We start from the raw sequence: 56,207 nt of genomic DNA, 5'->3' as shown, positions 1-56,207 counted from the left end.
CGGATCGGCGGCGTACGCCTCCAGGACGTCGATGCGGTCCAGGACCGCGACGAGGTGATCGGTGGTGTGGTACCGCCGCCTGGGCTCGGCCCACCGGCGGAGCAGGTTCTCGGCGTAGGGGCGGGGATCGTGCGCCTGCCCGTCCGCGAGGGCCGGGTCCGGCGTCCGGGCCGCCGTGATGGTCTCGGTCCAGCGCCGCGCCAGGTCCTCGTACGCGGGATGCCGGTCCGCGGGTGCCGCCGCGCCTGTCGCCGGTCCCGCCCCTGTCTCTTCCTCAGCCATGCCGTTCATTGTCCTCGGCGCCCCCGGTGGCCGTCCCCACGGCCTGCTTCAGGGACGGCGCGGCGGGCCGCGCCACTCGCGCGATCTTCTCGCGGACGCACACCCTCCGGGCGTAGTCTGGATTGGACTAGACCTGTAGCCGTCCAAGGGAAGAGGTCCTATGAGCAAGCGTGCGGTCCTGGAGGTGATCGCCCTCGACGTCGAGGACGCCGTCGCCGCCCAGGCTGGAGGCGCCGACCGGCTCGAACTGGTCGCCGACATGGCCGCCGACGGGCTCACTCCCGCGGTGGAGACGTTCGCCGGGATCCGCGCCGCCGTCGACCTCTCGCTGCGCGTGATGCTGCGGCTGACGGACGGGTTCGAGGCGGGCGGCCCTCGGGGGACCGCCGCGCTCGTACGGACCGCGCGCGACCTGCGGGCCGCGGGCGCCGAGGAGTTCGTGCTCGGGTTCCTCGACGAGCACGGCGGCCCCGACCTGGCCGTCGTGGAGCGGCTGGCGGCGGAGCTGGACGGCTGCCGGTGGACCTTCCACCGCGCGATCGACCGGGCGGCCGACCGCGACGCCCTGCGCAAGCAGCTGGCGGACCTGCCGGGCCTCGACGCCTACCTGACGGCGGGCTCGGCCGCCGGGGTCGACGACGGGCTGCCCACGCTGGTCGCGGAGGCGGCCCGGCGCGGTGAACCCGGCTACGAGCCGCGGATCCTCGTCGGCGGCGGCCTGCGCCTCGACCACGTCCCCCGGCTGCGCGCCGCGGGCGTCGACGCGTTCCACATCGGCGGCGCGGCCCGCCCCGCCGGCTGGACCGCGCCGGTCGCCGCGGAGGCGGTCCGGGAATGGCGGACGGCACTGGACGCGTAGCGCGCCCCACGGCATGTCTCCACCGGCCCGGACGTACCCGGCGGTCAGGCCGGGGCCGGGCGGCGGCGGCAGGGCCAGGACAACCGCCCGCCGGGCGCCGTCGGTTCAGGCGAGCTGGGGTGGCAGCGGGGCCGTGTGCGTCACCGTGAGGCCCGAGACCGCTCGGGTCAGTGCCACGTACAGGCGGCGCAGGCCGGTGCGTTCGTCCGGCTCGCCGTCGACCACGGCCCGCGGCTCGTCCAGGACCACGTAGTCGTACTCCAGACCCTTGGCGAGCGAGGCCGGCACGAGGGTGAGCCGGGTGTCCGGGGTGGTCTCCTCGCCCGGCCCCAGGAAGGTGATGCCGGCCGCCGTCAGCGCCTCGGCCAGCGCCGGGACCCGGGCGTCGGCGGCGATCAGCCCGATCGACCCCTCGTTGCGCAGCGACTCGGCGCAGGCGGCGACCACGTCACCGTCGCCCGTGACGGCCCGCACCTCGAAGGACCCCGGGTTCTCCCGCACCGACGCCACGGGCGCGAGCCCCGGCGCGATGTGCGGCAGCAGGCGGGACGCGTACGTGATGACGTCCGCGGGGACACGGAAACCCGCCGTCAGCTCCTCGACGACCGCCTCGCTCTTGCCCAGGTGCGCCAGCGCCTCCTGCCAGCTCCGCGTCGCCCACGGCGTCGTCCCCTGCGCCAGGTCGCCGAGGACGGTCGCCGACCCGGTGGAGCAGCGCCGCCCCACCGCCCGGTACTGCATCGGCGACAGGTCCTGCGCCTCGTCGAGCACCACGTGCCCCAGCGAGTGCGTGCGCCGGACGAGATCGGTCGCCTCGTCGATCAGCACCGCGTCCGCGGCGGACCACTTGGCGCTCTTCACGCTGCGCACCGGCTTCGCCCAGAGGACCGCCTTCTGCTCGTCCTCGTCGAGGAGGCCCCCGGCGTGCTCGGCGAGGAAGTCCGCGTCGGACAGCAGCCGCAGGACCAGCTTCGCCGGGTCGACCGGCGGCCAGATCGCCTTGACCGCCGCCTTCACGGCGCTGTTGCGGGCGACGGCGTCCTGCACCCGGTCGTCCGGCGCCTCGCCCGCCCGCTCCATCTGGACGAGCACGGCGTGCGCGATGCGCTGCGGAAGGGCCTCGCCCGCGGCACCGTAGCGGATGTCGCGTTCCGTCAACTGGCGCACGATCTCCTCGAGTTCGTACACCGGTACGCGCCAGCGCCGGGAGCCGCGCACCACCACGACCGGCTCGGTGGGCTGCGTGATGTGCGAGCGGACCGCCCGGCGCAGCACCTCGGCCATCCGCGCGTCGCCCTTGACCACGGCGGCCGTGGCGTCGTCCGTGCCCCGTACCTCCACGTGCGCGACCAGGTCGTCGACCGTGGCCTGCTTGACCTCCAGCTCGCCCAGCGCCGGGAGGACCTGCTCGATGTAGTGCAGGAAGGACCGGTTCGGGCCGATGACCAGCGTGCCGGTGCGGGCGAGCCGGTCCCGGTGCGCGTACAGCAGATACGCGACCCGGTGCAGGCCCACGGCGGTCTTTCCGGTGCCGGGGCCGCCCTGCACGCACACCGAGCCGGACAGGCCCGCCCGGACGATCTCGTCCTGCTCGGGCTGGATGGTCGCCACGATGTCGCGCATCGGGCCGACACGGGGCCGCTCGATCTCCTGCTGGAGCAGCTTGCTGGTCCCCGCCGCCTCGGCCGGGTCCAGGAGGTGCTCGTCCTCGTACGCCGTGAGATCGCCGCCGGTGTAGCCGAAGCGGCGGCGCAGGGCGACGTCCATCGGGTCCTTCCCGGAGGCCCGGTAGAACGGCTGGGACACCGGGGCACGCCAGTCGATGACCATCGGGTCCCCGTCGGCGTCGTGCACGTGCCGCCGCCCGATGTAGAAACGCTCACCCGCCGCGCCCTCGGCCCGCTCGGCGCCGGGAGCGTGCAGGTAGTCGAGGCGGCCGAAGAACAGGGGGGTGTGGCTGAGGTCGGCGAGGGCCTTGATGCGCTCGTCGATCTGGTTCTGCAGGACGACCGCGTTCACCCAGTTCGCGGTGACGTCCTTGATGTCGAGTGACTGCACGTCCTCCCGCATGGCACGCAGAGCGGCACGGGAGTCGGCGAGGTGCGTCCGCTCACGGACGAGCGGATCGTCGGAACCTTCGGGCATGGGGGACACGGGTGTTGCCTCCGGGGAACGGGCTGCGTCGCTGACGGTCTGCCGGCCGGTTTCCGTCCGGACGGCGGCACTCCGTGAAGGGAGGCGGGCAAGAGCGGAGATCTTAGGCGAGGGGAGGGTGCGGGTGCCAGCGAATTGTCGGGGACCCCTAGGTGGTGACGCCCAGGCCCTAGGGGGCACGGGGGGCGGGGTCCCTCCCGGGGTGGAGAGGGGGCGCCCGCCAGGCGTACGGGAGGGGCGCCGAGGTTACATCGGAAGACCGACGTATCCGCTGTGTCCCGATTCCATGATGGAAGCATGAGTGCAGCGACCTTCACACCCCACCACCTCCCGCCGAGCGGGGCCACCGCCCTCGACGGCGGCCATCACCCGCACCGTCTCGGCGACGCCCTGCGCGCCCTCAAGGTCTTCGCGACCGCGGCCGTCGGCGTCGTCCTCCTCGGCGAGTACGGCGAGGAAGCGGGCGTCCACCGCAGGTGAGCGCCGGCCGGCCCCGCGCCTCACCACCGGTGAGCGCGCACCGGCACCCGCGCGCCGGCCGGTGAACCGTTGCCCGCGCCCGCCCGCCTGCCGCCGGTGACCCGACGCCCGCGCCGCGCGTCCGCCGCCGGTGCCCCGCCCCGAACCGCCCTTGCGCGACCGTCCCCGTGAGGGGTGTCCCAGGTCGTGTCCCAGGTCGGACCCGCGCGGACACTAGGGTCCCTGCGTGACTCGACGGAATGTAACCCTCCGACCACCCACCGCATCCACCCCATCCGCCGTACCCACCGCATCCGCCGCACCCGCCGTCGCGGCCGCGAGCGCCCTGCTGGTGGTCTCCCTCGCCGCCTTCGTCGCGCTGTGCGTCCTCCAGCGCGCGCCCATGGCCGACGCGTTCGTCTACCGCGCCGAGGGCGCGGCCGTCGTCGCCGGCGGCGACCTGTACGGCTTCACGGTCACCGAGTGGCACCTGCCCGCCACCTACCCGCCGTTCGCGGCGATCCTGTTCGTGCCGACCGCCTGGCTCCCGCCGCTGGCGCTCAAGGCGGCGTTCGTCGCCGGCAACACCGCGCTGCTGGCCCTGCTCGTCCGGCTCTCCTGCCGCCTCGCCGGACTGCCCGCGGGCGTCCCCCTGGTGTGCGCCGCCACCGCCGGGGCCCTGTGGCTCGAACCCGTCTTCCAGACCGTGCTGTTCGGGCAGATCAACCTCGCGCTCGCCTGTCTCGTCCTGTGGGACCTCACCCGCCCGCCGGGCGCCCCCGGCAGAGGCGTCGCCGTGGGGATCGCGGCCGGTGTGAAACTGACCCCCGCCCTCTTCGTCGCGTACCTCCTGTTCACCCGGCGCACCCCGGTACGGCCACGGGTACGGACCCGGGAGGGGCTCACCGCGCTGGGCTCCTTCCTCGGCACCGTCCTGGCCGGCGCGCTCCTGCTGCCCGCCGCGAGCGTCGACTTCTGGACCCGCCGCCTCTTCGAGACCGACCGGGTCGGCAAGGTGTGGATCGTCGACAACCAGTCGGTGCAGGGGCTCGTCGCGCGGGCCCTGGGCGACCCCTCGCCGGGCCCCGCCTGGGCACTCGTGGCCGTGCCGGCCGGCTGCGCGGGCCTCGCACTCGCGTGCCGCGCCGCCGACGCCCGCCTCGGTGTCCTGCTCACGGCCTTCACCGCGCTGCTGGTCTCACCGGTCAGCTGGTCCCACCACTGGGTGTGGTGCGTACCGCTGCTGGCGGTCCTGCACGCCCGGGGCCGCACCGGCCTCGCCGTGCTGAGCGCCGCCGTCTTCACCGCCCGCACCCTGTGGCTGGTCCCGCACCGGGGCGACCTGGACCTGCGCCTGCCCTGGTGGCAGCAGCCGCTCGCCTCCCCCTACCCCCTGCTGGCGGCGGCCCTCCTGACGGCGGCCTGGCTCACCCTGCGCGGGAACCCGGCACCGGATGAGTACGCCGGACCGCCCCCGCTGAGTATTCGCACCGGTGCGCCGGCACCCCGCGCGACGGTGAACTGTCCGCATGACGACACCGCACCTCGCGTCCCCACCCGCCACGGCACGGCCGGCGAACCCGTCCGCCGCGGATGAACCGCACCGCAGGGCCTGGATCGCGCCGCTCACGGCGTCGCTGCTCCTGCTGCTCCTCGGTCCGGCCGCCCTCTTCCTCGGCGGCCTCTCCGCCATGGCCACGGACAGTTGCGGCCCCGACCACTGCTCCCCGGCCCTGATGGACAGCCTGTCCTGGATCTACGGGATCCTCTCCTACGGCGGCCCGGTCACCACCGTGTTCCTGGTCCTCGCCTGGGCGCTGCCCTGGAAGCGGCGCTGGGCGGGCACCCGCGCCTGGGCCGCCTGCGCGGCCCTGCTGCCGCCCGTGACGGTCATCTTCCTGGTGCTCGCCCTGCCCGCGCCCTGACGGGTCAGCTGCCCGCCAGCAGCTCGTCCGCGTCGACGATCCGGTACGCGTACCCCTGCTCCGCCAAGAAGCGCTGGCGGTGCGCCGCGAAGTCCTGGTCGATGGTGTCGCGGGCGACGACCGAGTAGAAGTGCGCCTGGTGGCCGTCGGCCTTCGGACGCAGGACGCGGCCGAGGCGCTGCGCCTCCTCCTGCCGCGAACCGAAGGTGCCCGACACCTGGATGGCCACCGTGGCCTCCGGCAGGTCGATCGAGAAGTTCGCCACCTTCGACACCACGAGCACGCTGATCTCGCCCTGCCGGAACGATTCGAAGAGCTTCTCCCGCTGCGCGTTCGACGTCTCGCCCTTGATGACGGGCGCGTCCAGGTGCTCGCCCAGCTCGTCGAGCTGGTCGATGTACTGGCCGATGACGAGGATCTGCTGCCCGGCGAACTTGCGCACCAGCGCCTCCGTGACCTTCCGCTTGGTCGCGGTGGTCGCACAGAACCGGTACTTCTCCTCGGTCTCGGCGGTGGCGTACGCGAGCCGCTCGGAGTCGGTCAGATTGACCCGCACCTCCACGCAGTCGGCGGGCGCGATGTACCCCTGCGCCTCGATCTCCTTCCACGGCGCGTCGAACCGCTTGGGCCCGATCAGCGAGAAGACGTCCGACTCCCGGCCGTCCTCCCGGACCAGCGTCGCCGTCAGCCCGAGCCGGCGCCGCGCCTGGAGATCGGCGGTGAACTTGAAGACGGGCGCGGGCAGCAGATGCACCTCGTCGTAGACGATGAGCCCCCAGTCACGGGAGTCGAACAGCTCCAGGTGCGGATAGACGCCCTTCCGCCGGGTCGTCAGCACCTGGTACGTGGCGATGGTGACCGGCCGGATCTCCTTGCGCGTACCGCTGTACTCGCCGATCTCCTCCTCGGTCAGCGACGTCCGCTTCACCAGCTCGTGCTTCCACTGCCGGGCCGAGACGGTGTTCGTGACCAGGATCAGGGTGGTGGCCTTCGCCTGGGCCATGGACCCGGCGCCGACCAGCGTCTTGCCCGCCCCGCAGGGCAGCACGACCACACCCGAGCCGCCGTGCCAGAAGTTCTCCACGGCCTGCTTCTGGTACGGGCGCAGCGCCCAGCCGTCCTCCGCCAGCTCGATCGGGTGCGCCTCCCCGTCGACGTACCCGGCGAGGTCCTCGGCCGGCCAGCCCAGCTTCAGCAGCGTCTGCTTGATCTGCCCGCGCTCGGAGGGGTGCACGGCGACCGTGTCGGCGTCGAGGCGGGCGCCGACCAGCGGCGCGACCCGCTTCGACCGCAGGATCTCCTCCAGCACCGGCCGGTCCGTGGTCGTCAGGACGAGCCCGTGCGCCGGATGCTTGCTGAGCGTCAGCCGCCCGTAGCGGTCCATCGTCTCGGCGATGTCCACGAGCAGCGCGTGCGGCACGGGATAGCGGCTGTACTGCACGAGCGCGTCCACGACCTGCTCGGCGTCATGGCCCGCGGCACGCGCGTTCCACAGCCCGAGCGGCGTCAGCCGGTAGGTGTGGATGTGCTCCGGGGCCCGCTCCAGCTCCGCGAACGGCGCGATCGCCCGACGGCACTCGTCCGCCCGCTCGTGGTCGACCTCCAGGAGCAGGGTCTTGTCCGACTGGACGATGAGGGGTCCGTTCACGCGAGTGCCCTTTCCGGTCCCGGCCCGCATCCGACGCGTGCGGCCAAACGTCCAGTGTGCCGTACCGGCGGGCGATCACGTCGAGGTCGGCCTCAGGGCTGGTCCTCCGCCAGCTCCGCGACGCCGGTGACGCGGTGCAGGGGATAGGTGCGGACCTCGTCCGCCGTGTGGTCGTACGCCGTCACGAAACCGCCCTCGACCCGGACGGGCGCGATGACGCGCTGGCTGGCGGCGCCCTCGGCGTTGACGTAGCCGATCCACAGGGACTCGCCGGTCAGGACCGCGGCCTGCATCGTGGCGAGGGTCTCCGCGGCGCTCGTGCGGGGCAGCTCGCCGCCCGTGACGGGGGCGGCGTCCGGAGCCGTCCTGCGCGGCGCCGTGGCGGCCAGGTCACCGGCGCGGACTGCGCGGATCGCGGCACCCAGCAACGTGGCGTCGGGGACCGGCGGGCCCTCCGGGACCGGCTGGGGGGCCGTGCGCGGCGGCGTGCGACGGGCGTGGGCGCGGGTGATCAGGACGTCACCCTCGGCGGACTCGGCGGCGGGCGCGAAGCCCATCGCGCGCAGGCCGTCCAGGAGCGCCGCCGGATCCGCCTGGGCGGCGAGGACGGTCGGCGCGAGACGGCGCAGCCGCAGCCCGGCCGAGCGCTTGTCGGCGAGGATCTCGTTCAGCACCGCGTCGTCGTCGCAGCGGACGTACGCCGAGGCCGCGCCGATGCGCAGATGGCCGTGGCGGCGCGCCACGTCGTCGATCAGATAGGTGAGCGGCTGCGGCACGGGTGTACGCGCGTGCTCGGCCAGGAAGGCGTGCAGGTCCGACGCCGCCCGGCCCGCGTCCAGGGCCCGCCGCACCGACCCCGGCGTGAACCGGTACACCGTCGCGCCGCCCTTCGACTCCACGTCCGCGAGCACCCCGAGCATGTCGGCCAGCGGACGCCGCAGCGGCCCGGGCGCGACCGCCGTCAGGTCGGCCTGGAGCAGGACGTGGTCCAGCGGCTCCGGCAGGAGCGGCGCGAGGAGCCGGGCCGCGTGGGCGGCGTCCGCGGCCTGCTCGGCGGGCGTGCGGACGGGCCGCGGGGCGGTGTCCGGGGGCTGGTGCGGACGGGCGGGGAGCCCGCCACCGGGACCGGACGGCCCGGCCTCCGAGGCGGCGTCCACCTCTCGTGCGGTCCCGCTGGTCCCGGACGTCCCGGGGGTCTCGCTGGTCCCAGCCGCCCCAGGGGTCTCGGTGGTCCCGGCCGTCCCTGCGGTCTCGGTGGTCCCGGCCGCCCCAGGGGTCCCGGAGGTCCCGGCAATCCCTGCGGTCCTAGGGGTCCCGGAGGTCCCTGCGGCGTTCGCGGTGTCCGAGGCGCTCGCGGCCCCGGCAACCCCGGCGGCCCCGGCGGCCCCGGCGCTCTCAGCCACCCCAGCCGCCGCTGCGGTATTCGCGGCCCCCGCGGCCGGTAGTCCGAGCAGCGCCCGCCCGTGCGAGGACAGCGCCCCGCGCCCCGTCACGCCCAGGGACTCGGCCTCGGACAGCGTCCACCGGGCCAGCCGCGTGCGCAGATCGTCGTCCTGCGCCGACTGGGCGCCCCGCAGCGGACGCTCCCAGTGAAGGCGGGACAGCAGGGACTCCGCGTCGGGCGACGCGCCCTCGGGCAGCGTGCCGAGGAGGGCGAGGACACGGTGCCGGACCTCCGGAGCCGCGGAGCGGTCAAGACCGGGGCCGAGCGCCGAGAGCGTACGGTCCTTGGCGTCCCGTCCGCCGACCAGACCCGGTGTGCGGGTCGCCGCCAGCCAGGCCCCGGCCAGCCGCGCCCAGCGCTCCGCGGAGGGCAGCTCCAGCCATTCGTCGTAGGCGGGCGTGGCCGCGTACCGCTCGTCGGCGTCACCGTCCGACGCCAGCAGCCCGGCCGCGTAGGCCAGTTCGACCCAAAACGCGGCCACCGGCTCCGGCACGTCCAGCGCGACCGCCGTCCGCTTCAGGTCGCGCACGCTCAGCCCACCCGCGCGCAACACCGCCGGGCCGCCCTCGTCCCAGTCCTTCAGCAGCTCCTCGACGGTCGCGAGCGCGGTGTACGCCTGGCCCGCCGCCGTCGCGTCCACCATCGCCGGACGGTGCGCCGCACCCGGCTCCACGGCCGGCGGCACCGGCTGCGTCTCGCGGTGCGCGCGGCCCGCCCGCAGATGCAGGGCGACCTCCCGCGGCAGGACGACCGTGCCCGGCGCGGTCGGCAGCAACAGCCCCCGGTCCAGGAGCAGCCGCAGCCGGGGCGCCGGATCGGCGGTCACCTGGCCGTACGGCGGTCCCCAGACCAGCCGGGACAGCACCTCCAGCGAGTCCGCCGGAATCCCGTCCAGCAACGCGGACATCCGCGTACGGTCCGTGAACAGCTCCGTCAACGCCGCGACGGCCGACACCGAGTCGTGCGTGGTCGCCAGACCCGCCGCCGTCACGATCTCCTGGATCCGGCCCGGCGACATACCCGACGCGGCCTCCGCCACCGTCGGCCCGAGACCCGTCGGGGACGGATGCTGCGCGGACGGCGCGAGCAGCTCACGAGCGGTACGGACCAGACGGAGACGGTCGTCCGCACCCCACACCAGCGCCTGCTCGCGCAGCGTGCCCAGAGCACGGGGGAGCGCCTGCGCGACCACCGGGTCACGGTCGTCGCCCGCCATCAGCCCGAGCAGTTCGCCGTACGCCGCCGGTTCCGGCGCCACCGCCAGCGCCTCCGCCGTCTGCAGCGCGAAACGGTCCAGCCGCTCCAGCGCCCGCACGACGGACGCGCGGGTACCGGCCCGCGTCGCCAGCTGGGTGAGATCCGTGGGGACGGGCGTGATGAGGTCCGGGCGGGCACGCAGCAGCGCGGCCAGGGAGGCGTCGTCCCGCGCACGGAGGGCTTCCGCCAGGGAGCGCGGTGCGTTCCCCGCGGGTGCGGACTCCGTCGTGGGCTGCTCCTCGGTGCTCATCCGGCCAACGGTAGCGGTTCCGCTTGTCCGAGGGCTCCGCCCCCGGACCCCCGGATCACCGCGGCACGCCCGCCCTCACCCACCGGACCGGCCGGGACCTGCCACCGGCGAGGACCCCTGTGGCCGGGGGTAACGGCCCCCGGGGGCGGAGCCCCGAAGCGGCACGCGACGGGCGGCGACAGGCAAAGACCCGGTACCGTCGGGGACGCGGGGTAACCAACACACGCGCCCCGGAGGGGACTTCGTGGGGATCGAGAGTGATCAGCTCGTCTTCGACTATCTGAGCCGGGTCGGCGACCTGGCCCAGCAGCGGCAGCTGCCGTCCGCGACACGGATGCGGCTCGTGTCGGAGCTGCGCGGCGAGATCGACCGCCGCCGGGCGAAAGCGCCGGTCGACACCCCCGCGTCCGTCCGCCGCATCCTCACCCGCCTCGGCACCCCGGACGAGGTCGTCGCCACCGCCGCCGACGGGGCCACGGGCAGCGGTACCGCCGCGGACGAACCGGATACCCGCGCCGCCGTTCCCGCCCAGCGCACCCGCCCACAGCGCACCCACGACAAGCGCGAGCACCCGGCCGACGACCGCCCCCGTGGCCTGCGCCGCGTCGTCCCCCGCCCGCGCCCCGCTGCGGAACCGGAACCGGAACCCGCCGAAGCACCCCGCGACGCCCCGTCCCCGCCGCACCTGGCCGGCACCCACGAACTGGGCGACAGCGCCACGCAGCCCGACTGGTGGCGCGTGGACGGCACCACCTTCGGCCCCGGCGAGAGCGTCCCCGGATTCGTCGGCGGCGTGGAGATCCCCGAGATACTCAAACCACCGCCGGGGAAACCCGAACCCACCGACGAGGACCCGCCCCCCGCCCTCCCGGGCCGGACCCGCACCCCGGCCGCGACGGAGCAGGACGTGGAGGCGGCGCCCGCCCGCCGTCGCCGCCTGCCCCGGCTCGCCGGCCGGCGCAACCCGCTGCTGCTGCTCGCCGCCGCCCTTCTCGTCGCGGGCGCCGCCCTCGGCAACTGGATCGCCCTCGGTCTCGGCTGGCTCATCGCCTACACCTCACGCCGGCTGACCCCCGCCGAGGCGAAATGGGCGGTCCTCGTGCTGCCGGGCCTCGCCGCCACGGCCGGAATCGGCTGGCTCTGGGGGCGCACGGAGGGCCGCTGGGGCGATCCCGTCGCCGACGGCCACCTGGGCGACGCGATGGCCGGCACCTGGCCCTGGGTGGTCCGCGGCGCCGCCGTCACCTCGGCGCTCTACCTGGCCTGGCGTTCCCAGCGCCCGCGGTAGCGGCGGAATCCGGAGGGCCCCCTCCGACGGGCTCGGCACAATGGCCCGTATGACTTCGCGCCCGCCGACCGTCGGCTTCGACCTCGACATGACCCTGATCGACTCCCGCCCCGGCATCCACGCCTGCTACCGGGCACTTGCCGCCCGGACGGGGACGTACATCGACTGCGACCTGGTCGTCACCCGGCTCGGGCCGCCGCTCGAGGACGAGCTCTCGAACTGGTTCCCGGCCGAGCGGGTCGCCGCCGTCGCCGACCTCTACCGTGAGATGTACCCCACACACGCCATCACCGGCTCCACCGCGATGCCCGGCGCCCGCGACGCCGTCGACGCCGTACGGGCGGCGGGCGGCCGCGCCGTCGTCGTCACCGCCAAGTGGGAGCCCAACGCCAAGCTGCACCTCGAACACCTGCGCATCGACGCGGACGCGGTCGTCGGCAACCTGTGGGCCGAACAGAAGGCGGACGCGCTGCGCGAGCACGGCGCGAGCGTCTACGTCGGCGACCACACCGGCGACGTCCGCGGCGCGCGCCGCGCGGACGCGTACTCCGTCGCCGTCGCGACCGGGCCCTGCGACGCGGCGGAGCTGACCGCGGCGGGCGCCGACGTCGTCCTCACGGACCTCACCGAGTTCCGGGCATGGCTGAGGAGCCACACGGCCGGCTGAGACCGCGCGTTCGCGCGTTCGCGCCGCGCCCCGGACCGCTCCGCCTGCGGCTGCCGAGCTACGGCTGCCGTGCGGCGCGGGCCCGGCGGCGCCCCGCCGCGAGCGACTGGAACAGCCCGCCCCCGGCCATCAGGAACCCGACGCCCATCAGCATGCTCAGGCCGAACATGTACGTCGGAAAGGGCGTCGTGCCGAGCAGCAGCGGGGCCACGGTGACCAGAGTGGCCACGGCCCCGACGAAGAAGACGATCGCACCGGCACGGATCAGCCAGTCACCGGGCTCCGCGGAATTCGCTTGGGTTTTGTCACGCACCCGACCAGGGTAGTTCCCAGCGCAGAGGAACCGTCCGGCGACGTCTTGTCACCGGCCCCGGGACCATTAGCCTTGGTACCGGCGGGTCCGACGACCCGCTGTAGTGCTGTCCGGGCCGGTTTCCGGGCAGTCGCCCGCGCAGTTGTCCCAGCAGTTTTCCGAGCAGTTCCCGACGAGTACGAGGACGAGGACAGACGGTGCCCACCGGCAAGGTCAAATGGTTCAACAGTGAGAAGGGCTTCGGCTTTCTCTCCCGGGACGACGGCGGCGACGTCTTCGTCCATTCCTCGGTCCTGCCCGCCGGAGTCGACGCTCTCAAGCCGGGCCAGCGCGTGGAGTTCGGCGTCGTCGCCGGGCAGCGTGGCGACCAGGCGCTCTCGGTGACGGTCCTGGACCCCACCCCCTCGGTCGCCGCCGCGCAGCGCCGCAAGCCGGACGAACTGGCGTCCATCGTCCAGGATCTGACGACCCTCCTGGAGAACATCACGCCGATGCTGGAGAAGGGCCGCTATCCCGACAAGGCCTCCGGTCACAAGATCGCAGGCCTGCTGCGCGCGGTCGCCGACCAGTTGGACGTGTAGCCCGCCCCGTCCGGCCGGCTCCCGGCCGGTCGTGTCTCCGGCCGGCTCCCGGCCGGTCAGCTCACGGGAAGTCCAGCGCGTCCGGGCCGAGGGGCGGCACCAGTCCCTCGGCCGCCGCTCGCGTGAGCAGCCCGCGGACCGCGGCGTAGCCGTCCTCACCGAGGTCGGCCGTGAACTCGTTGACGTACAGGCCGATGTGCTGGTCCGCGACGGCCGGGTCCATCTCCTGGGCGTGTTCCAGGACGTAGGGGCGGGAGGCCAGCGGGTCGTCCCAGGCGGCGCGGACCGAGGCGCGTGCCGAGTCGGCGAGCCGGCGCAGCCGTTCCTCGCCCAGCGACCGCCTGGCGATGATCGCGCCCAGCGGGATCGGCAGACCCGTGGTCCGCTCCCAGTACTCGCCCAGGTCGGTGAGCTTGTGCAGCCCGTAGTCCTGGTACGTGAACCGGGCCTCGTGGATGACCAGTCCCGCGTCGACCTTCCCGTCCCGTACGGCGGGCATGATCTCGTGGAAGGGCATGACGACGATCTCGCCGACCCCGCCGGGCACCGTGTCCGCCGCCCACAGCCGGAACAGCAGGTACGCCGTCGACGTCTCGCTGGGCACGGCGACCGTGCGGCCGGTGAGTTCCCCGGGCTCCCGGGTCAGCACCAGCGGGCCGCATCCCCGCCCGAGCGCGCCGCCGCACGGCAGCAGCGCGTACGTGTCGAGTACGTACGGCAGCACGGCGTACGACACCTTCAGCACGTCGAGTTCGCCGCGCTCGGCCATGCCGTTGGTGAGGTCGATGTCCGCGAAGGTCACGTCGAGCGGCGGGGCGCCCGGGACGCGGCCGTGGGCCCAGGCGTCGAAGACGAAGGTGTCGTTCGGGCAGGGCGAGTAGGCAATCCGCAGGGGCGTGGCGGGTGCGGCGGGCTCAGTCGGTGCGGTCATGTCGGTTCCAACTCTCCAGTACGGGCGCGAGCTTCCCGAAGGCCTCGGTGAGGGCCGCGAGGGCGTCCCCGATGCGCCAGGCGGCCCGGTCGCGCGGGCCGACGGGATTGGAGACGGCGCGTATCTCCAGTACGGGCACGCCGTGCAGGGCGGCGGCCTCCGCGACGCCGAAGCCCTCCATCGCCTCGGCGAGTGCGCGGGGGTGCCGGCCGCGCAGTTCGGCGGCGCGGGCGGCGGTCCCGGTCACGGTGGAGACGGTCAGTACGGTGCCGGTGGCCGCGCCGGTGGCGGCCGCGGCGTCCCGTACGAGTGTTTGTGGCGGACGGTGGGTGACGGTCCCGAAGCCGAGAGCGGTGACGGGGACGAAACCGTCCGCGGTGTCCGCGCCGAGATCGGCGGCGGTGATCTCGTCGGCGACGACGAGCGAGCCGACGGGTGCGCCGGGCTGGAAGCCGCCGGCGATGCCCGCGCAGACGACGAGGTCGTACGGGGCTCCGGCGAGCGTGGCCGCGGTGAGGGCGCCGGCGGTGGAGGCGGCGGCGAGGGCGGGACCGACGCCGGCGGCGAGCAGGTCGTGGCCCGGCGCCCGGCGCAGGGTCAGCCCGGGGAGCGGGACGTCGTGCGGCGGGGCGGTGCGGCCCCGGAGCGTGAACGCCCGGGCCACCGCGTCCCGTTCGGCGGGGACCGCGGTGGCCACCAGGACACGTGCGTGAGACGTGCCCGGGAACTCTTCGGCGGACGTGATCAGGCGTCCTTCTTCAGCTTGAACGACCACAGGCCGGTCACCGACTTCTCGTCGCCCTGCTGGACGGAGATCAGCGTCGAGTTGCCGCTCGCGCCGTACTGCTCGTTGAAGAACACGCTGCCGGGAATCGTGCGGTAGGTCTTCTTGCTGGAGTCGGTCAGCGGGCGGCCGTTCATCAGGATCGTCCAGCCCTTCTCGGCGACGTCCGGGTCGACACCGAAGCGCACGGTCTCGTCGGGGTCGACCTTGATGGTCTTGATGTCCTTGGACTTCAGGCACTTCGCCAGCTCGGAGGTCTTCACCGTCTTGCCGTCGCCGTAGCAGTCGGTCTCGGAGCTCACCGAGTTCTTGCCCACCGTGACGGTGGTCAGCGGCGTCGGCTTGTCACAGGCGGACAGGGCGAGAAGCCCGGCGGAAACGGCGCCGACGGCGGCGACGGCGCGACGGCGGCGCGCAGCGGAACGCAGGGAGGTCATGGCCGAAGGCTATCGGGCACGTCCACCGGTCTCCCCACGTGGGGTGCGGCGTGCCGCGGGGAGCCGCACGCGCGCTGTCCGGGTTCCGGTCGGTGCGGCCCCGTGACCGGGTGCCGGGTGCCCGCGTCCGGGGTGGGGGCGGTGCCGTTCACGTGACCGGTTGCCGGGCGCCCGCACCGCCGTGCCGGGCCGCGCCGAGCAGCCCCCGTACCGTGGTGAGCCAGCCGAGGGCGACGATCGCGGCCGCCACGCTGAGGCCGAGCGTGCCGTTCAGCGGCAGCAGGATGCCGATCGCGCCGCCGATCACCCACGCCACCTGCAGCAGCGTCTCGGACCGCGCGAACGCCGACGTACGGACCAGTTCCGGGACATCCCGCTGGATCAGCGCGTCCAGGGACAGCTTGGCGAGGGCCTGCGCGAACCCGGCCACCGCGGCCAGACATGCGACCAGGACCGCTCCGAAGAACACCGCCGCGGTGATCGCCGCCCCCAGTACGAACGCCACCACCGTCACGATGATGACCTCGGGAGCGCGCGATTTCAGCCAGGCGCCGACCGCCGTGCCGAGGGCGTTGCCCGCGCCCGCGGACACGCCGACGATCCCCAGCGAGACCGCCGCGCTCTCGCCGGTGAGCGGGTGTTCGCGCAGCAGGAACGCCAGGAAGAAGATTAGGAACCCGGACAGGCAGCGCAGGGCGGCGTTGGCGGCGAGCGCGTGCGTGACGGCCGTACCGACCGTGCGCAGCCCCGGGCGGCGGGCGGTCTTCCGCAGGTGGGGTCCGTGCAGGTGCTCCTCGTCCGACGCCAGCAGCGCCTTGTCCTCGCCTCTCGCCGAGTCGACCTTGGGCGGCAGCGAGAACGACAGGAACATGCCCGCGACGAAGATCACGAAGGCGCCGTACAGCGGCCAGCGCGCGCCGAGCGCCTGCAGGCCCGCCCCGATCGGCGCGGCGACCCCGGTGGCCAGCAGTCCGCCCAGGGTGACCCGCGAGTTGGCCTTCACCAGGGAGAAGCCGGGTGGCAGGAGCCGGGGCACCACGGCGCTGCGCACCACGCCGTACGCCTTCGAGGAGACCAGTACGCCGAGCGCCGCGGGGTACAGCTCGATGCTGCCGGTCACCACCGCGCCCGACAGCAGCAGCGCGAGCAGTGCCCGGGCGCCCATCGCGCCGGCCATGGCGGCGCGGCGGCCGTGCGGCAGGCGGTCCAGGAGCGGGCCGATCACGGGTGCGAGCAGGGTGAAGGGCGCCATGGTGATGGCGAGGTAGAGGGCGACGCGGCCGCGGGCCTCGTCCGTGGGGACCGAGAAGAACACGGTGGAGGCCAGGGCCACGGTGATCATGACGTCGCCCGCGCCGTTCACCCCGTGCAGTTCGATCAGTTTGCCGAGGCCCGACTCGCCCGCGCCGTGCGCGTGGGTCGCCTTGCGGATGCCGCGGGCCGTTCCCGTCACGGGGAAGTGCAGGGCACGGCCGACCGCGCGGACGGACCCGCTCATCCGGCCCGATCCGCCACTTCGGATGTTCCCCTTGGCCGCGCCGGTTCCGGCGGTTCCCTGGGGCGACCTCGCGGCTGCCACCCCGTCATAGTGCCCCGAGAACGGCGAAGGTAGCGCGGTTACCGCGCGTATGGGCCTGTACGGCGGTCCGCGGGCGCCGCGTTCCGGCGGGGGCGGAGGGCGTACAGGCCCGGAAACAGGGCGGTGTGGGGCCTGCCGGTGGGCCGCGGCGGGGCGGGAGCGGGCCGGAAAATTGGTGCCGGGAGGGGGCGGGGTGAGGGTGCGGGCGCGCTGGAGAACGGGGCGGGGAGCGGGTGCGGGGTACGCGGGGTGAGCCGGCCCGCGCCAACCCGGCCGCACGCCGGTGTGGGCCCAGGGGCCGGGAGAAGGTAGCGTGCGTAGCGCGCCAGCGGCGGTTGTTCTCGGCCGCGCGCCTCTCGGCCATCCCGCAGAATGGATGGCGTAGGTGCGCCCGAGTGCGACAGGGCGCGGACGTCGACGCGGCCCTTCGGTCCGCTCCGTCCGCACCTCCGCCGGGTACCGGCGCACCCGTGACGGCGTAGGAGAGAAGCGATACCTGTGAGCGCGACAACGCGAAGCCGCACCCCCGACCGTCTGTGCGCCGAGGCCGTGGGTCTCGCCCGTGCCGCCGCCGAGGAGGCCGCCGCACCGGGCGTCGTCGGTGAGCATGTGGGGCTGGTCTCCGAGGGGGACCGCGTTGTCACCCACTTCTTCGAGTGCGAGGACTGGGCATACCGCGGGTGGCGCTGGGCCGTCACCGTGGCGCGGGCTTCCCGGGCCAAGGTCGTGACGCTGGACGAGACGGTGCTGCTGCCCGGTTCGGACGCGCTGCTCGCGCCTGAGTGGGTGCCGTGGAGCGAGCGGCTGCGGCCCGGGGACATGGGCCCGGGGGATCTGCTGCCGACCGAGGCGGACGATCTGCGGCTGGAGCCCGGGTTCTCCGGCGAGGACGAGCCGCTGCCGAACTCGGTGGTCTCGGACGAGATGGCGGAGCTGGTCGAGGCGGAGGACGCGGAGGTCGCGGGCGGGGCGCCCGCGAGCCTGCCGGTGGTTCCCGCGCGCGGTTCGATCACGTCGGTGGCGGAGGAGCTGGGGCTGCGGCGGGCGCGGGTGCTGTCCCGGTACGGGCTGCATGTCGCCGCCGATCGCTGGGAGGAGGCCTACGGGCCGAAGACCGCGATGGCGCAGGCGGCGCCGGCGGCGTGCGTCAGCTGTGGCTTCCTGAACCGGATCGGGGGCTCGCTCGGTCAGGCGTTCGGGGTCTGTGCGAATGAGTTCTCGCCGGCGGACGGGCGGGTCGTGTCGCTGGCGTACGGGTGCGGGGGGCATTCGGAGGCTGCCGTGATGCCGAAGCCGCCGCGGCCGGCTCCGCCGGTGATCGACGAGACGCGGGTGGATCCGTTCCCGCTGCGGCCGTCGCCGGACTCCGGGTCGGTGCCGGTGGCCGCGGACGACACGTCGGCGGAGCTCGGGCACTCCTAGGGTCGCTGACCGGCGTGGGGTGCCCTCGGCTTCGGTGGGGCGCCTCGGCTCCGGTTGGGGCGCCTTGGCTTCGGTGGGTGGGTCGGGGCCGCGCCGGTACATCCGCCCGTTGCATGCCGGGCGCGTACGTGAGTTGCGGGGGTGGGCCGGGGCCGGCTGCCCGGCCTGCAACGGGCATCTGATGTACCGGCACGGCCCCTTCCGTGCGAGAGCGAGTGCGGGTGCGCGGGGATCGCCGTCCCGGCCTCGGCTGCGGCGCCGGGTGTTACCCGGGTGTCGGTGGTGACCTCGGGGGTAGGGCGTCAGGACGAGCAGGACGCCGGACGGGGTGATCGCGTCCGCGCGGTACCTTCGTGCGGCGGCCGGTCCCGCGCTCGCGGCCGCGCCACACGAGAGGGAGAGTGAACCGTGAGCAAGTTCGTGCGGCCGGCAGCCGAGGGTGCGGACCCGTTCGGGACCGCGCGCCTGCGGCGCGGAGTGCTGGACGCCTGGGCCACCAGCGCGGCCCGCTTCCGTGAGGACGCCAACGCCGAGGAGGACCTGGCCCTCGGCGGCTACCGGGACAGACTCGTCGTCGAACTCGCGCAGAACGCCGCCGACGCCGCGGCCAGGGCGGGAACGCCGGGACACCTGCGGCTCACCCTCCGCGACGGGGTGCTCGCCGCCGCCAACACCGGCGCCCCCCTCGACGCGACCGGCGTCGAGTCGCTCTCCACGCTGCGCGCCTCCGCCAAGCGGGACGCGCACGACACGGCCGTCGGCCGCTTCGGCGTCGGTTTCGCCGCCGTGCTCGCGGTGACCGACGAGCCGGCCGTCCTCGGCCGGCACGGCGGGGTCCGCTGGTCCCTGGCCGAGGCCCGCGAGCTGGCGGGGGAGACGGCCCGGCACAGCCCGGGGCTCGGCGACGAGATCCGCCGCCGGGACGGCCATGTGCCGCTGCTGCGGCTCCCGTTCGCCGCCGAGGGCTCCGCCCCCGACCCGTACGACACCGTCGTCGTCCTGCCGCTGCGCGACGCCGCCGCCGAGGACCTCGCCGAGCGGCTGCTGCGGGGCATCGACGACGCGCTGCTGCTCGCCCTGCCCGGCCTCGCGGAGGTCGTCGTCGAGATGGGCGACGGGGACGTCCGTACCCTGCGGCGCCGTGCCGACGAGGACGGTGTGACCGTCGAGGACTCCCGCGACGGCACCACCCGCTGGCGCACCGTCGCCCGCCACGGCGGCCTGGAACCCGCGCTGCTGGCCGACCGCCCCGTCGAGGAGCGGCTGCGTCCGCACTGGTCGGTGACCTGGGCGGTGCCCGTCGACTCCGACGGCGGCCCGGCCCGCCCCCGCACCAGCCCCGTCGTGCACGCGCCGACCCCCAGCGACGAGCCCCTCGGCGTCCCCGCGCTGCTCATCGCCTCCCTCCCGCTCGACACCACCCGGCGGCACGCCGCCCCCGGCCCGCTGACCGCCTTCCTGGTGGAGCGGGCGGCGGACGCGTACGCCGAACTCCTCGCCGCCTGGCGCCCGGTGGGCCCCGGCATCATCGACCTCGTACCGGGCCCGCTCGGCAGGGGCGAGCTGGACGGGGCGCTGCGGCAGGCGATCCTCGACCGGCTGCCGCGCACCGCCTTCCTGCCGCCGGCGGTCGAGGCGGACGTCGCGGAGTCCCCGGCCGACTGGGCCGATCCGGGTGCCGAGGAGACCGCGGCCCCGTCCGTCGCACTGCGGCCCCGGGACGCCGAGGTCGTCGAGGGCGCGGGCGCCGACACCGTGCGCGTGCTCGCCGAGGTGCTGCCCAGCCTGCTGCCGGCCGGCCTCGAACGCCGGGTGGAGCTGCGCACGCTGGGTGTGGCCCGGGTGCCGCTCACGGAGGCCGTGGACCGGCTGGCGGGTCTGGAGAAGGAACCCGGCTGGTGGCGGCGGCTCTACGACAGCCTGGCGGGCGTCGACCCGGACCGGCTCTCGGGACTTCCCGTGCCGCTCGCGGACGGCCGGACGACCATCGGGCCCCGCCAGGTGCTGCTGCCGTCCGGCGGCGGGGCGCAGGTGGCTCCCGAGGCGCTGGCGCGGCTCGGGCTCAAGGTCGCCCACCCGGACGCCGCCCACCCGCTGCTGGAGAAGCTCGGCGCGCTGCCCGCCACGCCCCGCGCCGTCCTCACCACTCCCCAGGTGCGTGCCGCGGTGGCCGCGTCGCTGGACGACGAGGGGGGCTGGGACCTGGCGGGCCCGGACGCCGAGGAGCTGGCCGAGACCGTGCTCGCGCTCGTCCGCGACGCCGCCCTCGACCCCGGTGACGAGCCGTGGCTGGGTGCCCTCGCCCTGCCCGACGAGGACGGCGAACTGGCGCCCGCCGGTGAACTGGTCCTCCCGGGCAGCCCGTTCGCCCAGGTCATGCGGGAGGGCGAACTCGCCTTCGTGGACGCCGAACTCGCCGGGCGCTGGGGCGAGCAGCCGCTCGCGGCGTGCGGCGTGCTCGCCGGGTTCGCCCTGGTCCGCGCCACCGACGTGGTACTGGACCCGGACGAACTGGAGCCGCGCGACGGCGACTTCGCCGAGCCGGACGACGCCGGGCTGCTCGACGCCGTCGACGTGTGGTGCGAGGACGTCCTGGACCAGCTGCCCGACACGCCCGTGCCGCCGGTCGCCACCGAGCTGGTCGCCGTACGGGATCTGGACCTGGTGGACGACGAGCGCTGGCCGCAGGCGCTGGCCCTGCTCTCGCGGCCGCCGCTGCGGGACGCGCTCACCCAGCCGGTACGGATCCTGCTGCCGGACGGCACCCACGAGATCGTGCGGCCGTACACCGCCTGGTGGCTGCGTGGTCACCCGGTGCTCGACGGGCGCCGTCCGGCGGGTCTGCGGTCCGCGGGCGGCGACCCGCTGCTGCACGGCCTGTACGAGGAGGCCGACGCGAGCGGCTTCGACGACGAGCAGGTCCTGCGGGCGCTGGGGGTACGGACGTCGGTGGCGGCCCTGCTCGACGAGCCGGGCGGTGCGGCCGAACTTCTCGACCGGCTCGCCGACCCGGAGCGCGAGGTGTCCGCCGCCCAGCTGCACGCCCTCTACGGCGCTCTGGCCGAGCTGGACCCGGAGAGGGTGACGCTGCCGGAGGAGCTGCGGGCCGTCGTCGACGGGCGGGTGACGGTCGTGGACGCGGCGGACGCGGTGGTCGTCGACTCACCCGATCTGCTGCCCTTCACGGCCGGCATGCCGCTGCTGCCCGTCCGGCCGGCCTTGGCCGCGGAACTCGCCGAGCTGTTCCAGGTACGGCGGCTGAGCGAGTCGGTGACCGGTGAGGTGACGTCCGAGGGGACCGAGCACGACGTGCCGGAGTCCGTGCGGGTGCTGCTGGGTCCGTCCGCTCCGGCGTCGTACGTCGAGCACGGGGAGCTGGTGGTCGACGGCACGGAACTGGACTGGCGGCGCACCCGGGACGGGGTGCTGCACGCGTCCACCCTGGAGGGCGTGGCGGCCGGACTCGCCTGGGCGGCCCGCCAGTGGCCGCGGCGCTTCGAGGTGGCGGCGCTGCTGGAGGATCCGTCCCGCACGGACGAGCTGGCGCGGGACCGCTGGTTCGACTGACCGGGCCGGGGTCGCGTGCCCGAGGGCGCGTGACCCCGGAGGGTGCCGTGCGCGTGACGTGGGCCACAAGGGTTGTCAAATGTTCAGACGACGTACAACCTTTCGTCGCCGTCGCGAATCTGATCACGCGAGTCCTTCGGACTCCTCGATCATTCGGGCACCTTGCGGCCGCGACGGACCGCGGTGCCCCTCTCCTCATGGGGAACTACATGCGCATTCGTGCCACTGTGGCCGCCGTCACCGGCGCCCTGGCCTTCGCCGCCCTTGCCGTCCCGGCAGCCCAGGCTGACGCCGGCGTCCAGAACGTGGACAAGCCGAGCGCCGCCGAGCGCTTCGGCTCCTCCGCCTCCGCGCGGTCGACCTTCACCGCCACCGCCGTGCCGACCGTGTCCAACGTGACGGTCAACGCCGGCAAGGACATCGTGGTCGGCACCACGAACCTCAAGACCGTCACCGTCTCGCTGACCGCCAGCCACGCCTCCGGCGTGGCGGACGCCTACATCGACCTCTGGCACGGCAGCGACCTCGACAATGTCGACGGTTACCTCGGCCCGGACCAGGAGGCCGCGACCTGCACGGCGTCCAGCGCCACCACGTCGACCTGCAAGCTGACGATCACGGCCGACCCGCAGGGCGAGCCCGGTGAGAACGGCCTGTACGCCAACGCGCTCGCCGGTTCCTGGCACGTGACCGCCGCCGTCCTCGCCAATGACGGCAGCGAGTACTGGGACGACTTCCGCACCACCCACAAGGTGCAGCGTCTGTCCAAGCTCACCGTCAACGCCTCCCCGGAGCCCGTCAAGAAGGGCCGGACCATCACGGTCACCGGCGCCCTGACCCGCGCCAACTGGGACACGCACAAGTACGCCGGCTACACCGCCCAGTCCGTCCAGCTGCAGTTCCGCAAGAAGGGCACGGACACCTACACCACCGTCAAGTCGGTGACCTCGTCCTCCACGGGCGCCCTGAAGACCACCGTCACGGCCGCCACCGACGGCTACTTCCGCTACAACTTCGCGGGCACCTCGACCACCCCGGCCGTCAAGGCCACGGGTGACTTCGTCGACGTGCAGTAAATCCTGACTCCCGCGAGGGAGTTCACGCCGGGAAGCGGCGGTCGACCCATTTCCACAGGAACTCCAGGACGGCCGCCGCCACCGCCGCGATGCCCACGGCGATCCACGGCACCACCGAGCCCACCAGCCTCAGCGCGAAGAAGTGCTGGAGCCCGGGCACGACGAGCACCAGCACGAACGCCCCCGCCATCGCCGCCACCAGGCAGACCCGCCACCAGGTGTAGGGCCGGGCGATGATCGCCAGCACCCACATGGAGATCAGGAAGAGCGTCAGGGTCGCCGCGCTCGTCTCCGCGGCCAGCGCGTCCTCCCCGCGGTAGTGGTGGCGGGCGATCAGATACGTCACGAAGGTGGCGACCGCGGCCAGCACCCCGCCCGGGATCGAGTACCGCATCACGCGCCGCACGAAGTGCGGTCTGGCCCGCTCCCCGTTCGGGGCGAGCGCGAGGAAGAACGCCGGCACGCCGATCGTCAGGGTCGAGAGCAGCGTCAGGTGGCGCGGCAGGAACGGGTACTCCACCTGCCAGCACACCACCAGCACCGCCAGCAGCACCGAGTAGACCGTCTTCACCAGGAAGAGCGTCGCGACCCGGGTGATGTTGCCGATGACCCGGCGCCCCTCCGCCACCACCGAGGGAAGCGCCGCGAAGCTGTTGTCGAGCAGCACGATCTGCGCCACGGCCCGGGTCGCCTCCGAACCGGAGCCCATGCTCACCCCGATGTCGGCGTCCTTGAGGGCCAGCACGTCGTTCACGCCGTCCCCGGTCATCGCCACGGTGTGGCCGCGTGACTGGAGCGCGCCGACCATCTCGCGCTTCTGCTGCGGGGTGACCCGCCCGAACACCGTGCCCTCGTCGAGCGCCTCCGCCATCCGTCCGCGCTCCGCCGGGAGCCGGCGCGCGTCCACCGTCTCGCCGCTGAGCCCCAGCTTCGCGGCCACCGCGCCGACGGAGACCGCGTTGTCGCCGGAGATCACCTTGGCCCGCACGTCCTGCTCGGCGAAGTACCGCAGCGTGTCCGCCGCGTCCGGGCGCAGCCGCTGCTCCAGCACGACCAGGGCGGTGGGCCGCACGCCCTCCGTGACCCGGGCGTCCTCCAGGTCGCGGGAGGTCCGGACGAGCAGCAGTACCCGCAGCCCCTGCTCGTTGAGCCGCTCCGTCTCGTCGAGCGCCGGATCCTGCGGCGACAGCAGCACGTCCGGGGCGCCGAGCAGCCAGGTGCTGCTCCCGCCGTCGCCCTCGCTGAAGGTCGCGCCGCTGTACTTGCGGGCCGAGGAGAAGGGCAGCGACTCGGTGCAGCGCCACTCCTCGCTGTCCGGGTAGGCGGCGACGACGGCCCGCAGGGAGGCGTTCGGGCGCGGGTCGGACTCGCCGAGCGCGCCGAGCACCTTGCGTACGTACACCTCGTCGCTGTCGCCCAGCGGACGCAGCTCGGTGACGTCCATGCCGCCCTCGGTGAGCGTGCCCGTCTTGTCGAGGCAGACGGTGTCGACGCGGGCGAGGCCCTCGATCGCCGGCAGCTCCTGGACCAGGCACTGCTTGCGGCCGAGCCGGATGACGCCGATCGCGAAGGCGACGGAGGTCAGCAGGACGAGTCCTTCCGGCACCATCGGCACGATGCCGCCGACCGTGCGCGCGACGGAGCCCTTGAAGTCGTTCTGCTTGACCACCAGCTGGCTGACGACGAGCCCGAGCGCCGTCGGGATCATCATCCACGTCACGTACTTGAGGATCGTGGAGATGCCGCTGCGCAGCTCGGAGTGGACGAGGGTGAAGCGGGACGCCTCCTCGGCCAGCTGGACCGCGTACGCCTCCCGGCCCACCTTCGTCGCCGTGAACGCGCCGCCGCCCGCGACCACGAAGCTGCCCGACATCACCTGGTCGCCCGTGTGCTTGGCGACCGGGTCGGCCTCACCGGTGAGCAGGGACTCGTCGATCTCCAGGCCCTCGGCCTCCACGCAGGTGCCGTCCACGACGATCTTGTCGCCGGGCCCGATCTCGATGACGTCGCCGAGCACGATCCGCGAGACGCTGACCTCGGCGGCCACCCCGTCCCGGCGGACCGTCGGTCTCGCCTCGCCGATCACCGCGAGGGAGTCGAGGGTCTTCTTGGCCCGCCACTCCTGGACGATGCCGATGCCGGTGTTCGCGAGGATCACGTAGCCGAAGAGGCTGTCCTGGAACGGCGCCACGAACAGCATGACGAGCCAGAGCACCCCGATGATCGCGTTGAACCGGGTGAGGACGTTGGCCCGGACGATCTCCCGCAACGAGCGGGAGCTGCGCACGGGGACGTCGTTCACCTCGCCGCGCGCGACCCGCTCGGCCACCTCGGCCCCGCTCAGCCCCCGCGCCCGTCCGGGCGGGGGCACCGGATGCACCGGGTCGAGTTCGGCGCCCGCTTCCATGTGCGTCATGCACTCGACGGTACGTGCGGACATACGGCTTCACCCGCCGAGTGCGCCAAAGATCCGACCAGGGGTGGACGGTGCCGCCGACAAGTGCTGCCGTGGGCGTACGGGACGGCTATTCCGCGGGAGCGGCGTCCCTGGCCGCGGCCTCCCGCTTGATGGCCGCGTCGCGCCTGCGGACGTACCAGATGCCGATCAGGCCGAGTCCGGCTCCGGCCAGGCACGTCCACACCCACCAGGTGTGCCCGTGCTCGTCGAACCAGCCGTAGAAGGGGAGCTGCACCAGGAAGAGGACGAACCAGAGGATCGTGCCGCCCGTGATGGTGGCGACGACGGGCCCCTCCAGGGGCTCCGGCGCCTCGTGCTTGGGGGTCCACTTGGCCATGGGCACAGCTTACGAGCCCGGCCGACGGGCTCGGCCGGGGATCGGCCCCGGCCGGCGCGGAACGGTTGCTTCCGCAGTTCACCGGGGGTCTACGCGCGGAGATAGCGATTTCCGCCTCATATGTTCATACTGAAACGGCTTGATGCTGGCTCTTTCTGTTCGTACGAAACTCCAACAGAAACGTCGACGAAACCTTCTGGTGATCAGCTGACGGCCAGACTCGGTCACGTTCCGCCGCGCGAACCCTTCCGCCATCCGGCTCCGCCCGGCGCCCGTCCTGGCCCTCCGAGGCCCCGCACGTATGAGGTCCCGCATGTCCCCGTCGGCCCCGACCACGGCCCCCACACCGGAGAAGCAGCCGTCCCCGCGGCCCGCGCACGGTGCCCTCGACCGCTACTTCAAGATCTCCGAACGGGGCTCGACCCCGGGGCGTGAGGTCCGCGGCGGTCTCGCCACCTTCTTCGCGATGGCCTACATCATCGTGCTCAACCCGATCATCCTGGGCAGCGCGAAGGACATGTACGGGCACCACCTCGACAACGGCCAGCTGGTCACCGCGACCGCCCTGACCGCGGCCTTCACCACGCTGCTCATGGGCGTCATCGGCAACGTGCCGATCGCGCTCGCCGCCGGACTCGGGGTGAACACGGTCGTCGCCCTCCAGCTCGCGCCCCGCATGTCGTGGCCGGACGCCATGGGCATGGTCGTCCTCGCGGGCTTCGTCGTGATGCTGCTGGTCGCCACCGGTCTGCGCGAGCGGGTCATGAGCGCGGTGCCGCTCGGCCTGCGCAAGGGCATCGCGATCGGCATCGGCCTGTTCATCATGCTGATCGGCCTGGTCGACTCCGGTTTCGTCTCGCGCATCCCGGACGCCGCGCAGACCACCGTGCCCCTCCAGCTCGGCGCCGACGGCCACCTCAACGGCTGGCCGGTCCTGGTCTTCGTCCTCGGCACACTGCTCACCCTCGCGCTGATCGTGCGCAAGGTGCCGGGCGCGATCCTCATCTCGATCGTCGCGATGACCGTCCTCGCGGTGATCGTCAACGCCGTCGCCGAGATCCCGTCCTGGGGTCTGACCACCCCGAAGTGGCCCGGCAACCCCGTCGCCACCCCGGACTTCGGCCTGGTCGGCAAGGTCAGCCTCTTCGGGGGCTTCGAGAAGGTCGGCGTGCTGACCGGCGTCCTGTTCGTCTTCACGGTCCTGCTGTCGTGCTTCTTCGACGCGATGGGCACGATCATGGGCGTCAGCGACGAGGCCAAGCTGACCGACGCCCAGGGCAACATGCCCGGCATCAACAAGGTCCTCTTCGTCGACGGCATCGCGGTCGCCGCGGGCGGCGCCAGCTCCTCCTCGGCCACCACCTGCTTCGTGGAGTCCACCGCCGGCGTCGGCGAGGGCGCGCGCACGGGCTTCGCCAACGTCGTCACCGGCCTGCTCTTCGCCGTGGCGCTGTTCCTGACCCCGATCGCCACGATGGTCCCGTCCCAGGCGGCCACCCCGGCCCTGCTCGCGGTCGGCTTCCTGATCCTGTCCCACTCGATCAAGGACATCGACTGGGCGGACTACACGATCGCGATCCCGGCGTTCGTGACGATGCTGATGATGCCGTTCACGTACTCGATCACGAACGGCATCGGCATGGGCTTCATCACCTTCGTGGTGCTGCGCCTCGCGGTCGGCCGGGCCCGGGAGATCCCGGTCGCGATGTACGTCGTGGCGGCGGTGTTCGGCTTCTACTACCTGATGCCGGCGCTCGGGCTGACCTGACCCGACCGGCACCGCTCCCGCGCGGCGGCGGGGTCCCCGTGACCCCGTCCCCGCGCGGCGGCGGGCTCACGTGACCCCGTAGAACTTCTCCGTCTCTTCGACGGCGGTCTGGAACCGCTCGTCGAAGTCGTCGCGAACGAGCGTCCGGACGACATAGTCCTGGACGCTCATTCCTCTTCTGGCGGCGTGGTGCTGGAGCCGGTCGAGCAGCTCCCCGTCCATCCGCAGGCTGAGCACGCTGGTCCCCATGCGGACGAGAGTCGCGGCACTCCCCGGGTGCGAGGGCCGGATTTCGTACTCGTCTCACTCGTACGAGTGACGCATGGGTTCAGTGGTCCGTTTCACGGGCAGCCAAGTGGTCTTTAGTCAGAGTAATGAGTTACGCTAAAGAACATGCCTGACCTCCCCCATGGCGACGACGCCGCCGCCGTGAACTCCCTGCGATCCGCCGTGATGCGCCTGTCGCGCCGGCTCAAGCACCAGCGGGTCGACGAGTCGCTGAGCCCCACCGAGATGTCGGTGCTCGGCACCCTCGCCCGCTGCGGCTCGGCCACCCCGGGCGAGCTGGCCCGCAAGGAGCACGTCCAGCCGCCCTCGATGACCCGCATCGTCGCGCTGCTCGAGGCCAAGGGACTGGTCAGGCTGGAGCCGCACCCCGAGGACCGGCGCCAGAAGGTCGTCACGCAGACCGAGCAGGCCGAGGCCATGCTCGAGGAGAGCCGCCGCCGGCGGAACGCGTGGCTGGCCGGACTGGTCGCCGCCCTCGACGAGGACGAGCGCGCCAAGCTCCGCGCCGCCGCCCCCGTCCTGGAGAAGCTCGCGCACCTGTGACCCGCCGCATCCGCCGGCCACCGACGTCGAACCACCCCGCCCGAGGAGGCGAACGCTGTTGAGTTCGGGACCCGGAGCAGACTCCGCCCCCGCACCAGCCACCCACGACACCCCGCCCGACTCCGGGACCGCCAGGTCCTCGATGTTCAGCTCGCTGAGGATCCGCAACTACCGCCTGTTCTTCACCGGCCAGGTCGTCTCCAACACCGGCACCTGGATGCAGCGCATCGCCCAGGACTGGCTGGTGCTCAGCCTGACCGGCTCCTCCGCCGCGGTCGGCATCACCACCGCGCTCCAGTTCCTGCCCATGCTGCTCTTCGGGCTGTACGGCGGCGTCCTGGTCGACCGGCTGCCCAAGCGCCCGGTCCTGCTCGCCACCCAGACGGCGATGGGCCTCACCGGCCTCGCCCTCGCCCTCCTGACCCTCTCAGGACACGTCCAGGTCTGGCACGTCTACGTGGCGGCCTTCGCCGTCGGCCTCGCCACCGTCGTCGACAACCCGGCCCGCCAGTCCTTCGTCGCCGAGATGGTCGGCCCCGGCCAGCTGCAGAACGCGGTCAGCCTGAACTCCGCGAACTTCCAGTCCGCCCGCCTCGTCGGTCCCGCCGTCGCGGGCCTGATGATCACCGGTGTGGGCACCGGCTGGGCGTTCCTGTGCAACGGCCTGTCCTTCGTCGCGCCGGTCGTCAGCCTCCTGCTCATGCGCGGCCGCGACCTGCACCAGGCCCGGCGCACCCCGCGCGGCAAGGGCCAGCTCCGCGAGGGCCTCAGCTACGTGGCGAGCCGCCCGGAGCTGATCTGGCCGATCGTCCTCGTCGGCTTCATCGGCACCTTCGGCTTCAACTTCCCGGTCTGGCTCTCCGCCTACGCCGACGACGTCTTCCACGCGGGCGCCGGTGCCTACAGCCTCTTCAACACCCTGATGGCGCTCGGCTCCCTGGCCGGCGCGCTGCTCGCCGCCCGCCGCGGCACGGCCCGGCTGCGCGTGCTGAGCGGCGCGGCCCTGGCCTTCGGCGTGCTGGAGGTGGCGGCGGCCCTCGCCCCGTCCCTGTGGCTGTTCTCCCTGCTGATGGTCCCGATCGGCGTCTTCGGCCTGACCGTCAACGTCACCGCGAACACGGCGGTCCAGATGGCCACCGACCCCGCCATGCGCGGCCGGGTCATGGCGCTGTTCATGATGGTCTTCATGGGCGGTACGCCGCTGGGCGCGCCCCTCGTCGGCTGGGTCACGGACGCCTACGGCCCACGCGTCGGCTTCGCGCTCGGCGGGGTGGTGTCGGCGCTCGCCGCGGCCACCGTGGGACTGGTCCTGGCCCGCGTCGGCGGCCTGCGCCTGTCCGTCGGCTGGCACCGCGGCCACCCCCAGGTCCGCTTCGTACCGAAGGAGCGGCTCACCGCGGCCGCGTGAGCCCTCCGCCGCGGACGCCCGCCGCCACCCGGACCCGGGTCGCCCGGCCCCGGGCCGGCCGGGCGAGGCGGCGTCCACGGCGGAGGCCGCTCGCCACGTGCTCCGTTCCCTGCCAGGGTGACCACATGAGACTCTTCGCGGCGGTGCTCCCACCCGAGGACGCGGTGCGGGAACTCGCCGCCGCCGTGGACGGGTTGCGGCGGCTGCCCGGCGCGGACGCGCTGCGCTGGACCGGCCGCCCCGGCTGGCACTTCACCCTCGCCTTCTACGGCGAGGTGGCGGACGACGTCGTCCCGGAGCTCTCCGAGCGGCTGGCGCGCGCCGCCCGCCGCACCGAACCGTTCCCGCTCGCCCTGCGCGGCGGCGGCCACTTCGGCGGCCGGGCACTGTGGACGGGCGCCGCGGGGGACGTCGGCGCGCTGCGGCTGCTGGCCGGGCGTGCCGCGGCCGCGGCGAGGAAGGCGGGCGTGCCGACGGAGGAGCACCGCCGGTACCGGCCGCATCTGACGGTGGCCCGCAGCCGCGGCACGGCCGACCTCGGCCCCTGCGTCACCGCCCTGGACGCCTTCGCCGGACGGGAGTGGACCGTGGGCGCGCTGAGCCTCGTCCGCAGCAACCTGCCGGTGTCGGGGGCGCCGGGGGAGCAGCCGCGGTACGAGACGGTCGCCCGTTGGCCCCTGGGAAAGGGCGGCTGAGGCCCCGGCGGGGGCGGGCGGCTGAGGCCCGGCGGCGGCGGCCGGATAACCTCGACCCCGTGGACCCTAAGACCCGGAACCGGATCATGGCCGGTGTGCTCGTGCTGATGTTCGTCGTCGTGGCGCTGGCGGCGGCGGTCAAGTAGACCGCCGCCGCCGGACGTGCCGTGCCCCGGGGCGCCGCACGTCAGGACCCGAGGGGCCCCGGCGCACGGGGCGGCCCCGGTCTACCAGGCGAACGCCTCGGGCGACGGCCCGGGACCCGGGAAGATCTCGTCCAGGGACGTCAGCACCTCCTCCGACAGCTCCAGCTCGACGGCGCGCAGCGCCGACTCCAGCTGTTCGGCCGTACGCGGGCCGACGATCGGGCCGGTGACGCCGGGACGGGTCAGCAGCCAGGCCAGCGCCGCCTCGCCCGGCTCCAGGCCGTGCTTGTCGAGCAGGTCCTCGTACGACTGGATCTGCGCGCGGATGGTGGTGTTGGCGAGGGAGTCCGCGGCCCGGCCGCTCGCCCGGCGTCCGCCCTGCGCCTCCTTCTTGATCACCCCGCCGAGCAGTCCGCCGTGCAGCGGCGACCAGGGGATGACCCCGAGCCCGTACTCCTGCGCCGCCGGGATGACCTCCATCTCGGCGCGGCGCTCGGCGAGGTTGTAGAGGCACTGCTCGCTGACCAGGCCGTAGCTGCCGCGGCGGGCGGCGGCCTCGTTGGCCTGGGCGATCTTGTAGCCGGGGAAGTTGGAGGACCCGGCGTAAAGGATCTTGCCCTGCTGCACCAGCACGTCGATCGCCTGCCAGATCTCCTCGAAGGGAGTGCTGCGGTCGACGTGGTGGAACTGGTAGAGGTCGATGTAGTCGGTCTGCAAGCGCTTCAGGCTGGCGTCGACGGCGCGCCGGATGTTCACCGCGGAGAGCTTGTCGTGGTTGGGCCAGGCGTCACCGTCGGCGGCCATGTTCCCGTACACCTTGGTGGCGAGCACGACCTTGTCGCGGCGCTCGCCGCCCTTGGCGAACCAGCTGCCGATGATCTCTTCGGTACGGCCCTTGTTCTCGCCCCAGCCGTACACGTTCGCCGTATCCACGAAATTCAGTCCCGCGTCCAGCGCCGAGTCCAGGATCGCGTGACTGGTGGGTTCGTCGGTCTGAGGTCCGAAGTTCATGGTGCCGAGGACGAGCCGGCTGACCTTGAGTCCCGTGCGTCCGAGCTGCGTGTACTCCATGGTCCCCAAGCCAACGCGCTGGAGTGCGCTCCAGGCAAGGGTGGCAGGGCGGGCGGCGCGGTCAGTCGCGCGGGAAATCACCGGTCGCGAGGGTGAGGCCGGTGCCGCTCACGGTCAGTTCCACGTCTCCGCCGAAGGCGACGGTGGTCTCCGTGACGTAGTCGCCGTTCTTGGGCTGGGTGTGGACGTGGCACTTGCCGGTGTACGGATCCACGATGAGGTAGACCGGGACTTCGGCGCAGGCGTAGGCGCTCTTCTTGGGTCCGTAGTCGTTCGGGGCCGTCGCCTTGGAGAGCACTTCGGCGACGAATTCGATGTCCTGGGTGAGCCAGTGCCCCGTCGCGTCCTGCCGCGCCCCGTCGCGCAGTTTCGCCACGTCGGGGCAGAAGCCGTTGCGGTGGCCCGGGAAGTCGATCCGTACGTCGGACAGGACCAGGGCGTCCATGCCGAACGTGTCGTCCAGGGCGTGGACGATCCTGCGGATGATCATCCAGTGAGTGCTCCGCTGCGGCACCATGAAGACGGCCCCCTCGACGACCTCTGCCTTGAATCCCTCGGGGGCGGCGCGCTCGATGGACTCGAACAGCGCGTCCAGAGTCGGCTCGCCGTTGTCGTCGGCCATCTCGATCCTGTCTTCAAGGACGGTCATCGTGGCGCTCCTCCCCGGTCGTGACTCGGTCGAGTGCGGTCGCGAGGTACAACGATACGCACGGTCGCGAGGTCTCCAAGGGACCGCGCGCTGCCCGGCCCGGTTGTCCGGTCAGGCGGTGACGGCGTAGGGCGCGCCGAGGCCCCATGCCTGGTGCATCGCCGTCGCGAATCCCTCCGCGATCTTGTGTTCGCCGCTCGCGTTCGGGTGGGTGCCGTCGTACGTGTCCAGGTGGATGTCGTACGAGGCGGGCGGCGACGCCAGCAGGAGGGGGGAGCGGGGCTCGTCCAGGTCGGCGACGGCCTTGGCCAGCAGGACGTTGAAGGCGGCGACCTCGGCGGCGAACGGCGCGTCGGACTCCGCGCGCACGTTGGGTATCACCGGCAGGAGGACCATCCGGACGCGCGGGTTCGCCTCGCGGGCCTCGGCGACGAAGCGGCGCACGTTCCGCGCCGTCTGCTCCGCGTTCGTGTAGAAGCCCAGGTCGATCAGTCCGAGGGAGACCAGCAGGACGTCGGCGCGCTCGGCGCGGACCGTCTCGCGGATCAGGGGGGCCATGTGGAGCCAGCCCTCGCCCCAGCCGGCCAGGTGGGCGCGGGGGAAGTCCGGGTCGGCGTACGCGTACGAGCCGGGCGAGCCGGTCGCCGGGTCGTACAGCGTCTCGCGCGGGCCGACGATGCGGAACGGCCCGCCGTGCGCCGCGCGCAGGTGCTGCCACAACCGGTAGCGCCACGTGTGTTCGCCCGGGCTTCCGATCGTCATCGAATCGCCTACGGGCATGAACCTGAGCATCCGCTCATCATCGTCGATCACCGGGGCGGGCGGGATGTGAGGCTGACCACGCGGAGTGAACTGCGGGCACGGATGGCAGGCTTGGCGCATGCGCCGACCGTTCTCTCTCCTCGCCGGGGCCCTGCTCGCCGCCTCCGGGACCCTGCTCGCCGCGGGCCCGGCCGCGCCGGCCGCCGCCGACGACGGCGGGTTCACCATCGAGGACCCGCGGATCACCGAGTCCAGCGGGCTGGCAGCCTCGCGGCTGCACCCCGGCGTGTACTGGACCCACAACGACAGCGACGACGGACCCTACCTGTACGCGGTCGACAGCCGGACCGGGAAGACGGTCGCCACCGTCACCCTGAGCGGCATCGGCGCGCCCCGGGACGTCGAGGCCATCTCCGTCGGGCCGGGCAACCGGATCTGGGTCGGCGACATCGGTGACAACTTCGGCGGCAGGTGGGACCACGTGTGGCTCTACGAACTGCCCGAGCCGAAGAAGCTGGCGGACCGGACGATCCGTGCCACGCAGTACGTCGTGAAGTACGCGGACGGCCCCCGGGACGCCGAGGCGATGATGGTGCACCCGAAGACCGGGCGGGTCTACATCGTCTCGAAGAACGAGGACGGCGGCGGCCTGTACGAGGCACCCGCCCGGCTCTCCGCCTCCGGCACGAACGTCTTCCGGCGCGTCGCCGACATCGGCCTGTGGACCACCGACGGGGCGTTCTCCCCGGACGGGAAGCAGCTCGCCGTGCGCGGCTACCTCGGCGGCATCGCCTACCGGTGGAACGGCGGGAAGCCCGAGCGGGAGGCGGGGCTCGACGTGCCGTTGCAGGGCCAGGGTGAGTCCGTCACCTACACCGCCGACGGGTCCCGGCTGATGTACGGGACGGAGGGGGAGCGGAGCGCGGTGCAGTCCGGCGACGTACCGGGGTCCGGGGACGGCAAGTCCCCCTCCGGGGGCGGCGGTTCGGCGGACGGCAAGAGCGACGGGGACGGCGGGGCGGCCGGTGGTTCCAGGGTCGGCACCGGCGCCGTCGTCGTGGTGGCGCTCGCGGCGGCGGCGGTGTTCGGCGGCCGCCGGCTGCGCCGCCGGCGGTGAGCGCCCCGGCGTCACCGGGCCAGGGGGCACGGGAGGGTGGGGTCCGTGCGGTTCGGGGAGCAGGTGACCAGCGCCAGGGAGAGGTATGAGGGGCGTTCCAGATAGAAGCCCCACGACAGGTCACCGCCCGACCTCAGCCCCTCCGCCGCCGACGTGACGAGGCCGGCCAGGTGACCGGCGTCGCGCTGCGCCTCGGAGGTGAACCGGGTTGCGTACTCGGCCAGTCGGGCATCGAGCCACGCGGCCGCCTGTCCCGGTTCCGGCCAGGTGCCGCGGACCAGCGAGGGCGGTTTGACGAGCCAGTACGCGGTTTCCAGCGGGGGCAGGTCGCAGACCGGGAACTCCGCGGCCACGGCGCGGTACCGCTGGATCAGTTCGGGTCGGGCGTCGGGCGGTGGGGGCTCGGGGTGGGGCGGCCTGCGGAGCGCTTCCTGGTCGAAGCGGTCCTTCGGGCCGGTCCACAGATATCCGTGGTGGTGCACGGGAGTCCTGTCCGGTGTGCCGTCTCGGCGGTCGCGAGACCCCGGCCGTCCCTGGCGGATCGCGTACGTACCAGGGCCGGCCGGGGCGGGAAGAGGGGTGGTTCAGCTGGTCAGGCCGAACCGCGCGGGGTCGATCCCGGCCGCACCCAGTTCCCCGGTGGTGAACCGCAGCGGCTCCTTGTCGGGGCGCTTGCTGTCGCCGAGGGCCCAGGCGTCCTCACCGATCCGGGCCAGGGTCACGCACCCCTCGGTACAGGGGCCCCCGCACGCCTGCTTGAACGAGGCCGAGGGGAGATCGAGCGCGTAGAGGTCGCTTCCTTGCTGCATGATGGTGCCTTTCCGTATCGCCTATGTAACCGGCCGTTTGCACTGCGTGATCACCGTAGGTGGCGGCAGTTCGGGAAGGCGCGAAATATTCTCCGTTATTCTCGCGCGACTACTCGGCATGCGTGGACGTGCACTCAGCGGAGTCGAGATGCTTGGTGCACGGAGATCGTCGCGACCGAAGGGGATCGCATGGCGCGCAGGCTGCGTTTCAACGGGACTGGCAGTGACATCAGCGGATGTCCGTCCTTGCACGAGGACTTGGACACCGGGGAAGTCGTCGTGCACGGGCCCCCGCTGTCCGACCCCGACGACGTCGCGCAGCTTCGGCACCTCTCTGCGGGTGAGGTCGCGGTCGTGGTTCCGCGGGACCTGCTCGTCGACTGGTCGCCGAAGGGGCGGGCGCGGCAGGCGCGGACGATCGACCTCGATGAGTTCAACGGCCTGTTCGCCAGGTTCGAGCACACCGCGTGGCGGCTGGAGACGCGTCGGCGCTACGCGAGTGACGAGGCGACGGACCGCTGGGGCCGGTTCGTCGAGACCGGAACGGTCGGGGACGACTCGGTGTTGGGCGCGGAGCACAATAGATTCGGCGACATGATCCGCGCGCAGACCGCGCAGGGAAAGCGGATCGAACGAGTGCGCATCGTGGACCGGCCCCCCACGACCGGTCAGCTCTATCTCCTCGACAGTGCCAGGTGGAACATCGGCAACGGTGAGGACATCCGCAACCTGTGGCGGGACGACGCGGACCGACTCCGGCTTCCCGCCGAGGACTTCTGGTTGTTCGACAGCCGTCTCATCGCCCTCCTGCGGTTCGATCGCGACGACCAGCTCACCCACGTGGACCTGATCACGGAACCCGCGGAGGTGGTGCGCTGCTCCATGGTGCGAGATGCTGCATGGCACCACGCCGTGTCGCGACAGCGGTTCATGGCGCAGATGCGCAACGACGGGTAAGGGCGAGAACGGTACAGGTGAGCACCGACTATCAGAGGGCGCGCGAGGAACTGGGCCGCAGGCTGCGGGAGTTGCGCATGGAGTGCCCAGGTGGTCGGCTCACCGGTGACCAGCTCGCGCAGCGGCTTGGCTGGCAGCAGTCGAAGGTCAGCAAGCTGGAGAACGGCCGGCAGACGCCCACGGACGACGACCTGCGGGCCTGGGCCGAGGCGACCTGCCAGGCCGCCGCCTTCGGTGAACTGCGCGCACGACTCAAGGGGTTCGAGAGCCACATCCGCTCCTGGCGACGTCAGCTCGCGGCCGGGCACGGCCCCGTGCAGGAGACCTGGAACACCCTCACCTCCAACGCTCGGAGCATGCACGCGCTCAGTAACGCCGCCGTCAGCGGGATGCTTCAGACGGCCGAGTATGCCCGCTACGTCTTCGAGCACCACGCCGTACTCCAGAATGCGCCACGGGACACGGAGAGCGCGGTACGGGGGCGTATGAAACGACAGGAGTGGTTGTACCGGCCGGGCAAGCGGTTGAACCTTCTCATGCACGAGAGTGTGCTGTGGGCCCGGATCTGTCCGCCGGAGGTACTGGCCGCTCAACTCGACCGACTGCTCGGCGTGGTGGGCATGGACACCGTGCGCATGGGGATCCTGCCGCTCGATGCCCAGCTGCGGACGGCGCTGGGCAATTCGTTCTGCATGCTGGACGAGCGCCTGGTCGTCGTCGAGGACTGGCACGCCGAACTCTGGCTGGACGATGCCGAAACGATTGTTCTGTACCGGCGCGTCTGGGACACGCTGGCGGAGTCGGCCGTCTTCGGAACCGACGCCCAGCAGGTGATCGCTCGCGTCCGGCGGGGGATCAGGGTCTGAGGACGAAGGGGCCCCGCCAACCGTCCCCGCAACCGCGGATTTCGTCCGCTCACTTGACGTGTCCACAGTCGATACGTTCGATAGAGGCACGCGGTCTTGTGGGAGCGCTCCCACTCGGTTCCGGAGCCGCGTCCCTCCCCGGAAGGGACCAGCGACATGCGCCTCACGTATCCGAAGCGCCTCACGCGCCTCGTCCGCAGAGCCCTCACGGCGGTCGCCGCCGTGTGCGCGCTCGTGCTGCCGCTCGCGGTCGCCCAGACCGCGCACGCCGCGGCCACCGCGCCCGGTGCCGGTTACTGGCACACCAGCGGCCGGCAGATCCTGGACGCCGACGGCCGGGCCGTACGCATCGCCGGCATCAACTGGTTCGGCTTCGAGACCGGCAACCACGTGGTCCACGGCCTCTGGTCGCGCGACTACAAGAGCATGATCGACCAGATGAAGACGCTGGGCTACAACACCATCCGGCTGCCCTACAGCGACGACATCTTCAAGAGCGGGACCGTCCCCACGGGCATCGACTTCTCCGCAGGCAAGAACGCTGACCTCCAGGGGCTCAGCTCCCTCCAGGTCATGGACAAGCTCGTGGCGTACGCGGGCCAGGACGGCCTGAAGGTCATCCTGGACCGGCACCGGCCGGATTCGGGCGGCCAGTCCGCGCTCTGGTACACCGCCGCCGTCCCGGAGTCGACCTGGATCGCCAACCTCAAGGCGCTGGCGACGCGTTACGCCGGCCAGGACGCCGTCATCGGCATCGACCTGCACAACGAGCCGCACGACCCGGCCTGCTGGGGCTGCGGCGACCAGGCGACGGACTGGCGGCTCGCCGCGCAGCGCGCCGGCAACGCGGTCCTGGCCGTGAACCCCAGCCTGCTGATCTTCGTGGAGGGGGTGCAGACGTTCGCCGGGGTCTCCGGATGGTGGGGCGGCAACCTGATGGGCGTCGCGCAGTACCCGGTGCAACTGGACGTGGCGAACCGGGTCGTCTACTCCGCCCACGACTACGCCACCAGCGTCGCCCAGCAGAGCTGGTTCAGCGATCCGTCGTTCCCCGCCAACATGCCGGGCGTCTGGGACAAGTACTGGGGCTACATCTTCAAGCAGAACATCGCGCCGGTGTGGGTGGGCGAGTTCGGCACGAACCTCCAGTCGCCCGTGGACCAGAAGTGGCTGGCCGCACTGGTCTCCTACCTGCGGCCGACCGCCACCGCCGGGGCCGACAGCTTCTCCTGGACCTTCTGGTCGTGGAACCCCAACTCCGGTGACACCGGCGGGATCCTGAAGGACGACTGGACGAGCGTCGACACGGTCAAGGACGGCTACCTGGCGAGCATCAAGGCGCCCGGCTTCCCCGCCGGTGGCGGTGGCGGTGGCGGCGGGGGCGGCGGTGGGACCACCCCGGCGTGCACCGCCGCCTACACCGTCAGCAGCGACTGGGGCGGCGGCTTCAACGCCGAGGTGAAGGTGACCAACACGGGTACCACCGCGATCAACTCGTGGCGATTGACGTGGACCTGGAGCGGCGCCCAGAAGGTCACCAGCATGTGGAACGCCTCGTACACCCAGAGCGGCGCGAGCGTCACCGCGTCCAGTGCGGCACACAACGGCGCGCTCGCGGCGGGCGGTTCGGCGAGCTTCGGGTTCGGGGGTGCCCCGGGTGGCGGGAGCGTGCCGACGGTGAGCTGCTCGGCGGCCTGACCGGAACGGCGGCCCTCCGGGGCAAACCCGGGGTCACGGTCTGAGGACGTACGGCCGTACGACGTCCTCGTCCGTCTCCCAGGCGGGTGGCCGGGGGCGGTCCGGGGTCTGCTGCCAGCACGGCTCCTCACGCGGGAAGGGGAGTCGTCGGCCGCAGGCCCAGGACCGCCTGGACCAGCGCCGCCAGCGGGCCTCGTAGGGGCTTGGCAGCCGCCACACGTACGGGTCGGGCGTCCGCACCTCCCGTGCGAGGTGCCGGTCGTCCACCTCGGTGACGCGGGGTCTGCGTCGGGCCATCAGGCGGGCCACCCGGTCACGAAGGCGACGGAACATGTGTACCCCCCGGCCTCTGCGTCGTCGGGAGCGCGAACCGGGCCCACACGCACTTGGCGTGCGGCTCCCGTCGGCACCCCCACGAGTCGGCCAGCGCCGCCACGAGCGCGAGGCCGCGTCCGCCCTCCTCGTCCGGGGACGGGTCGTGCGGGGCGGGGAGCCTGTCCCGGTCCGGGTCGGACACCTCCAGGACCAGTGCCGGACCGTGCAGGACGAGCGTGACCCGCACCTCGGCGCAGGAGACCCGGCAGTGGGTCACCGCGTTGGTGACGAGTTCGTTCGCCAGGAGTGCGACGTCCTGGGCGAGTTCGCCCGCGATCCCCCAGTCCGCGAGGGCCTTGAGTAAGTGCCGGCGGGCCGTCGGCACGTGCCTGCGGTGCTTGGGGATGCGGAAGGTTTCGGTGGGGGGCATGACCGGAAGGTACGGCCGTATTCAGCGCGAGTGCAACGGATTCGGGTGAATGCATTCAGTCGTGCACTCGATCGAGTGATCTCTTCGCGAAATCGTCGGCCCATGTGGCATCTTGGCCGGAGAAGAGGGGAGATCCATGCCCGCAGGTGGACGGCCGACGGTACGCAGCAGGCGTTTGGGAACTGCGCTCAGGCGGTACCGGCTCGCCGCGAAGTACGACCAGCCGAAGGCCGCCGAGGTGATCGCGGCAAGCCAGGCCAGGATCAGCCGCCTTGAGAGCGGGACTGTCACCGCCCGTGTCATCGAGGTGCGGTTGCTGCTGGACGCGTACGGCGTCGAGGACCCGGAAGTGCGCTCCAAACTGGAGGAGTTGGCCAAGCACTCCAAGAACCGGGGCTGGTGGCTGGAGCATGCGGAACATCTGCGGCCGGACTACCTGGACCACATCGCGTTGGAGGACGACGCGACCTACATTCGACAGTGGCAACCCGCCCTCATTCCCGGCTTGTTGCAGACCCCGGCCTACGCGGAAGCGATCATCGAGGCTGGTCCTGGCTACATCGCTCCGGAGGTGCTGGAGCAGTTGGTGAAGGTCAGGGAAGGGCGCCAGGCGAAGATCGGAGAGGGCGGGGCCTCGTACACCGCCATCTTCTGGGAGGTCGCCGTCGCGCACCCCCTGGTGAGCCTCGAAACCCACCGGGAGCAACTGTCCGCGATCCTGGCGGCCATGAGGAGGCAGAACGTCACTGTGCAGGTTCTGCCGCTCGGTGCGGGAGTGCTGGTGGGCTCGATCCCGGCGTTCTCGTCGTTCAGTTTCGACTCGGAGCCCACTGTCGAGGCCGTGGCCATGGAGAACCTGCGAGGCACGTCGGTACTCGAAGCGCCGGATGATCTCGCGGCTTACGGCAACGCGTTCGACCTACTACGATCGGCGGCACTGGCACCGGAGGAGAGCGCGCGACTCATCCGGGACGTACTGCGGAGCATGAAGGAAGAATGATGGTGACCGAGGTTGTGGGCTCCTTTCGGAAGTCGTCGTACTCCGCCCAGCAGGGGGACTGTGTAGAGGTCGCCCCCACCGCCGACCGCGGCCGAGCCGTCCGTGACAGCAAGCGGCAGGACGGCCCCCTCCTCACCGTCTCCCGTGAGGGATGGCAGGCGTTCCTCCGGCAGTTCTGACGCACGACGACGAAGGGCGCCCCGCGGTTCTCCCGCCGGGCGCCCTTCGTCGTCGTACTGCGTGGGGTTACAGCTTCTCGATCACGTAGTCGACGCACTTCGTCAGCGCCTCGACGTCCGCCGGGTCGATCGCCGGGAACATGGCGACGCGGAGCTGGTTGCGGCCGAGCTTGCGGTAGGGCTCGGTGTCCACGATGCCGTTGGCGCGCAGCACCTTGGCGACGGCGGCGGCGTCGATCTCGTCCGAGAAGTCGATCGTGCCGATGACCTGGGAGCGCTTGGCCGGGTCGGTGACGAACGGGGTCGCGTGCTTCGACTCCTCCGCCCAGCCGTACAGGCGGGACGAGGAGTCCTTCGTACGGGCCGTGGACCAGTCCAGGCCGCCCTGGCCGTTGATCCACTCCAGCTGCTCGTTCAGCAGGAAGAGGGTGGCCAGCGCCGGGGTGTTGTACGTCTGGTTCTTGCGGGAGTTGTCGATCGCCGTCGGCAGCGAGAAGAACTCCGGCACGTGACGCCCGCTCGCGTGGACGCGCTCGGCGCGCTCGATCGCGGCGGGGGAGAAGACGCCGATCCACAGGCCGCCGTCGGAGGCGAAGGACTTCTGCGGGGCGAAGTAGTAGACGTCCGTCTCGGCGATGTCGACGGGCAGGCCGCCGGCGCCGCTCGTCGCGTCCACGAGGACCAGGGAGCCCTCGTCGGCGCCCGCGACCCGCTTGATCGGGGCGGCGACACCGGTGGAGGTCTCGTTGTGGGTGAACGCGTAGACGTCCACGCCCGCCTCGGCGGCCGGCTCGGGGTGCGTGCCCGGGTCGCTGGCGATCACGGTGGGCTCGGCCAGCCAGGGAGCGAGCTTCGACGCCTTCGCGAACTTCGACGAGAACTCGCCGAAGTTCAGGTGCTGCGACTTGTTCTCGATGAGGCCGTGGGTCGCGACGTCCCAGAACGCGGTGGAGCCGCCGTTGCCGAGGACGACCTCGTAGCCCTCGGGCAGCGAGAACAGCTCGCTCACGCCCTCGCGGACCTTGCCGACCAGGTTCTTGACCGGAGCCTGGCGGTGGGAGGTGCCCAGCAGGGAGGTGCCGGTGGCGGCCAGGGCGTCCAGCGCCTCTGTCCGCACCTTGGAGGGACCCGCGCCGAAACGTCCGTCAGCGGGCTTGATGTCGGAGGGAATCTGGATCTCAGCCACGGCCGGAGCCTAGCCGTTTCCGCAAACGCGGGTGAAACGTCGTCCGTCGGGTGAGACGAGGGGGGCGGCCCCGCGGGGGTCTCGCCCCCCTCCGGCCCTGCCCGTCCCGTCCCGTGGGGGCTGCATCCCCGCGTCGCGCCGCGCGCCCGTCCTCAGACGTCGGACCGGCCGGAACCGGTCCGCAGGCGCACCGGCAGTTCGAAGAGGTCGTTCTGGGTGACCACGGGCTTGTTGCGGAGGGAGTCCGCGGGGACCGCGAGGTCGAGGTCGGGGAAGCGCTCGTAGAGGGCGGGCAGGGCGACGCCCGCCTCCAGGCGGGAGAGCGCGGCGCCGGGGCACACGTGCGGCCCGTGGCCGAACGAGATGTGCCGGTTCGCGGACGTGCGGGTGATGTCGAAGTCGCCCGCCGTGGGCCCGTGCGCCTGCTCGTCGCGCCCGATCGCCCCGTACGACACGATGAGCGCGTCACCCGCCGGGATGACCCGGTCCCCGACGGGGACGTCCTCGGTCGCGAAGCGGATCAGGACGTGCGAGGTCGGCGTCGCGTACCGCAGGGTCTCCTCGACGACCGCGGACCAGTCGGCCGCACCCGACAGGACGAGCGCGCGCTGCTCCGGATGGGTGGACAGGTTCACCACCGCGTTGACGATCAGGGAGATCGTCGTCTCGTGGCCCGCGGCGACCATCAGCTGGAGGGTGGAGACGATCTCCTCGTCGGTGAGGTGGTCCCCGTCCTCCGAGGCGAGGATCAGCGCGCTGGTGAGGTCGTCGCCCGGCGCCTCCCGCTTCGCCGCGACGGTCTCCGCCATGATCCCGGCCAGCTCGGTGAGCGTGGCGATGACCTCCGCGGGCGGGGTCTGGGTGGAGAAGAACTTCTCGAACAGCACCTTCAGCCGGGGCAGCTTCGCCTCGTCGATGCCCATGAGGTCGGCGACGACGTACATCGGCAGCGGGTAGGCGAACGCGGCCTTCAGATCGACGACGTCGCCGGCGGAGCCGGCCAGCCCGTCGAGGAGCCCCTCGGTCAGCTCGGCGATCCGCCCGCGCATCCGCTCCACGCGGCGGGGCGTGAGGGCCTGCGCGACGAGCGTGCGCATCCGCCGGTGGTCGGCGCCGTCCACGGTGAGCATGGAGCGGCCCGGGTTGACGAGCCCGATCAGCGGCCAGTCGGGGGCTATCTCGCCGCGCTGCCAAGCGCCCCAGACGTTGATGTCCTTCACCAGCCGGGGGTCGGTGAGCAGCGCGCGGGCCTCGGCGTGACGGGTGACCGCCCACACCGGGACGCCGCCGGGCAGCTCCACGGCGGCCAGCGGTCCCGCCTCGCGCAGCCGGGCGCTCTCACCGTCGAGGTCGGTGACGAAGGGGTCCAGGACGATACGCGTGGTCTCGGCGTCGGCCGGACTCGTCTGGGTGGTCATGCGGGCGTGCCTCCAAGGGCCGGGGTCGGGGTGAACCGCACAGGGAGCTCGCTGAGCCCGCGCAGCCAGGGCGACGGGCGGCGGGAGAGGGCGTCCGCGGGGACGGCGAGGTCGATGTCCGGCAGCCGGTCCAGGACGACCTCGATCCCGGTCCGCGCGATGACCTCGGCGACCTCCTGGGCCGGGAACGGGCAGCGGTGCTCACCGTGGCCGAAGGAGAAGTGGGCGTTGTTGCCGCCGGTCAGGGCGGACCCGTCGGTGCGGACCTGCGGGTCGGAGTTGGCACCCTGGAGGCCGAGCAGCAGCAGGTCCCCGGCGCGGACGCGGCGGCCGCCGAGCTGGGTGTCGCGGGAGGCCCAGCGGCCCGCCACGTTCTGGGTGGGGGTGTCCTCCCACAGGACCTCGTTCATGGCCTCGGCGACGCTGTTGCGGCCGCCGAACAGCGAGGCCGCGAAGCGCGCGTCCGTGAGCATCAGGCGCAGCGAGTTCCCGATCCAGTCCGCGGTCGGCTGGTGGCCCGCGGCCATCATGACCATCAGGTCCTGCACGATCTCCTCGTCCGTGAACCCGGAGGGGTCCGCGAGCATGCGGGAGACCACGTCGTGCGCGGGCTCGGCCTTGCGGTCGGCGAGCAGCCGGGCCATGGAGGAGGCGAGGTGCCGCTGGCCCTCCAGCGCGCCCTCGCGTCCGTTGATCATGTCGTTCAGGGCGGTGACCAGGCCCGGCCCCTCCTCGTCGGAGAAGCCGTACAGCCGGGCCAGTACGCGGACCGGCAGCAGCGCCGCGTAGTCCCCGACGATGTCCGTCTCGCCCTTGGCGCAGACCGCGTCGATCAGCTCGTCGGCGAACTTCTCGGCGTGGGCGCGCAGTTCGAAGGGGTCGACGCCCTCGAGCGCGTTGCTGATCATCGCGGCGCGTTCGCGGTGCCGTTCGCCGACCGTGTAGAGGATCGAGGGCTGCTTGCGGCCGATCATCGGCAGCAGCGGCCAGTCGTCGGGGATGCGGTCCCACTGGTTCCACAGCTCGGAGTCCCGGCTGAACAGCACGGGGTCGCCGGTCACCTGGTGCAGCTCGCGGTAGCCGAGGACCAGCCACGCCGGGATGTCGCCGTCGAGGACCACCGGGGTCACGGCGCCGTGTTCGCGCCGCAGCTCCCGGTACATCGCTGCGGGTTCGGTCTGGAACCTGGGCGCGCTCAGGGGCACGGGGGCGGAGGTCACAGGGCCAACTCCGGGGATTGAATGGCGTCGTCACCGGCGGTCCGGGCGGCGGGGACGGTGCCGCCGCCGTCGGCCGGCCGGGCCGCGTACAGGGTCTGGAGGTGCTCGACGAGGGTGATCAGCACCTGCTTGCTGGACGCGCGGGACCGGGCGTCGCAGTCGAGCAGCGGGACGTGCGGGTCGAGGTCGAGGGCCTCGCGGATCTGGGCGGGGGTGTGGGTGGGGCCGCCGAAGTCGTTGCAGGCCACGATGAACGGCGTGCCGTGGTGCTCCAGGCGGTCGATGGCGTACCAGGAGTCGTCGATGCGGCGGGTGTCGACGAGGACGACCGCGCCGAGCGTGCCCGCGAACAGCCGGTCCCACAGGAACCAGAAGCGCTCCTGTCCCGGCGCTCCGAAGAGGTACAGCACGTTGCGCGCGTCGAGCGTGATGCGGCCGAAGTCGAAGGCGACGGTGGTCGCGGACTTGCCGCGCACCTCACTGATGTCGTCGACGGCCTCGCCGGCCTGGGTCATCGTCTCCTCGGTGTTGAGGGGACGTATCTCGCTGACCGAGCGGACCAGGGTCGTCTTGCCGACGCCGAAGCCGCCCACGACCACGATCTTCAGGCCGTTGTCGGCGGTGGCCCCCAGCGGGGTCCGCGCGTCAGAGGTTACGGAGTCCAACGAGCACCTGCTCCAGGATGTCGGGATCGGGAAGAGCGTCCTTCTGCGGGTGGCGGGCGCTGATGCGGCCCGCGGCCAGGAGGTCGGAGAGCAGGATCCGGGTGATGCTCACCGGCAGCCGCAGCTCGGCGGCGACCTCCACGACCGCGGTGGGCCGTTCGGCCAGCCGCAGGATCGCGGCGTGCTCGGACTGCATGCCCGTGACCGGATCGCACTCGGCGACCACCAGCGTCACCAGGTCGAACGGGGTGTCGGGCCCGGACCGGGTGCGCCCTCCGGTGAGGGTGTAGAGCCGGTCGGGGGCGTCGTCCCTGCCGGGGCGGCTCATGACGTACGCGGCTGCGCGCTCAGGTGTTCGCCGAGTTGCTCCACGAGTTCGCTCATGTTGTGCCCGACCAGACCGGCGTCGGCGTCCTCGCCGGTGACCACGGCGAGGTGCGCGCCCTCGCCGGCCTCCACGATGAACAGGACGCCGCCGTAGAACTCGGCCATCGCCGAGCGCACGCCGCCGCTGCCGTCGCCGAACTCGACGGACGCCCCGTGGGACAGCGACTGGATGCCCGCGGCGATGGCGGCGAGCTGGTCGGCCTGGTCGACGGAGAGTTCCGGCGTACGGCACAGCTTCAGGCCGTCGCGGGAGAGCACGAGTGCGTGCCGGGCTCCCGGGGTGCGCTCCAGCAGGCCCTCGATGAGCCAGGTGAGCTTCTCGTCGGCGGTGGTGGTGCCGGTCATGGGGTGGTGTCGCCTTCCGGGTGCGAGGGGGAGTGCGCGTGCGGGGGGCCGGCGGGGGCGTCGGCCGGTTCTGGGGAGGTGGCGGTGGGGCGGTCGGTGTCCCGGAGCGCCGCCGGGGCGGTGTGCGCGGTCTCCGGGGGGAGGGCGGTGTGCGCGCCGCGGGGCTCGCCGAGGCCTGCGTCCTCGGCGGTGTGCGTGCCGCCGTCCCGCTCGGCGTCCTGGGCGGGGTGCGCCTCGCGTCCGCCGTCCCGCGCTGCGTCCTGGGCGGGGTGCGCCTCGCGTCCGCCGTCCCGCTCGGCGTCCTGGGCCGCCGCCGCACCGCGTACGGCCTGGCGGAAGCTGCCGAAGCGGGCGACGCGGGCCCTGGTGTCGTCGGCGGAGGGTGCCTCGCGCTCGGTCCTGCCGTGGGCGCCGGTGCCGTGCGCGCGGCGTTCTGCCGCCGCGAGGGTGCGGCCCCGGCGCCGCTTGGGCAGACCGCCGGTGGCGCTCGGGCCGGGGGCGTGTCCGGCGCGGGCGGGCGACTCGTGGGTCGGGAGCGGGTCCGGGTCCAGGTCGGCGGCGGCACGGGCGGCGGCGTACGACACCGGTGGCCGGGTCGGCGACGGCTCGGCGGAGCCGTGACCGGCGGGGTCCGCCGGGGAGGCCGGGGCCGGCTCGGCGGCTGCGGCGGGGGCGTTCCTCAGGGCGGGCCGGGTGGTCGCGGCGGGCGCGGGCACGGCCGGCTGCGGGGCGGCGGGCGGCGCCAGGAGTTCCTGGGGGATGAGCACCAGGACGCCGGTGCCGCCGCGCGCGGACGGCCGGAAGGACACCTTGAGGCCGTGCTTGCGGGCCAGCCGGCCCACCACCGCGAGGCCGAGCCGGGTGCCGGTGAGTCCGCCGAGGCCGGTGACCTCGCCCGACACGGCGCTCTCGGCGCGGCGCAGCTGGACGTCACCCATCACCAGGCCGCTGTCCTCGACGGAGACGATGACGCCCGCCGGCACCTCTTCGACGTAGACGTGCACCTCGGCGGTCGGCGGCGAGAAGTTGGCAGCGTTGTCGAGGAGTTCGGCGAGCGCGTGCATCACGCCCTCGGCCGCGTGTCCGGAGACGGCGACCTCGCTGGCGGAGTGCACCCGCACGCGCTGGTAGCCGCTGATGCGGCCCATCGCGCCGCGCAGGATCGACTCCATGACGATCGGGCGGGCCCAGCGGCGCCCGGAGCGGGCGCCCGCTAGGACCGCGACGGAGTCGGCGAGACGGCCGGCCTGCGCGGTGCGGTGGTCGAGGTGCAGGAGGTCGGTGAGGACCTCCTCGTCGGAGTGCCGCTCCTCCATCGCGCGCAGGTCGGCGAGCATGCCGGTGGCCAGGGCCTGCATCCGGCCGGCCGCGTTGGCGGTGGCGGAGAGGGCGGCGTCCCGGGCGTTCTCGGCCTGCCGGGTGCGCTCGGCCAGGCGGGCGTTCTCCGCGGCGAGCCGGGCCCGGTCCTCGGTGAGCCGCTGCCGCTCCCGGGCGGACTCCTCGCCGAGCCGCGCCCGCTCCTGTGCGAACTCCTCGGCGAGGCGCACCCGTTCCCGTGCCGCTTCCTCGGCGAGCCGGGCGCGGTCCTGCGCCAGCTCACCCGCCAGGCGCGCGCGCTCCTGCGCGAACTCCTCGGCCAGCCGGGCCCGTTCGTGCAGGAGCCGCCCGGTGTCGGCCGTCGTGGCGTCGAGTCGGCGGCGCAGCGTCCTGGACGTCTGCGCGGCGCGGGTGGCCACGGCGACGGCGGCGCACAGCAGTACGGCACCCGTGCCGGCGCCCCAGGCGAGGGGCGTGCGCACGGAGTCCGGGGCCAGCGCGACCGAGCCGGCGACCACGAGGGCGGCCAGGACGGCGGTGAGCAGCGGAAAGGGCGCGACCGTACGGAAGGTGGGCCGTTCGCCTGGGGGGAGGGGCGCGGTCATGAATCGTGTCCTCGGTCGGGGCCTCGGTCGTGTTCTGGGCGAGAGTCATGTTTCTGCGCGGGAAGCGACACCTGATGCCCAACAGCCGGTCACTATATGAGAGTTCGTGATCGAATTGGGAAGGTTCCGTTCCCGGTCTCAGAATCCGGCCGCATTTTGCCGGAACCATGGCACGCGCGGGCGGGCGTCAGGGCCGCGGCGGACGGGCACGGGAGGCGCGGCGGACGGGCAGGGGACGCTCGGCCGACGGGCGTCGGGACGCGCACGCGGCGGGCATCGGGGCGCGCGGTGGACGGATGGCGAGCGCGCGGCCGACCGGCGACGGCCGGCGTGAACAGCAGGCCCGCAGCGCGTGGCGGGCAGTCCCGGAGCGGGCGGCCGACGGTCCCGCAGCACACGGCCGACGGGTCCGGAGCGGGCGGAGGGCGGGTCCGCAGCGGACGGGAGACGGGCACGGAAAGCCCGGAAGGCGGGCCCGGAGCGGGCGGCGGACGGGCACGGAACGCGCGGCGGACGGTCGCCGTCGGTGCCCGGGGGCATCCTGGGCTCATGACGGAACTCGGGCGGCAGGGCGGCACGGACGGTCTCGGCGGCCGGGGCGCGAGGAGTCCCGGGGAGCGGGGCGGGCGGCCCCCCGCGGACCCGGGAGAGCTGCGGGCCGCGCTGGCCGCGGCCGTACGCGGTGAGGTCGCCTTCGGCGCGACGGCCCGCGCGCTGCACACCATGGACGCCTCGAACTACCGGCGCGTCCCGCTGGGCGTCGTCTCCCCGCGGGACGCCGACGACGTGGCCGCGGTGCTGTCGGTCTGCCGCGCGCACGGCGTGCCGGTCGTACCGCGCGGCGGGGGCACGTCGATCGCGGGGCAGGCCACCGGCACCGGCGTCGTCCTGGACTTCACCCGCCACATGAACCGGCTCCTGTCCCTGGACCCCGGGGCCCGCACGGCGGTGGTCCAGCCCGGGCTCGTCCTCGACCGGCTCCAGGAGGCGGCGGCCCCGCACGGCCTGCGGTTCGGCCCGGACCCCTCGACCCACAGCCGGTGCACGCTCGGCGGCATGATCGGCAACAACGCGTGCGGCTCCCACTCCGTGGCCTGGGGGACGACCGCCGACAACGTGCGCGGCCTGTCGGTGCTCACGGCGCGCGGCGAGGCGCTGCGGCCCGGCCGGGACTGGGCGGGCGCCCCCGACGGCCTGCGACCGCTGCTGGAGGGCGAGTCGGCGCGGCTGCGCACGGGCTTCCCGGACCTCCCGCGCCGCATCTCCGGTTACGCGCTGGACGCGCTGCTCCCCGAACGCGGCGCGGACGTCGCCCGCTCGCTCTGCGGCTCCGAGGGCACGCTGGCCGTGCTGACGGAGGCGATCGTCGGGCTGGTGGAGGCCCCCCGCGCGCGTGCCCTGGCCGTCCTGGCGTACCCGGACGAGAGCGCGGCGGCCGAGGCGGCCGCGGGCCTGCTGCCGTACGGGCCGCTGACGGTGGAGGGCATGGCCGCGGACCTGGTCCGCTCCGAGGCGGGTCTGCCCCGGGGCGGCGCCTGGCTGTTCGTGGAGACGGGCGGCGCGGACCCGGGGGAGGCACGCGCGCGTGCCGACGCGATCGTGCGGGCCGCCGACGTCCTGGACGCCCTCGTGGTCACCGACCCGGCCGGGCAGCGAGCCCTGTGGCGCATCCGCGAGGACGCGAGCGGTACGGCGACCCGGATGCCGGAGGCGGCGGGCGGCGGCGAGGCCTGGCCGGGCTGGGAGGACTGCGCGGTGCCGCCCGCCCGGCTCGGCGCGTACCTGCGGGACTTCCGGGGCCTGCTGACGGCCCACGGCCTGCGGGGCACGCCGTACGGCCACTTCGGCGACGGCTGTATCCATGTGCGCATCGACTTCGACCTGATCACGACCGCCGGGGTGGGCCGCTTCCGGCGCTTCTCCGAGGAACTGGCGGAACTGGTCGTCTCCCACGGCGGCTCCCTGTCGGGCGAGCACGGGGACGGCCAGGCGCGGGCGGAACTGCTCCCGAAGATGTACGGGAACGGGATGGTCGCGCTCTTCGAGCGGGTGAAGTCGGTCTGGGACCCGGACGGTTCGCTCAATCCCGGCATGCTGGTGCGGCCCCGTCCGCTGGACGGGAACCTGCGCTTCGCGCCGCTGCCGCGCGAACCGGTGGACGTGGTGTTCGGGTACCCGGCGGACGGCGGCGACTTCGCGGCGGCCGTGCGGCGCTGCGTCGGCGTCGCCAAATGCCGCACGGCGCAGCCCGGTCCCGGGGTGATGTGCCCGTCGTACCGGGTGACGGGCGAGGAGGAGCACTCCACGCGGGGGCGGGCGCGGCTGCTGCACGAGATGCTGGCCGGCGAGGTCGTGACGGACGGCTGGCGCTCGGCGGAGGTCAGGGACGCGCTGGACCTGTGCCTGTCCTGCAAGGGCTGCCGCACGGACTGCCCGGTCGGGGTGGACATGGCCACCTACAAGGCGGAGTTCCTGCACCACCACTACGCGGGCCGCAGGCGCCCGGCGGCGCACTACGCGATGGGGTGGCTGCCGCGCTGGCTGGACCTCGTCGCGCGGACCCGCTCGGCCCGCCTGGTCAACTCCCTCACCTCCGTGGCGCCGTTGGCCGCCCTCGCCCGGCGGCTCGGCGGCATCGCGCCCGAGCGGCCGATCCCGCGGGTGGCCGTCGAACCGTTCGGCCGGTGGTGGTCGCGGCGGGTGCGGCGCTCGCTGCGGGACCTGCGGCGCGGCGGTCCTGGCCCCTTCGCCGCCGCCGGGCGCGACACCGTCGTCCTGTGGCCGGACACCTTCACCGAGCACCTGTCGCCGTCCGTGGGCCGGGCTGCCGTACGGGTCATGGAGTCGGCCGGACTGACGGTCCTTGCGCCGCCCCGGGCACGGCTGAAACCGGCGCCGGTCGGGGACGGTGTGACCCGCGGGCCGCTGGGTCCCGGCACCCTCGCGGGTCTTCGCCGGGGGCGTGTCTGCTGCGGCCTGACGTACGTCTCCACCGGCCAGCTGGACCGGGCCCGCGCGGTGCTGAGCCGCACCCTGGACCTGATGGAACCGGTCCTGGACAGCGGGCTGCCCGTGGTCGTCCTGGAACCGGGCTGCGCCGCCGCCCTGCGCACCGACCTGCCGGAACTCCTCCACGACGACCCGCGCGCACCGCGGCTGGCGGCGGCGGTGGTCACCTTCGCCCAGGCGCTGGAACGCCACGCGCCGCACTGGGCCCCGCCCCGCGTCGACCGCCCGGTGGTGGGCCAGACCCACTGCCACCAGCACGCCGTCCTCGGTGACGCGGCGGAGCGGCGGCTGCGCGAGGCGGCCGGTCTGACCGGTTCCCTCGCGGGCGGCTGCTGCGGCCTGGCCGGCAACTTCGGCTTCGAGAAGGGCCACTACGAGGTCTCGGCGGCCTGCGCGGAGGAACAGCTGCTGCCCGCGGTGCGCTCGGCACCCGAGGACGCGGTGGTCCTCGCGGACGGCTTCTCCTGCCGCACGCAGCTGGACCAGCTGGCGGGGCGCACGGGACGGCATCTGGCGGAGGTCCTGGCGGAGGCGCTGGACGCGGGGCGGGCGGGCCGCTGAGGCGGCAGCCGAGGCGCTCGCCCCCGGCCGTCCGGAGGCGACGTGTCACCGGCGTCCGGAGGCGACGTGTCACCGGCGTCCGGAGGTGACGTGTCACCGGCGTCCGGAGGTGACGTGTCACCGGCGCGTCGTAAGCTGCGAAAGTGCTCCACCATCCTGACCGAGTCCATTACTGTGGACTTGGAAGTACAGTGAGATAGACGCATCTCGACGACTCCACGAGCGACCCCTTGGACGGCCCCCGTGACTCTCCCCAGTGCCGACCGGCCCCCCGTGGTCGCCGCGGCAGCGACGGCGAGCGAGCCGTCCCTCGCGGCGGCGGCCGGCACCGCGACCGAGGAAGGCAGCCGGGGCCGGGGCGCCCTCGGACCGGTGGGGCTGGTCCTCGCCGGCGGGATCTCCGTGCAGTTCGGCGGCGCCCTCGCGGTGAGCCTGATGCCGCGCGCGGGAGCCCTCGGCGTCGTGACCCTGCGGCTCGTGGTGGCCGCGGTCGTGCTGTGCGCCGTGTGCCGGCCCCGGCTGCGCGGACACTCGCGCGCCGACTGGGGGACCGTCGTCGTCTTCGGCGCCGCCATGGCCGCGATGAACGGGCTCTTCTACCAGTCGGTGGCCCGCATCCCGCTCGGCCCCGCCGTCACCCTCGAGGTGCTCGGCCCGCTCGCCCTCTCCGTCTTCGCCTCCCGCCGCGCCGTGAACCTGCTGTGGGCCGGGCTCGCCCTCGCCGGCGTGTTCCTCCTCGGCGGCGGAGGCTTCAGCAGCCTGGACCCGGCGGGGGCCGCCTTCGCGCTCGGCGCGGGCGTCATGTGGGCCGCGTACATCGTCTTCAGCGCGCGCACCGGCCGCCGCTTCCCGCAGGCCGACGGGCTGGCCCTCGCGATGGTGGTCGCGGCGGTGCTGTTCCTGCCGCTGGGCATCGCCGAGTCCGGTGCCAGGCTCCTGGTGCCGACCACGGTCGCCCTGGGCGCGGCCGTCGCCGTGCTGTCCTCCGTCCTGCCGTACACCCTCGAACTGCTGGCGCTGCGCCGCCTGCCCGCGTCCACCTTCGCGATCATGATGAGCCTCGAACCCGCCATCGCGGCCACCGCCGGGTTCCTCGTCCTGGACCAGGCGCTCTCCGTGTTCGAGGGCGTCGCCATCGCGCTGGTCATCGCCGCGAGCATGGGCGCCGTACGGACCCAGGTCGGCCGGACCGGGCCCAGGAAGCCCAAGTCCTGACGGCGGTTCACCGCCCCTGAGCGCGGGGAGTGTCGACCGCCGTTCACCGTCCTCGATCGCCGGAGTCCTGGCGGCCCACCGTTGCCCGCGGTCCCCCGGCCCGGTGGCGCATGCCTGCCGGTCGCCGCAAGCAGGCCGGTCGCCCGCCGAGAGGCGTAGGGACATGGGCCAACCGCCCTGCAGGGCGGTTGGCTGTTGGAGGCTCCCGTCAGCGGGGCAGTCTCCTCCGCGCCCAAAGGAACCCGGCCACCCCGCCGACGACAACGAGGTACACCGTCAGTGGTCCGTCGTTCAGGATGAGGCCTGGCATGGCGATGACGGCCACGATCAGGAGCCATCCGCATCCGGCCATCGCGATGTCCGCCGAATCAGGGCGTCGCCCACCCTTGTCCACCCGTTCCCCCTTCGCTGGCTGCTACCTGACCCAGACATCTACCGCACGTCCCGCCCGGCGCGGTCGTCCAGGGCGCCGGAACACGCCGCACAAAAATTAATGCAAGCACGCTTGCTTGTTTCTGGTGGCGCTGCCATGCTCCCTGCACGCCGTCGTCCCCGAGGGGAGCGCATCGTGTCCGAAGCGTCGTCCGTGATCGACGATCTGTGCCGGGAGAGCGAGGAACTCGACCGGCTGGTGGGGGAGCTGGACGCGGAGCGGTGGGCCCTGGCCACGCCCGCCGTCGGGTGGAGCGTCGCCCACCAGATCGCCCATCTCGCCTGGACGGACCACTCGGCGCTGCTCGCCGTCACCGACGCGCGGGCCTTCGCGGCGGAGGTGGACAAGGCGCTGTCGGCGCCGGACACCTTCGTGGACGAGGGCGCCGACGCGGGGGCCGCGCTGCCGCCCGCCCGGCTGCTCGCCGAGTGGCGGCAGGGGCGCGCGGCGCTCGGACAGGCCCTGCGCGCGGCACCCCCCAAAGCCCGCTTCCCCTGGTACGGGCCGCCGATGTCGGTCGCCTCCATGGCCACCGGACGCCTCATGGAGACCTGGGCGCACGGGCAGGACGTCGCCGACGCGCTGGGCGTGGTCCGCGCCCCCACCGACCGGCTGCGGCACGTGGTCCGGATCGGGGTGCGGGCGCGCGACTTCGCCTTCCGGGCGCGGGGGCTAGACGTGCCGCCGGAGGAGTTCCGGGTGGAGGTGGTGGCGCCGTCCGGGGAGCTGTGGACGTACGGGCCGAAGGACGCCGGCCAGCGGGTCACCGGTCCTGCGCTCGACTTCTGCCTGCTGGTCACCCAGCGGGCCCACCGCGCCGACCTCGCCGTACGGGCCGAGGGGGCCGACGCCGACCGGTGGCTCGACATCGCGCAGGCCTTCGCGGGACCGCCGGGCGCCGGACGCGAGCCCGGGGGCGGCGACCGGTGACCTCACCCGCCCCCCTGCGGATCGGCAACGCCTCCGGCTTCTACGGCGACCGGTTCGACGCCCTGCGCGAGATGCTCACCGGCGGCCCGCTGGACGTCCTGACCGGCGACTACCTGGCCGAACTGACCATGCTGATCCTGGCCAGGGACCGGCTGCGCGACCCCTCGCGGGGATACGCCAGGACGTTCCTGCGGCAGCTGGAGGAGTGCCTCGGGCTGGCCCGTGAGAAGGGCGTACGGATCGTCGCCAACGCCGGCGGTCTGAATCCCGCGGGTCTCGCCGCGGCCGTTCGGGAACTGGCCGCGCGGCTCGGCATCCCGGTCCGGGTCGCCCACGTCGAGGGCGACGACCTCGCCGCGGGCCACCCGGGGAGCCTGGCCGCGCACGCGTACCTCGGCGGCGGCGGGATCGCCGCCTGCCTGCGCGAGGGTGCCGACGTCGTGGTCACCGGGCGGGTGACCGACGCGGCACTGGTCACCGGACCCGCCGCCGCCCACTTCGGCTGGGGGCCGGAGGCCTACGACCGGCTCGCGGGCGCCGTCGTCGCCGGGCACGTCCTGGAGTGCGGCGCGCAGGCGACCGGCGGCAACTACGCATTCTTCACCGAGCACGACCCCGGCAGGCTGCGCCGCCCCGGCTTCCCGCTCGCCGAGCTCCACGCGGACGGCACCGCCGTCATCACCAAGCACGACGGCACCGGCGGAGTCGTGGACGTCGGCACGGTCACCGCGCAGCTGCTGTACGAGACCTCCGGCGCCCGGTACGCGGGCCCCGACGTCACCGCCCGGCTCGACACCGTGCGGCTGACCGGGGACGGACCGGACCGGGTGCGGATCGACGGGGTGCGCGGAGAGGCCCCGCCGCCCACCCTCAAGGTCGGGCTCAACCGGCTCGGCGGATTCCGCAACGAGGTCGTGTTCGTGCTGACCGGGCTCGACATCGAGCGGAAGGCGGCGCTCGTCCGGGACCAGATGGAGGCGGCGCTCGACGCCGCCGAGTGCCGCCCCGCCGACGTGCGGTGGGACCTCGCGCGCACCGACCGTCCCGACGCGCCGACCGAGGAGACGGCGAGCGCCCTGCTCCGGCTCGTCGTGCGGGACGCGGACCAGGACGTGGTGGGCCGGACGCTCAGCGGGGCGGCCGTGGAGCTGGCGCTGGCCAGCTACCCCGGATTCCATGTGCTGGCGCCACCCGGGAAGGGCGCGCCCTATGGGGTCTTCGAGGATGTGTACGTCGGCCATGGAGCCGTGGACCACGTGGCCGTCCTCCACGACGGGCGCCGGATCCCCGTGGCTCCGCCCCGGGACACGCGCGTACTGGAGACACCGCCGGCGCCACCGCTGCCCGACCCGCCCCCGGCCGGCGGCCCGACCCGTCGCGCCCCGCTCGGTCTCGTCGCCGGCGCCCGCAGCGGCGACAAGGGCGGCGACGCCAACGTCGGGGTGTGGGCGCGCACCGGCGAGGTCTGGCCCTGGCTCGCGCACACCCTCACGGCCGACCTGTTCCGCGCACTCCTGCCCGAGACGGCCCCGCTGACCGTCGTACGCCATGTGCTGCCGAACCTGCGCGCGCTCAACTTCGTCGTCGAGGGGATCCTCGGCGAGGGCGTCGCCTCGCAGGCCCGCTTCGACCCGCAGGCCAAGGGTCTCGGCGAATGGCTGCGCGCCCGCCACCTGGACATACCGGAGGCTCTGCTGTGACGGTCATCGCGTCCGCCCTGGACGCCGACAGCCCCGACCACCGTGCGAACCGCGCGGCCATGCTCGCCCGGCTCGCCGAGCTGGACACCGAGCACGCGAAGGCCCTCGCGGGCGGCGGCGAGAAGTACGTGGCCCGGCACCGGGGGCGCGGCAAGCTCCTCGCCCGCGAACGCGTCGAGCTGCTGCTCGACCCCGACACGCCCTTCCTGGAGCTGTCGCCGCTGGCCGCCTGGGGCAGCGACTACGCGGTCGGCGCCTCCCTGGTGACCGGCATCGGGGTGGTCGAGGGCGTGGAGTGCCTGATCACCGCGAACGACCCGACCGTGCGCGGCGGTGCCAGCAATCCGTGGAGTCTGAAGAAGGCGCTGCGGGCCAACGACATCGCGCTCGCCAACCGGCTGCCCTGCATCAGCCTCGTGGAGTCCGGCGGCGCCGACCTGCCGTCCCAGAAGGAGATCTTCATCCCCGGCGGGGCGATCTTCCGCGACCTCACCCGGCTCTCGGCGGCCGGGATCCCGACGGTCGCCGTCGTCTTCGGCAACTCCACGGCGGGTGGCGCCTACGTCCCCGGCATGTCCGACCACGTGATCATGGTCAAGGAGCGGGCGAAGGTCTTCCTCGGCGGGCCGCCGCTGGTGAGGATGGCCACCGGTGAGGAGAGCGACGACGAGTCCCTCGGCGGCGCCGAGATGCACGCACGCGTGTCGGGCCTCGCGGACCACTTCGCCGTCGACGAGCGGGACGCCCTGCGCCAGGCCCGGCGGGTGGTCGCCCGTCTCAACCACCGCAAGGCGTAC

51 protein-coding genes (2 of these 51 running past the window's edge) are annotated in these 56,207 nt (G+C 73.4%); 25 read left to right on the top strand and 26 right to left on the bottom strand.

All coding sequences use genetic code 11. The features are described from left to right. A protein-coding gene (locus tag ACFYP4_RS26925; RefSeq protein WP_388788723.1) for a hypothetical protein crosses the window boundary here: on the bottom strand, positions 1 to 291 show its beginning. It extends 441 nt beyond the left edge of the window; only the first 291 of its 732 coding nucleotides appear in the window; the start codon lies at positions 289 to 291; the stop codon falls past the left edge of the window. Positions 292 to 442: 151 nt separating this feature from the next. On the opposite strand from ACFYP4_RS26925, the gene ACFYP4_RS26920 reads away from it, so the two are divergent. Continuing rightward, positions 443 to 1,141 carry a copper homeostasis protein CutC gene (locus ACFYP4_RS26920; protein ID WP_388788720.1) on the top strand — a complete coding sequence of 233 codons (699 nt, stop codon included), beginning with the start codon at positions 443 to 445 and terminating at the stop codon, positions 1,139 to 1,141. A gap of 105 nt (positions 1,142 to 1,246) precedes the next feature. Here the strand turns inward: ACFYP4_RS26920 and ACFYP4_RS26915 are convergent, their stop codons facing one another. Continuing rightward, positions 1,247 to 3,286, bottom strand: a complete 2,040-nt coding sequence (locus tag ACFYP4_RS26915) for an ATP-binding domain-containing protein (protein ID WP_358854290.1) — start codon at positions 3,284 to 3,286, stop codon at positions 1,247 to 1,249. A gap of 306 nt (positions 3,287 to 3,592) precedes the next feature. On the opposite strand from ACFYP4_RS26915, the gene ACFYP4_RS26910 reads away from it, so the two are divergent. The 3 genes from ACFYP4_RS26910 (at position 3,593) to ACFYP4_RS26900 (ending at position 5,679) form a co-directional block, all read left to right on the top strand. Continuing rightward, complete coding sequence (locus ACFYP4_RS26910; protein ID WP_358854291.1) at positions 3,593 to 3,775, top strand: hypothetical protein; 183 nt, start codon at positions 3,593 to 3,595, stop codon at positions 3,773 to 3,775. Between the two features lie 325 nt (positions 3,776 to 4,100). Then, complete coding sequence (locus tag ACFYP4_RS26905) at positions 4,101 to 5,351, top strand: glycosyltransferase 87 family protein (RefSeq protein ID WP_388788820.1); 1,251 nt, start codon at positions 4,101 to 4,103, stop codon at positions 5,349 to 5,351. Next, complete coding sequence (locus tag ACFYP4_RS26900) at positions 5,284 to 5,679, top strand: hypothetical protein (RefSeq protein ID WP_358854292.1); 396 nt, start codon at positions 5,284 to 5,286, stop codon at positions 5,677 to 5,679. The genes ACFYP4_RS26905 and ACFYP4_RS26900 overlap by 68 nt, the downstream gene beginning before the upstream one ends. Before the next feature lie 4 nt (positions 5,680 to 5,683). Here the strand turns inward: ACFYP4_RS26900 and ACFYP4_RS26895 are convergent, their stop codons facing one another. Next, complete coding sequence (locus ACFYP4_RS26895) at positions 5,684 to 7,327, bottom strand: DNA repair helicase XPB (protein WP_358854293.1); 1,644 nt, start codon at positions 7,325 to 7,327, stop codon at positions 5,684 to 5,686. Between the two features lie 92 nt (positions 7,328 to 7,419). Next, positions 7,420 to 10,278, bottom strand: coding sequence for a helicase-associated domain-containing protein (locus tag ACFYP4_RS26890; protein WP_388788715.1), 2,859 nt, complete (start codon positions 10,276 to 10,278; stop codon positions 7,420 to 7,422). Between the two features lie 244 nt (positions 10,279 to 10,522). On the opposite strand from ACFYP4_RS26890, the gene ACFYP4_RS26885 reads away from it, so the two are divergent. Then, the gene (locus ACFYP4_RS26885) at positions 10,523 to 11,566 is read left to right on the top strand and encodes a hypothetical protein (protein WP_358854295.1); all 1,044 of its coding nucleotides are present in this window, start codon (positions 10,523 to 10,525) and stop codon (positions 11,564 to 11,566) included. A gap of 40 nt (positions 11,567 to 11,606) precedes the next feature. After that, on the top strand, positions 11,607 to 12,233 hold the full coding sequence (locus ACFYP4_RS26880; protein WP_388788712.1) for an HAD family hydrolase: 627 nt from the start codon (positions 11,607 to 11,609) through the stop codon (positions 12,231 to 12,233). Between the two features lie 58 nt (positions 12,234 to 12,291). Here the strand turns inward: ACFYP4_RS26880 and ACFYP4_RS26875 are convergent, their stop codons facing one another. After that, on the bottom strand, positions 12,292 to 12,546 hold the full coding sequence (locus tag ACFYP4_RS26875; RefSeq protein WP_358854297.1) for a hypothetical protein: 255 nt from the start codon (positions 12,544 to 12,546) through the stop codon (positions 12,292 to 12,294). A gap of 197 nt (positions 12,547 to 12,743) precedes the next feature. On the opposite strand from ACFYP4_RS26875, the gene ACFYP4_RS26870 reads away from it, so the two are divergent. Beyond that, positions 12,744 to 13,127 carry a cold-shock protein gene (locus ACFYP4_RS26870; protein ID WP_358854300.1) on the top strand — a complete coding sequence of 128 codons (384 nt, stop codon included), beginning with the start codon at positions 12,744 to 12,746 and terminating at the stop codon, positions 13,125 to 13,127. Between the two features lie 61 nt (positions 13,128 to 13,188). Here ACFYP4_RS26870 and ACFYP4_RS26865 read toward each other — a convergent pair whose 3' ends face one another. The 4 genes from ACFYP4_RS26865 to ACFYP4_RS26850 form a co-directional block, all read right to left on the bottom strand. After that, positions 13,189 to 14,058, bottom strand: coding sequence for a 1,4-dihydroxy-6-naphthoate synthase (locus tag ACFYP4_RS26865; RefSeq protein ID WP_358854301.1), 870 nt, complete (start codon positions 14,056 to 14,058; stop codon positions 13,189 to 13,191). After that, entirely contained in the window at positions 14,042 to 14,833 is a 792-nt protein-coding gene (locus ACFYP4_RS26860; RefSeq protein WP_388788707.1) for a futalosine hydrolase, read from the bottom strand. Before ACFYP4_RS26860 ends, ACFYP4_RS26865 begins: the two co-directional genes overlap by 17 nt. Then, a complete protein-coding gene (locus ACFYP4_RS26855; protein ID WP_358854302.1) occupies positions 14,803 to 15,279 on the bottom strand; it encodes a DUF2771 domain-containing protein in 477 nt (158 codons plus the stop codon). The genes ACFYP4_RS26860 and ACFYP4_RS26855 overlap by 31 nt, the downstream gene beginning before the upstream one ends. A gap of 148 nt (positions 15,280 to 15,427) precedes the next feature. Further along, the gene (locus ACFYP4_RS26850) at positions 15,428 to 16,858 is read right to left on the bottom strand and encodes an MFS transporter (RefSeq protein ID WP_358854303.1); all 1,431 of its coding nucleotides are present in this window, start codon (positions 16,856 to 16,858) and stop codon (positions 15,428 to 15,430) included. Positions 16,859 to 17,356: 498 nt separating this feature from the next. Between ACFYP4_RS26850 and ACFYP4_RS26845 the strand changes: the two genes are divergently transcribed. From ACFYP4_RS26845 to ACFYP4_RS26835, 3 genes are all read left to right on the top strand, one after another. Then, on the top strand, positions 17,357 to 18,280 hold the full coding sequence (locus ACFYP4_RS26845; protein ID WP_388788703.1) for a DUF3027 domain-containing protein: 924 nt from the start codon (positions 17,357 to 17,359) through the stop codon (positions 18,278 to 18,280). Positions 18,281 to 18,688: 408 nt separating this feature from the next. Next, a complete protein-coding gene (locus tag ACFYP4_RS26840; protein ID WP_388788700.1) occupies positions 18,689 to 21,847 on the top strand; it encodes a sacsin N-terminal ATP-binding-like domain-containing protein in 3,159 nt (1,052 codons plus the stop codon). Between the two features lie 209 nt (positions 21,848 to 22,056). Beyond that, positions 22,057 to 22,923 carry a calcium-binding protein gene (locus tag ACFYP4_RS26835; RefSeq protein WP_358854306.1) on the top strand — a complete coding sequence of 289 codons (867 nt, stop codon included), beginning with the start codon at positions 22,057 to 22,059 and terminating at the stop codon, positions 22,921 to 22,923. Positions 22,924 to 22,945: 22 nt separating this feature from the next. Here the strand turns inward: ACFYP4_RS26835 and ACFYP4_RS26830 are convergent, their stop codons facing one another. Together ACFYP4_RS26830 and ACFYP4_RS26825 are read right to left on the bottom strand one after the other, a co-directional pair. Beyond that, on the bottom strand, positions 22,946 to 25,339 hold the full coding sequence (locus ACFYP4_RS26830) for an HAD-IC family P-type ATPase (RefSeq protein ID WP_358854307.1): 2,394 nt from the start codon (positions 25,337 to 25,339) through the stop codon (positions 22,946 to 22,948). A gap of 109 nt (positions 25,340 to 25,448) precedes the next feature. Then, positions 25,449 to 25,718 (bottom strand): DUF2530 domain-containing protein, encoded by a 270-nt coding sequence (locus ACFYP4_RS26825; RefSeq protein ID WP_358854308.1) that lies wholly within the window; start codon positions 25,716 to 25,718, stop codon positions 25,449 to 25,451. A 313-nt stretch (positions 25,719 to 26,031) separates the two neighbouring features. Between ACFYP4_RS26825 and ACFYP4_RS26820 the strand changes: the two genes are divergently transcribed. Then, on the top strand, positions 26,032 to 27,486 hold the full coding sequence (locus ACFYP4_RS26820) for an NCS2 family permease (RefSeq protein WP_358854309.1): 1,455 nt from the start codon (positions 26,032 to 26,034) through the stop codon (positions 27,484 to 27,486). A 66-nt stretch (positions 27,487 to 27,552) separates the two neighbouring features. On the opposite strand, the gene ACFYP4_RS26815 is transcribed toward ACFYP4_RS26820, so the two are convergent. Beyond that, positions 27,553 to 27,735 carry a ribbon-helix-helix protein, CopG family gene (locus ACFYP4_RS26815; protein ID WP_388788695.1) on the bottom strand — a complete coding sequence of 61 codons (183 nt, stop codon included), beginning with the start codon at positions 27,733 to 27,735 and terminating at the stop codon, positions 27,553 to 27,555. 144 nt (positions 27,736 to 27,879) lie between these two features. Here ACFYP4_RS26815 and ACFYP4_RS26810 point away from each other — a divergent pair, with 144 nt between their 5' ends. From ACFYP4_RS26810 to thpR, 3 genes are all read left to right on the top strand, one after another. Continuing rightward, positions 27,880 to 28,317 carry a MarR family transcriptional regulator gene (locus ACFYP4_RS26810; RefSeq protein ID WP_358853977.1) on the top strand — a complete coding sequence of 146 codons (438 nt, stop codon included), beginning with the start codon at positions 27,880 to 27,882 and terminating at the stop codon, positions 28,315 to 28,317. 58 nt (positions 28,318 to 28,375) lie between these two features. After that, on the top strand, positions 28,376 to 29,725 hold the full coding sequence (locus ACFYP4_RS26805; protein ID WP_358853976.1) for an MFS transporter: 1,350 nt from the start codon (positions 28,376 to 28,378) through the stop codon (positions 29,723 to 29,725). Positions 29,726 to 29,850: 125 nt separating this feature from the next. Next, on the top strand, positions 29,851 to 30,420 hold the full coding sequence (gene thpR, locus ACFYP4_RS26800; protein ID WP_388788691.1) for an RNA 2',3'-cyclic phosphodiesterase: 570 nt from the start codon (positions 29,851 to 29,853) through the stop codon (positions 30,418 to 30,420). A 227-nt stretch (positions 30,421 to 30,647) separates the two neighbouring features. Here thpR and ACFYP4_RS26795 read toward each other — a convergent pair whose 3' ends face one another. From ACFYP4_RS26795 to ACFYP4_RS26785, 3 genes are all read right to left on the bottom strand, one after another. Then, a complete protein-coding gene (locus tag ACFYP4_RS26795; RefSeq protein WP_388788689.1) occupies positions 30,648 to 31,637 on the bottom strand; it encodes an aldo/keto reductase in 990 nt (329 codons plus the stop codon). A 61-nt stretch (positions 31,638 to 31,698) separates the two neighbouring features. Next, entirely contained in the window at positions 31,699 to 32,286 is a 588-nt protein-coding gene (locus ACFYP4_RS26790) for a Uma2 family endonuclease (protein WP_358853973.1), read from the bottom strand. Between the two features lie 111 nt (positions 32,287 to 32,397). Beyond that, entirely contained in the window at positions 32,398 to 33,078 is a 681-nt protein-coding gene (locus ACFYP4_RS26785) for an SGNH/GDSL hydrolase family protein (protein WP_358853972.1), read from the bottom strand. An 88-nt stretch (positions 33,079 to 33,166) separates the two neighbouring features. On the opposite strand from ACFYP4_RS26785, the gene ACFYP4_RS26780 reads away from it, so the two are divergent. Next, the gene (locus ACFYP4_RS26780; RefSeq protein WP_388788685.1) at positions 33,167 to 34,165 is read left to right on the top strand and encodes a WD40 repeat domain-containing protein; all 999 of its coding nucleotides are present in this window, start codon (positions 33,167 to 33,169) and stop codon (positions 34,163 to 34,165) included. Between the two features lie 11 nt (positions 34,166 to 34,176). On the opposite strand, the gene ACFYP4_RS26775 is transcribed toward ACFYP4_RS26780, so the two are convergent. Together ACFYP4_RS26775 and ACFYP4_RS26770 are read right to left on the bottom strand one after the other, a co-directional pair. Beyond that, positions 34,177 to 34,647, bottom strand: a complete 471-nt coding sequence (locus tag ACFYP4_RS26775; protein WP_358853970.1) for a hypothetical protein — start codon at positions 34,645 to 34,647, stop codon at positions 34,177 to 34,179. 102 nt (positions 34,648 to 34,749) lie between these two features. Next, positions 34,750 to 34,974, bottom strand: a complete 225-nt coding sequence (locus tag ACFYP4_RS26770; protein ID WP_388788682.1) for a DUF397 domain-containing protein — start codon at positions 34,972 to 34,974, stop codon at positions 34,750 to 34,752. A 189-nt stretch (positions 34,975 to 35,163) separates the two neighbouring features. On the opposite strand from ACFYP4_RS26770, the gene ACFYP4_RS26765 reads away from it, so the two are divergent. The 3 genes from ACFYP4_RS26765 (at position 35,164) to ACFYP4_RS26755 (ending at position 38,495) form a co-directional block, all read left to right on the top strand. After that, on the top strand, positions 35,164 to 35,931 hold the full coding sequence (locus ACFYP4_RS26765; protein ID WP_388788679.1) for a DUF6879 family protein: 768 nt from the start codon (positions 35,164 to 35,166) through the stop codon (positions 35,929 to 35,931). Between the two features lie 17 nt (positions 35,932 to 35,948). Beyond that, positions 35,949 to 36,797 (top strand): helix-turn-helix domain-containing protein, encoded by an 849-nt coding sequence (locus ACFYP4_RS26760; protein WP_388788676.1) that lies wholly within the window; start codon positions 35,949 to 35,951, stop codon positions 36,795 to 36,797. A 156-nt stretch (positions 36,798 to 36,953) separates the two neighbouring features. Then, the gene (locus tag ACFYP4_RS26755) at positions 36,954 to 38,495 is read left to right on the top strand and encodes a cellulase family glycosylhydrolase (protein ID WP_388788673.1); all 1,542 of its coding nucleotides are present in this window, start codon (positions 36,954 to 36,956) and stop codon (positions 38,493 to 38,495) included. A gap of 33 nt (positions 38,496 to 38,528) precedes the next feature. Here ACFYP4_RS26755 and ACFYP4_RS26750 read toward each other — a convergent pair whose 3' ends face one another. Together ACFYP4_RS26750 and ACFYP4_RS26745 are read right to left on the bottom strand one after the other, a co-directional pair. Beyond that, positions 38,529 to 38,792, bottom strand: coding sequence for a hypothetical protein (locus tag ACFYP4_RS26750; RefSeq protein WP_358853965.1), 264 nt, complete (start codon positions 38,790 to 38,792; stop codon positions 38,529 to 38,531). Between the two features lie 16 nt (positions 38,793 to 38,808). Beyond that, a complete protein-coding gene (locus ACFYP4_RS26745) occupies positions 38,809 to 39,240 on the bottom strand; it encodes an ATP-binding protein (RefSeq protein ID WP_388788670.1) in 432 nt (143 codons plus the stop codon). A gap of 136 nt (positions 39,241 to 39,376) precedes the next feature. Here ACFYP4_RS26745 and ACFYP4_RS26740 point away from each other — a divergent pair, with 136 nt between their 5' ends. After that, positions 39,377 to 40,240 carry a helix-turn-helix domain-containing protein gene (locus ACFYP4_RS26740; RefSeq protein ID WP_388788667.1) on the top strand — a complete coding sequence of 288 codons (864 nt, stop codon included), beginning with the start codon at positions 39,377 to 39,379 and terminating at the stop codon, positions 40,238 to 40,240. Between the two features lie 2 nt (positions 40,241 to 40,242). Further along, positions 40,243 to 40,419, top strand: a complete 177-nt coding sequence (locus ACFYP4_RS26735; RefSeq protein ID WP_388788817.1) for a DUF397 domain-containing protein — start codon at positions 40,243 to 40,245, stop codon at positions 40,417 to 40,419. 67 nt (positions 40,420 to 40,486) lie between these two features. Here ACFYP4_RS26735 and serC read toward each other — a convergent pair whose 3' ends face one another. The 7 genes from serC to ACFYP4_RS26700 form a co-directional block, all read right to left on the bottom strand. Continuing rightward, complete coding sequence (serC, locus tag ACFYP4_RS26730) at positions 40,487 to 41,605, bottom strand: phosphoserine transaminase (protein ID WP_358853962.1); 1,119 nt, start codon at positions 41,603 to 41,605, stop codon at positions 40,487 to 40,489. 152 nt (positions 41,606 to 41,757) lie between these two features. Then, positions 41,758 to 43,023, bottom strand: a complete 1,266-nt coding sequence (locus ACFYP4_RS26725) for a cytochrome P450 (protein ID WP_388788663.1) — start codon at positions 43,021 to 43,023, stop codon at positions 41,758 to 41,760. Continuing rightward, on the bottom strand, positions 43,020 to 44,186 hold the full coding sequence (locus ACFYP4_RS26720; RefSeq protein WP_358853981.1) for a cytochrome P450: 1,167 nt from the start codon (positions 44,184 to 44,186) through the stop codon (positions 43,020 to 43,022). Before ACFYP4_RS26720 ends, ACFYP4_RS26725 begins: the two co-directional genes overlap by 4 nt. 53 nt (positions 44,187 to 44,239) lie before the next feature. Further along, entirely contained in the window at positions 44,240 to 44,908 is a 669-nt protein-coding gene (locus ACFYP4_RS26715) for an ATP/GTP-binding protein (protein WP_358853960.1), read from the bottom strand. Continuing rightward, positions 44,889 to 45,236, bottom strand: coding sequence for a DUF742 domain-containing protein (locus ACFYP4_RS26710; protein WP_358853959.1), 348 nt, complete (start codon positions 45,234 to 45,236; stop codon positions 44,889 to 44,891). Before ACFYP4_RS26710 ends, ACFYP4_RS26715 begins: the two co-directional genes overlap by 20 nt. Further along, positions 45,233 to 45,640: a roadblock/LC7 domain-containing protein gene (locus ACFYP4_RS26705; RefSeq protein WP_121402281.1), complete on the bottom strand. Its 408-nt coding sequence runs from the start codon at positions 45,638 to 45,640 to the stop codon at positions 45,233 to 45,235. Before ACFYP4_RS26705 ends, ACFYP4_RS26710 begins: the two co-directional genes overlap by 4 nt. Further along, entirely contained in the window at positions 45,637 to 47,562 is a 1,926-nt protein-coding gene (locus ACFYP4_RS26700; RefSeq protein ID WP_358853958.1) for an ATP-binding protein, read from the bottom strand. The genes ACFYP4_RS26705 and ACFYP4_RS26700 overlap by 4 nt, the downstream gene beginning before the upstream one ends. A 549-nt stretch (positions 47,563 to 48,111) precedes the next feature. Between ACFYP4_RS26700 and ACFYP4_RS26695 the strand changes: the two genes are divergently transcribed. The 5 genes from ACFYP4_RS26695 to ACFYP4_RS26675 all read left to right on the top strand — a co-directional run. Next, entirely contained in the window at positions 48,112 to 51,132 is a 3,021-nt protein-coding gene (locus ACFYP4_RS26695; RefSeq protein ID WP_388788658.1) for an FAD-binding and (Fe-S)-binding domain-containing protein, read from the top strand. 243 nt (positions 51,133 to 51,375) lie between these two features. After that, entirely contained in the window at positions 51,376 to 52,347 is a 972-nt protein-coding gene (locus tag ACFYP4_RS26690; RefSeq protein ID WP_358853957.1) for an EamA family transporter, read from the top strand. Positions 52,348 to 52,876: 529 nt separating this feature from the next. Beyond that, the gene (locus tag ACFYP4_RS26685; RefSeq protein WP_388788655.1) at positions 52,877 to 53,710 is read left to right on the top strand and encodes a TIGR03084 family metal-binding protein; all 834 of its coding nucleotides are present in this window, start codon (positions 52,877 to 52,879) and stop codon (positions 53,708 to 53,710) included. Next, complete coding sequence (locus tag ACFYP4_RS26680; RefSeq protein WP_388788652.1) at positions 53,707 to 55,410, top strand: acyclic terpene utilization AtuA family protein; 1,704 nt, start codon at positions 53,707 to 53,709, stop codon at positions 55,408 to 55,410. Before ACFYP4_RS26685 ends, ACFYP4_RS26680 begins: the two co-directional genes overlap by 4 nt. Beyond that, positions 55,407 to 56,207, top strand: partial view of a carboxyl transferase domain-containing protein gene (locus ACFYP4_RS26675; protein WP_358853954.1) — the 5' portion only. It continues 798 nt past the right edge of the window; the window shows 801 of its 1,599 coding nt (coding positions 1–801); its start codon is at positions 55,407 to 55,409; the stop codon falls past the right edge of the window. The genes ACFYP4_RS26680 and ACFYP4_RS26675 overlap by 4 nt, the downstream gene beginning before the upstream one ends.

Origin of the sequence: Streptomyces sp. NPDC005551, assembly GCF_042871785.1 — a bacterium.
Lineage (GTDB): Bacteria > Actinomycetota > Actinomycetes > Streptomycetales > Streptomycetaceae > Streptomyces.
The sequence above is the reverse complement of the archived record's forward strand: the minus strand, read 5'-3'. Positions and strand labels throughout refer to the sequence as shown.

Coding starts and splice junctions, on each gene's coding strand:
- ACFYP4_RS26755 (WP_388788673.1), top strand. CDS start 36,954: ATGCGCCTCACGTATCCGAAGCGCCTCACGCGCCTCGTCCGCAGAGCC.
- ACFYP4_RS26910 (WP_358854291.1), top strand. CDS start 3,593: ATGAGTGCAGCGACCTTCACACCCCACCACCTCCCGCCGAGCGGGGCC.
- ACFYP4_RS26855 (WP_358854302.1), bottom strand. CDS start 15,279: ATGACCTCCCTGCGTTCCGCTGCGCGCCGCCGTCGCGCCGTCGCCGCC.
- ACFYP4_RS26890 (WP_388788715.1), bottom strand. CDS start 10,278: ATGAGCACCGAGGAGCAGCCCACGACGGAGTCCGCACCCGCGGGGAAC.
- ACFYP4_RS26810 (WP_358853977.1), top strand. CDS start 27,880: ATGCCTGACCTCCCCCATGGCGACGACGCCGCCGCCGTGAACTCCCTG.
- ACFYP4_RS26900 (WP_358854292.1), top strand. CDS start 5,284: ATGACGACACCGCACCTCGCGTCCCCACCCGCCACGGCACGGCCGGCG.
- ACFYP4_RS26750 (WP_358853965.1), bottom strand. CDS start 38,792: ATGGCCCGACGCAGACCCCGCGTCACCGAGGTGGACGACCGGCACCTC.
- ACFYP4_RS26765 (WP_388788679.1), top strand. CDS start 35,164: ATGGCGCGCAGGCTGCGTTTCAACGGGACTGGCAGTGACATCAGCGGA.
- ACFYP4_RS26705 (WP_121402281.1), bottom strand. CDS start 45,640: ATGACCGGCACCACCACCGCCGACGAGAAGCTCACCTGGCTCATCGAG.
- ACFYP4_RS26825 (WP_358854308.1), bottom strand. CDS start 25,718: ATGGCCAAGTGGACCCCCAAGCACGAGGCGCCGGAGCCCCTGGAGGGG.
- ACFYP4_RS26865 (WP_358854301.1), bottom strand. CDS start 14,058: ATGACCGCACCGACTGAGCCCGCCGCACCCGCCACGCCCCTGCGGATT.
- ACFYP4_RS26700 (WP_358853958.1), bottom strand. CDS start 47,562: ATGACCGCGCCCCTCCCCCCAGGCGAACGGCCCACCTTCCGTACGGTC.
- ACFYP4_RS26915 (WP_358854290.1), bottom strand. CDS start 3,286: ATGCCCGAAGGTTCCGACGATCCGCTCGTCCGTGAGCGGACGCACCTC.
- ACFYP4_RS26835 (WP_358854306.1), top strand. CDS start 22,057: ATGCGCATTCGTGCCACTGTGGCCGCCGTCACCGGCGCCCTGGCCTTC.
- ACFYP4_RS26695 (WP_388788658.1), top strand. CDS start 48,112: ATGACGGAACTCGGGCGGCAGGGCGGCACGGACGGTCTCGGCGGCCGG.
- ACFYP4_RS26880 (WP_388788712.1), top strand. CDS start 11,607: ATGGCCCGTATGACTTCGCGCCCGCCGACCGTCGGCTTCGACCTCGAC.
- ACFYP4_RS26685 (WP_388788655.1), top strand. CDS start 52,877: ATGCTCCCTGCACGCCGTCGTCCCCGAGGGGAGCGCATCGTGTCCGAA.
- ACFYP4_RS26795 (WP_388788689.1), bottom strand. CDS start 31,637: ATGGAGTACACGCAGCTCGGACGCACGGGACTCAAGGTCAGCCGGCTC.
- ACFYP4_RS26740 (WP_388788667.1), top strand. CDS start 39,377: ATGCCCGCAGGTGGACGGCCGACGGTACGCAGCAGGCGTTTGGGAACT.
- ACFYP4_RS26720 (WP_358853981.1), bottom strand. CDS start 44,186: ATGTACCGGGAGCTGCGGCGCGAACACGGCGCCGTGACCCCGGTGGTC.
- ACFYP4_RS26830 (WP_358854307.1), bottom strand. CDS start 25,339: ATGACGCACATGGAAGCGGGCGCCGAACTCGACCCGGTGCATCCGGTG.
- ACFYP4_RS26790 (WP_358853973.1), bottom strand. CDS start 32,286: ATGACCGTCCTTGAAGACAGGATCGAGATGGCCGACGACAACGGCGAG.
- ACFYP4_RS26745 (WP_388788670.1), bottom strand. CDS start 39,240: ATGCCCCCCACCGAAACCTTCCGCATCCCCAAGCACCGCAGGCACGTG.
- ACFYP4_RS26815 (WP_388788695.1), bottom strand. CDS start 27,735: ATGGGGACCAGCGTGCTCAGCCTGCGGATGGACGGGGAGCTGCTCGAC.
- ACFYP4_RS26770 (WP_388788682.1), bottom strand. CDS start 34,974: ATGCAGCAAGGAAGCGACCTCTACGCGCTCGATCTCCCCTCGGCCTCG.
- thpR (WP_388788691.1), top strand. CDS start 29,851: ATGAGACTCTTCGCGGCGGTGCTCCCACCCGAGGACGCGGTGCGGGAA.
- ACFYP4_RS26710 (WP_358853959.1), bottom strand. CDS start 45,236: ATGAGCCGCCCCGGCAGGGACGACGCCCCCGACCGGCTCTACACCCTC.
- ACFYP4_RS26820 (WP_358854309.1), top strand. CDS start 26,032: ATGTCCCCGTCGGCCCCGACCACGGCCCCCACACCGGAGAAGCAGCCG.
- ACFYP4_RS26920 (WP_388788720.1), top strand. CDS start 443: ATGAGCAAGCGTGCGGTCCTGGAGGTGATCGCCCTCGACGTCGAGGAC.
- ACFYP4_RS26785 (WP_358853972.1), bottom strand. CDS start 33,078: ATGCTCAGGTTCATGCCCGTAGGCGATTCGATGACGATCGGAAGCCCG.
- ACFYP4_RS26725 (WP_388788663.1), bottom strand. CDS start 43,023: ATGACCACCCAGACGAGTCCGGCCGACGCCGAGACCACGCGTATCGTC.
- ACFYP4_RS26780 (WP_388788685.1), top strand. CDS start 33,167: ATGCGCCGACCGTTCTCTCTCCTCGCCGGGGCCCTGCTCGCCGCCTCC.